Here is a 55,856-nt window from a genome sequence, read left to right as displayed (position 1 = left end):
GGCCGGCCGCTTGATGCGTTTCATGATGGGGCGCAATATCCGGGCGAGGAATCCGCGATTATCCAGCGCGTCTTCGAGTTCCTGCTCGTTGAACTGTCCCCTGCGAAGCCCGGTGAACACCCGCCAGATACCGATCAGAGCGACGAGGTTGATGATGCCGATCAGCCAGAGAAACCCGCCGGAGGCCAGAGTGCCGGCCAGCCCGAGAGCGTTTTTGACCGGAGAGTCATCGTTGAGTAGTGAACTGACAGCGCGGGTTCCCGCGACCACCAGTACTGCCATCAACAGCACCATGGTCGAATGCCCCATCGCGAACCAGAAGCCGACCGATTTCGGCTTGCTGCCGTCGGCCATCAGCTTGCGCGTGGTGTTGTCGATGGCTGCGATGTGATCGGCATCGAAGGCGTGCCGCAGGCCGAAAGTGTAAGCGGTGACACCGAGTCCGACGCCGAACACCTGCGTCCCGACCTGATAGTGGTTGGGCGCCACAAACAGCAGCAACGCACCGAAGCCCACGATGTGCAGGGCGGCGATGACGGCGGTCAGCGCGCCGACCTCGAGCCAGTCCCTGCGGTTCCAGGAGGCGACGAGACGATGAACCATCGCCCCGGAGGACGGAGTGGCTGAAACTGAATCGGGCATGAGCTGAGGCCCAACTTTCCGGGGTGTGCGCGCCCCACTGTGGGTCCGCGAGCGACGGGTCTGGCTTCCGAGGTGCCGACATGGAGTCGATTCCTCGGACACAGTGGCGCGACCGCACCGGATTGACACCGGTTTCCGCACTGCTCACGATGAACGATTGAAATTTAGCCCAACCGATGCCGGGATGCCCAACCGCACAGCAAACTCCCAGGGAACCATTCGGGTGGATGCGCCGACCTCTACTGCATGGCAGTGCTTGTGCCTTGGGCACTGACGGCTGTGTTCGCGACCTGCGCTGGGCTCTACCTGGCGCAGTGCCGTGCTGCGCGCAGCTGGCAAGCCCGGATCGCGTGGTCGTTGCATGCGCTGATGGCAACGGCAATGATCGCTACGGCGTGGTCATGGGGCATGGCCATCTCCCCCCTGATTTATGTTCTGGTCTTCAGCGCATCTGCGTTGTACTTCGCTTATCTGGGTCTGTACGACACTCGCCTGGGTCACGCCTTCTATCACGCCGCGATGATGGGCTCGATGGTGCTGATGGCGGTCGCTATGCCGCCGTCGATGATGCCGCCGGCCTCCGGAGCCGGCGCGATGGCCGGTATGCAGCACGTGAACATGACCGGCGGTAGCAATGTCACTGTCGAATCGCTCGGCACACCGTTGTGGGTGGTGGGGACCTGCGGGATGTCGGCCGCGCTCTTCTTCGGCGCCGCGCTGCGGTCATTCTTCGTTCTGATCCGCGGACCGCAGCGGCCCTATGCCAATCTGCTGATGACGGCGGGGATGGGGGTGGCCTTCGCAGCCCTCATCTCCTGATTTCGCGTGCCGATCAACATGGACACCAGTAAGGACATCACACCGTGAGAAATGTATTACGCACTACCGCAGCAACAGTCGCGGCAGCGATCGCAGCGATCGGGTTCGCCGCACCGGCCCTGGCCCACGTGGAAGTATCCGGAACCGACGCGAACCAAGGGGGGTACGGCGTCGTGACGTTCCGGGTGCCCTCGGAATCCGACACCGCATCGACGACAGAACTACGCGTCACCCTGCCCGACGACTCGCCGATCTTGTCGGCAGCTGTTCAGCCCAAGCCCGGCTGGACCGCGACTGTGACCAAGAAAAACCTGGCCACACCGCAAAAAGATGACGACGGCAATCCGGTGACCCAATATGTGTCGGTGGTGGACTGGAAGGCCGACACTCCACAGGCGGGAATCCCGCCGAATCAGTTCGACGAGTTCAACCTCTCCGTCGGTCCGCTCCCCAAGACAGCCAGCATGTCGTTCCCTGCGGAGCAGTTCTACAGCGATGGCACGACAGTGAACTGGAATCAGAAGGCCGCCGAAGGCCAAGCTGAGCCGGAGCACCCCGCTCCGACGCTGACGCTGGCGTCGGACACATCGGAGAAGAACGCGGATGCTCCAGCGGCCAGTGCGATGCCGCTGTCGCATGACAGCGGGCCGGCATGGCCAGGTATCGCCGGACTGGTCATCGCGATCATCGCGGCGTTACTCGGAATCGCGAATCTGGCGTTACTTCGCCGCAAGAGTTGAGATCGTGTGCGGCGCTGCTGACAGCTGCGATATCGGCACTGGCGATACTCGTTCTGACAGCAGCGCCGGCAAATGCTCACGCCGTACTGGTGGCCAGCTCACCAGAGGACGGCGCCCGCGTTGATTCGTCCCCGGCAGCGGTCACGCTGACATTCGATGAGTCCGTCCGATTGGTACCCGGTGCAGCACAGGTCATCTCGATGACGGGCGACCGGGCCGACAGCGGCTCGGCCCAGTTGTCGACCGACGGCACCACCGTGGTGATCCCGCTGAAACCACATGTGCCGCAGGGTAGCTATGCAGCGACCTGGCGGGTGGTCTCCGCGGACACCCACGTCGTCTCCGGATCGATCAGTTTCGGCATCGGTCAGGACGCCGGCGCCCCGGCGGTCGCCCCGGCCGACCGCTCGGGTTCGCTGACCCGCACCGCCGACATTGCGGGCGGCGTCGTGGACGTCGGGCTGGTGCTGTGCGCGGGTCTCGCGCTCGTCTGCCGGATACTGTGGCCCTGGGCGCTGGGACTGGTCCGGATCCGAATGCTGATCGGATGCGGCTGGGTTATCATCGGCCTCGCCACGGTCACGCAATTTCTCATGCAAGGACCCGAGGCGCTCAATCTGGGCTGGTCGGCGGCATTTTCGACTGATGCGCTCAACGAGACGCTGAGCTCCCGCACTGGTGTCGTTCTCCTTGTCCGTGTCGTCCTCATCGCCATGCTGGGCATCGCGTTGCGTCGGCCACAACGTGGGTGGACCGGCGTGGTTGCAGCGTGCACCGCAGGTGTGACTGTGACGGTGGTGATCTGCGGTCATGCCGGAGCAGGTGAGCAGATGTGGCTCGCGACACCGGTGACTGCGGCGCACGTCGTGGCGATGACCGTGTGGTTGGGCGGACTGGTCGCGCTCCTTGTCGCCGTGCTGCCGTCGGGCCGTACCGACAACCTGCGCCGTTGGTCGTCGACGGCGTTCGCCTGCATCTCGGTGCTGATCCTCAGTGGCGAGTACCAGGCGTGGCGTCAGGTCCAGCCGGTGGAGGCGCTGTGGTCAACCGGATACGGCATCACGCTGACAGTCAAGCTTTCGCTCGTCACGGTCATGCTGGCCGTCGCCTACATCGGGCAGCGACGACTCGATCCGAAAGTGTTGCGGCGCACCGTCCCCGCAGAGATGGTGCTGGGTCTGGCCGTTCTGGTAGCGACAACGGCTCTGATATCGCAGGCTCCGGCCCGCACGACCTTCGGGCCGCCGGTGTCGTTGACAGCACCACTGGATAGCCGATCAGCGCGAATTCACATCGACACGACCCGCCGCGGGCCGACCTCGATATCGGTCACCGCACTCAACCCGCAGGGCCGCCCGACGGCCGCCGAAGCGGTCAGTGGCACGCTCTCGTCCGACGATGCGGGGGTCGCCGCCCTCAAGGTCAAATTCGAGCCGACGGCTGGCGGAGAGTGGCGCAGCACCTACGCCGTTGTGCCACTGCCGGGTTCGTGGACACTGAACCTCACCGTCGAGTTCAGTACATCCGATGCCGTCGTCACATCAGCAGCCTTCCGGGTCTGGTGACCGGAAGCGCACTCCGACGACCGGGTCAACTGGACTAGATTCGGTGTGGTGGAACGCGGGGACGAGGTGACGAAAGTGTCGTCGGCGCTGTCCGATGTCGACATCGCGGGGTGGACTCGTCGCTTCGATCTGCTGTCGGATCCCAACCGAATGGAAATCCTGCTCAGTCTGCACCGCACCCCTGGAATCTTCGTCGGTGACCTGGCGGCAGAGCTCGGCCGCTCGGAGAACGTCGTTTCGCAGGCACTCCGGGTGCTGCGCCGACAGGGCACCGTGAGTTCCACCCGCGTCGGGCGTGCGGTGGGCTACCGATTAGAAGATCACACGCTGCACGACCTGCTGCACTGGATCGGCGCCGAGCACCGCGATCCTGGTGTTCATCTGAACAGCTAGACAGAGTTTACAGCGGGTCCTAAGCTTTCCGGATGAGTACGGTCTATACGGCAATGCACATGAGCGATGGCATCGTCGACGCTCCGACCTCGGTGATCTTCGGGGTTATCGCCGTGCTCGTGATCGGCGTCTGTGCGTGGCGGGCGCGCACCGAACTCGACGAGCGCACCGTCCCCCTGGCGGGTCTGGTGGCTGCCTTCATCTTCGCGGTACAGATGGTGAACTTCCCCATCCTGCCCGGTGTGAGCGGGCACCTTCTCGGAGGTGCCCTCGCCGCGATTCTGGTCGGCCCGTACACCGGCGCGCTCTGCATTTCCATCGTGCTGGTGGTGCAGTCCCTCCTGTTTGCCGACGGAGGTGTGACAGCTCTCGGAACCAACATCACCAACATGGCGCTGATCGGGGTCGCCGCCGGCTACACCTCAGCGCTACTGATGTATTCGATCGCTCGCCGCCGCACCAAGAACATCTCGGTGCCCGCGTTGGGGATCATCGCGTTCCTCGCCGCGGTAATCGGAACCGTCTGCGCATCAATGGGTTTCGTTCTTGAATATGCCATCGGCGGTGCAGCCTCGGCGTCGTTGGGGACAGTGGCGACCTACATGTTGGGCACTCATGTGCTGATCGGTGTCGGCGAAGGCGTCATCACCGCTTTGACCGTGATGGCCGTGGCCCGATCGCGACCGGACCTGGTGTATCTACTGCGACGTAGCCGCGCTGCGCGCCAGGAAGCGGTTTCGGTATGACCACCGCACCGCATCGCCGCTGGGCGTTTTGGGTCGCGTTTGCGGCAGCCACCGTGATCATCGCCGGCATCGTGTCCTATTTCGCCAGCTCAAGTCCGGACGGCCTGGACTCCGCGACCCTCAAAGGTTGCGAGGTCGTCGAGGTCGACGGTGCCGAAGAGTTGACGGGTAGCTGCATCGCCCAGAACGCCAAGGAACACGCGATGTCCGCATCCCCGTTGGCCGACTACGCGGTAGAGGGGAACAAGGCCACCAGCGGCATCGCCGGGATCATCGGCGTCCTGGTCACGGTTGCGGTAGCGGGAGGGGCCTTCTGGCTGATCGCGCGCACCAACAAGCCCGCCAAGGTAAAGCCCACCACGACGACAGGCCAGTAGTGGGAGCGGGCCACGCTCACCCGCTCTATCGTGATGGTGACTCGGCCGTTCATCGGGCGCCCGTCGAGGTCAAGATCGCCTGCCTGCTGGTGTTCGTCCTCGCCGTGGTCGCCACCCCTCGGGAGATGTTCTGGCCCTTTGCGATCTACGCGGCGATAATTCTTGGCGTCTGGAGCATCGCGCGGATTCCACTGCAATGGATCCTGCCCAGGATGCTGATCGAAGCGCCGTTCCTCATTCTCGCTGTACTGCTGCCGTTCTCCGAGGGCGGTGACCGAATTGAGTTTGCGGGACTGCATCTTTCGGTGACCGGCCTGTATGCGGCATGGGGAATCGTCATCAAGGGCACGCTGGGAGTCGCGGGGTCACTGACCCTTGCGGCCACCACGTCCGTGCGTGAACTTCCGGCCGGACTGAGCCGGCTCGGGGTGCCCGCATTGATCACCTCGATGCTGGTACTGATGATCCGGTACGTCGACCTGCTGTCGGCTGAGGCCACCCGGATGCGGATGGCACGGATGTCGCGCGGCGACTCCCCTCGTGCTCTGAACCAGGCCGGGGCCATCGCCAAGGGCGTGGGTGCGCTGTTCCTGAGATCCTACGAGCGAGGCGAGCGGGTGTATCTGGCGATGCTGTCGCGGGGATTCGACGGCCGGATACCGGATTTGGCGTCCGTCGGCGCCGGAGCCAGAGCAGGTACGACACAGTGGTGTCTGGTGATGCTGCCGGCCGCTGCCGCGGTCACGGTGTCTGCCGCTGCATGGGTAAGCCGTTGAGCGCGGGCACTATTCGAGTACACGGCCTGCACCACGCGTACCCCGACGGGCAGGTGGCGATCAGTGGTGTCGACCTCACCATCGCGGCAGGCGAGCGCGTCGCGCTGCTCGGTCCCAACGGCGCCGGCAAAACGACGCTGATGCTGCACCTCAACGGGGTCCTGACAGCCACATCGGGATCGGTCGAGATCAGCGACATACCCGTCGTGCGCAAGAACCTCCGGGATGTCCGCCGACGCGTCGGGCTGGTGTTCCAAGACCCCGACGACCAGCTGTTCATGCCCACAGTCGCACAGGACGTCGCGTTCGGCCCGGCGAACTTCGGCCTGCGCGGCGAAGAACTCGCCATCCGGGTGCGCGACGCACTCGAAGTGGTGTCGCTGACCGATCTGGCCGATCGCAGCCCTGCTCACCTCTCGGGAGGGCAGCGGCGTCGCGCAGCCCTGGCCACCGTACTGGCCTGCGACCCCGAGATCCTGGTACTCGACGAGCCGTCCGCCAATCTGGACCCGGTAGCGCGGCGAGAGCTCGCCGAGACGCTAATGACTTTGACAGCAACACTTTTGGTGGTCACCCACGACCTGCCGTATGCCGCACAGCTGTGCGACCGCGCCGTGGTGATGGATGCCGGTGCGGTGGTCGCCGACGGCGACGTTCTCGACGTGCTGGCCGATACCGACCTCCTTGCGCGGCATCGCCTCGAATTGCCGTGGGGTTTCACGATCGACCACGTTCGGTCGATCCCCCGTCAGGTGAGGCGATAGCGCCCGGCGAACGTCCGGCCCCAACCGGGCCGGGGACGCCTGATGCCCACCGGTTGACGGTATTCCGCCTCGGCTGGGAACCCTTGCCGGACCCCACACGACCTCTACTGCACAGGGTGGCAGAAGCCGCCGCGGCAGTGAGGAATGGCGTTGACCGAAATGACTACGCCCGTGGACGAGGCGCCAGGAATCCGACGAATCCACCTTGAGGTGAGCGGCATGTCCTGCGGGATGTGCGCAGCACGTGTCGAGAACAGACTCAACAAGATCGAAGGAGTCCGCGCGTCGGTCAAGTTCGCGACCAAGGTTGCCACCATCGATGCCGGCCGCGATATCAGTGTCGCCGAACTCTGCGACGCTGTGCGGAAAGTCGGTTACGGCGCGGAGCTCAGCAGCGTTGAGAGCGAGGATCTCGACGCAGGCCGCCCGCCTGGCCCGCTGCGACAGCTCATCGCGGTCGCAATGCTGCTCATCCGCTGGATCACCCATCGTCTGTGATGGTGATCGCATCCGGCATCTCGGCCGAACCATCACGAAAATCAGCAGCCAGGGAACCAGACCCTGCTTCCGCACGACTCTGTAGCCATAAGCCCGTGCAGTGGAGTCGGCGAGGGAGGCAGAGATGGCGAGGCTGAAACGTCTGGGGGATCTCGAGCGTGCGGTGATGGACCACCTGTGGGACACCGACGAGCCACAGACCGTACGGCAGGTTCATCAAGCACTGTGCGTTGAGCGGGCGCTTGCCTACACCACCGTCATGACAGTCCTCCACCGGCTTGCCGGAAAAAGCCTGGTTGTCCAGATCCGTGCCGATCGCGCCTTCAGATACGCACCAACACATGGCCGTGACGAGCTGGTCGCCCGGTTGATGGTCGACGCATTGGATCAGGTAGCCGACCGGTGCGGCCGGGATGCCGCACTGGTGCATTTCGTCGGCCGGGTCGGAGTCGACGAAGCCGCTGCGCTGCGCCGCGCACTCGCCTAGCACCGCGCACGCTCGCCGTCAGAGGAGACGTTTCCGCAAGAGACGGGTTGTGCGCCGGCGCGGTGTTGTCTGGACACTGCACCGACCACCCGGTCAGATTTACGTTTTGGTGGTCGATCCGCACTGGCACGTGGTTCCGCAGTTGCACCGCGGTCCACACGTACAGTTCGGATTGCCGCAATCGTTATCAGTGCTGTCGTTTTCCATGACTCGAAGTCTATGCGCGCCGGGGCTATAGACCCGCGATATCTACGCCGGGCTGAAGAGCCGTCGCTCCAGCATCGGATTGTTCTGCACGCGGCGCAATCCCTTCGCGCAAGCCAGCACTCCGAGATCGGCTAGTGGCTCGACCAGGATCACGAGTAGATAGGCTCCACCGAAGGTGCTGATCGCCAAGACATTGGCGAGAGCAAAACCCTGGCCGTAGAGTGCCCAGAACGCCACCCAGGACACGATTCCCGCTTGATAGGTGGTCGAAAGCGCCAGCGCCTGGCGGTATTTGAGTTCCACGTACGGCGTGTTCGGCGCAATCACCTTGTGCGCGGCGAACTGCAGTGCGAACAGCGGGACGAGCAAGGTCGTCACATTCATGCCGTACTGGGGTAGATCAAATGGAGCGAAGAACAAGCCTTGAATGAGCAGTCCGAATGCCAGGCCGAAGGCTGCGGGGGCGGCGCCGAAGATCAGGAACAGGGTCGATCCGAGAATCAGGTGCACCTCGGAGATTCCCACCGGGTAGTGCGGAAAGACCTGAAAGAAGACGAAAACCAACGCAGTGGTTGCGACGGTGCGTCCCAGCAGCGCAACAGGCCCGCGATCGCGAATGAGCTTCCAGGCCAAGCTCATTGCGTAGGCACCCGCACCGGTGGCCGTCACGTAGCTGAGGATGATCTTCGGCCCCTCTACGAGCCCCGGTTCGATATGCATGCGCAGATTAGACCACAGCCCGCAGGGAGTTCACAGCTAGCCGAAAGGTTAGCGACGGGTGCGCGACAGCTCGCGCAGCATGGCGTTGTACGCCTCGAGGTCGTCGTCGTTGTGATAAGTGTCGGACTGGCGGTCGACCCGCGCGCTGTCGCGCCGATCTTGGCGCGCCCACTGGGTGATCAACGCAACCACGACGATAAGCACGGGCACTTCGCCCGCACCCCAGGCAATTGCGCCGCCGAGCCATTGGTCGCGCGTGAGACTCTCGAGCCAGGGCAGACCCAGATGCCCGTAGAAGGTTTTGCCGATGATCGAAGTCATGCTCATGGTGGCGATGCCGAAGAAGGCATGAAATGGCATGACCGCGAACAACAGGCCCAGCCGCGCCAAAAACGGCAGCCGGCGCGGGCCCGGATCAATCCCGATGATGCCCCAATAGAACAGGTAACCGGTGATCAGGAAATGGGCACTCATCAACTCGTGCCCCCAGTGGTATCGGGCCAGAGTGCCGAACAGCGGGGTGAAATACACCAGGTACAGCGAGCCCACGAAGATCACAAAAGCGGTTGCTGGGTGCGCGAAGAAGCCGGTGAACTTGGACTGCAGAACGGTCAGGAGCCATTCTCGTGGCCCCGGCCGCGAACCTGCGGGTGCGGCAGGCAGTATGCGCAGCGCCAGGGTTGCCGGGGCGCCGAGCACCAATACCACCGGGATGAACATGTTCAACGCCATGTGCTCGCCCATGTGCACGCTGAACATCGCCGATCCGTAGGCCTTGACCCCCGAGCTGCTGACGAACAGCAACGCTGCACAGCCAATCAGCCAGGCAACGGTACGTCCCGGCGGCCAGGCGTCGCCGCGCCTGCGTAGCCCGATGACGGCGATGAGGTAGGCGGCTGCCGCGAACACCGCGGCGGCGCCGATCACGATGTCCCACCGCCACATCGACAGCAGGGTGACAAAGTTTGGCGGGTCGGGAAGTTCGTAGCCGAGGTAGACGTCCCACGACGTGAACCGATGCGCCAGCAGTGCTGGAGCTGTGCGGACCGCCATTGCCGAGGTCGCCCCCACCACCGCGATCATGGCGAGCGCTCCTGCCAGATCCACCCGCTGATACGCCCGACCGTTGCGACGCTGTCGGTGCAGTGCGACGGCGTCGGAGATGAAGACGGCGAACAGCAGCACTGCCGCGATCACGCCCCAGCGGCCATAGGCGGTGGTGAGCACGTAGCGGGCCGGCACAAGCAAACCCAGCAGCGGCATGCCGTATCCGAGGGCAACGCCGCCGGCGATGACCATCACGATCCGCAGCCGCCGATCCCCCTGGGACAGGGACGCCGCCACCTTGGTGCCGAGCAGGACTGCCGCGGCGATGGCGAACATGATGACGGCGCCGGTGGCGTAGTCATGGTTCGGGCCGGTCGCCGCGTTACCCGTGACGGGCACCGCCATCACCGCCGTTGCCGCCGGAAGTACCAGGACCGCATGGGTGATCCACAGGAGAGACCAGCGCAGGAACAGCGCCACCAGGAGCCCGCAGAATGCCGTCACGATCCAGGCGGCCGCTCGCTGATCGGCGGCAACCGCGTCGGGAATGGCGCTACTCGTAATGAGCCGGATGACTGACACACCAGCATCGTCAGCCGCTGAGACGACCACCATCGCCATCGCACACACTGCCCAGGCCGCTGCCGCTCGTTCGGCGAGCACGTGCACCCGGAACACTCCGGCGTCGATGAGGCCCCGGGAATCAGGACGGGCGCCCACCAGGATGTAGACGATGGCGCCCAGACACAACCCGCCACAGAGCGTCCCCAGAAAGGTTCCGGCCTGCATGAGTGCGCTGGTCGTCAACCCCGCAGGGGAGTCCCCGGTTTCGAGGTACTTGCTGTCACCGGATACCACGACGTAGACCGTCAGCGCCGCCAGCACTGCGCCGCCGGCAGCGAGCAACGCTGCGGTGATGGCCTTACTCGGCGCGGCGGGCGGGGCAACGACCGCGGCGGTGTCTGTCATGTCCGAACCGACCTTCCGTGACCACGACAACGTGCGTCACGGCCTCGTGGGCAAGTGTACGACGTCGTGTCGTATTGGCTTGCGGAGCTCAGCACTGAATGATCTCGACGGGAACTTTCCGGTGGTCGGTAGCGACCACTGACAAGCTCGCATCCGCGGCTCCCCCGAGAACTGAAGGCCGGAGATTGAAACAGACGCACTTGCCAACTCCCCCGCAACCGACACATGGTGAAGCCGGTGGGGCCGGAACGTGATCGCCGATCTCACGCTTCGATGGGTTGTCACCATCCTGTTCGCGCTGAGCTTCGCCGAGTGTCTTTACGCACTTGCCGCTGGTCACCGGAAGTGGACCCACGCCGTCGGTCATGCACTACACCTGGTGATGGCAGCCGCGATGATCGTGATGGCCTGGCCGATCGGAATGGAACTGCCGAACCGGCCGCCGATGGCGTTTTTCCTACTGGCGACGCTCTGGTTCGGCGGAATGGCGGCGCTGGGTTCACCAGGCCCTGTCGAACGGCTCGGCAACGAGTACCACGCCGTGATGATGGGTGCGATGGCATGGATGTATGCGGTGATGGACGGCGCGCTGTTACCCGGTGGCACTGACGGTTCACCCGGTGGCGACGTGCCCTCTGCGTCGATGCCCGGAATGCCAGGTATGGCGATGCCATCCGCCACTACGTCGGGGCACCCGGCTGAGCCTCAGTGGATCACCGCAGTCAACTGGATGGTCACCGTCGGATTCGCCATAGCGGCTGTGTGGTGGCTTTACCGATACGTCGTCCAACGGCGAAAGGACTCCACAGCGGATTGCGGATTGCTTGCACACGCCGGAACCCTCTGTCAGTCGTTCATGGCTGCGGGCATGGCGATCATGTTCGGCGTGATGCTCTAAGGCGCCGCCGACTGCCGGTGCCGTGGGAACTAAGACCGCCCCGGCGACGACCAACAACCTGACAAGTCTGTTCAGGGCTCGGTGATAGCGCCGGTCCGCGCAATCCATGGAGAATCCAGTGGCAACCGCTGTACATACGAAGCCCAATGGCCAGGCCGCCCTCCTGCGCCGGATCTGGCGATTGCACTTCTGGGTGGGGTTGTTCGCCGCACCTGTCCTGGTAGTGCTGGCCTGCACCGGTTTGGTGATCCTCTACAGCCAGCCGTTGGACACCCTGCTCAACCGAGATCTGCTCGTGGTCTCACAGGGCCCCGAGACGATTCCCCTCGACGAGCAGGTCAGGGTCGCCCAGCAGCACGTAGCTGCCGACTACGCCCTCGACGCCGTTACACCGCCGCAAGACCCAGGCCGGTCGACCCAGATCGACTTTCTCCGCCCGACCGCTCCGGAGTATCCGAACGGCGAGGCCAATCTGACTCAGGTGTTCGTCGATCCGTACACCGGCCAGTATCTCGGTCAACGCAGTCAGCTGTCCGGGCTGGTGGGCTGGGCCAATCAAATCCACCGGATGTTCGGCAACGACGGGCCCAAGGTTCAGCTGCCGTCACTGGGACATCTGATCGCACCGTCGGCCTATCCAGCCGCCACCATCCCGGTCGGCGTGGGCAATCTCTGGATGGAACTGACCGCGGGATGGATTCTGGTGTTGCTGGCCAGCGGCGTCTTCCTGTGGTGGCCGCGAGCGATCCAGAGCACCAAGCCACTGCTGCGGATCCGGTGGCGTAGCGGCGGTCGAGTTCGGTGGCGCGACCTGCATGCGCTGACCGGGGTGGTGATCGCGGTGATCCTGATCTGCTACATCCTCTCCGGGCTCACCTGGTCGCGCTACTGGGGCGAGAACTGGCGAGCCTTCGCCTCGACGGTGACTCCGTCGACCGAGATCGATGCCCCCTCGACGCCGGCCAAGATGGGCGATTACGACCGGCTCGGTCGGCGGATCGCCTGGGCTGCCACCGACGACCCGGTGCTCGCGTCGGATCCCGGGACGGCTCCCGGCCCGGCCCCACTCGGATTCGCCGAGATCGACCGGATCGCCAAGGACGAGCACATGGTGCCTGGTTACTCGATCATCCCGCCGTCGGACACGACCACCGACGGGGACACGGTCTATGGCAGTTACACCGTGGTCAACCACTGGCCCCAGAAGGTCTCGGAACAGCGCACCCTTTACCTCAATCAGTTCACCGGAGCGACCATTGCCAACGCGACCGCGGCCCAGGACGGGGCGCTGTCGCGGCTGACCAGCTTCGGCATCGCCATGCACATGGGCAACCAACTCGGCTGGCTCACCCGTATCTCGGCCACCGTCGCATGCCTGGGCGTGCTGATCAGCGTGCTCACCGGGTTCCTGATGTGGTGGAAGCGCCGTCCCAAGGGCGGCACCGGGCTGCCCCGCAACACCAACGAGACCACCCGTGCCGCCACGCCAAGAGGCGCTGTCATCGCCATCGGCGCCACCGCGGTCACGCTCGGGGTGCTCTATCCCATCTTCGGTGTCTCGCTGCTCGTCGTGGCGGCCATCGAGGCCGCTCTCACCGCGTGGCGGGTATCCCAGGCCGACGGGACTGACACGACGACAGCGACCGATGCCGGCGACGATGCTGTCCCCGCCGAGGCGGATGGTGAAGAAGCGGGCATCGCCGAAGGCGGCGACGACATTCCGGCCGGGGCGATGCACTGAGCTGGTGATGCGCTGAGCTGATTGCGGCTTTGGGGCTAGGCCGCTGAGTCGGTGCTCGATCGTAGGTGTCCGCGGCGGCGGCCGCGGCGTGCGTTGCCGGGCAGGACGATATCGTCGGCGGTGTCGCCGGCCGATGCTGCGGGCGGGGTTGGCCTGCCGTGGCCGAACTGGCGGTACACCAGTGCCGCCAAGACCGCGCCGCCGATCACCGGAAGATGACTGAGCACGCGGATCTCGGTGACCTGTCCGGCCAGTGAATCGGCGACCACATACCAGCCCAACACCACCGCGAAAATGCCTACCACGCAGGCGATTCCCGCCGCCGCGACGGGCCACGCACCGGCGATGATCATCGCCAACCCCAACGCGAAAGACCACGCGGTGGTCTCGTTCATCAGGTGCTCGCCATTCATCGCACCGCCGTGGTGCGCCGCGGAGGTGAGCATCCCGAAATCGGCGCCATCGATCTGGGCGAGCGCGATTATCAGCTGCACCACCCCGACCGCGATCAACGCACCCCGGGCACCGTAGCGACGGGTCCGGCGCGCCCATCGGCGGTAACGCCCGACGGGCGCGATTCCCGCGGCCAGCAAGATCGCCGCCGACAAGTCCGGACGCGCCTGCGCCGGCCGTAACGTCACACTCTTGGCCTGCTCGTCAGCCAGGATGTACCAGGCACAGCAGTCCCGACAGGTCTGCAGATGCTCATCGACCCGCGCGGCCGGCACCGGCTCGCGTTCGCCGTCGATCCGCGCAGACAACGCTTCCCGCGCCACATCGCACTGCATACCGTCCATCGTCCCGCACAAAAGCCCCCCAGCCAACGTCAGCAGCCGAGAAAGCCGGGAATTGTCGGTCGGGCCGACCCTGCGGGACCTGACGGGCTCTGCTTCAAGCATCGAAATCGTTGCGCTACAGAGATTCCTACGATTATTGGACGGGTCGGCCGTCGCGCCAGCTCCTGCCCTGAAGACAAGTCGCTCAGTGATGTGCTGCATCGACGTCGCGCGCGGCCGCCCGTTATTCCAAACTAACACAGCAACACATGAACAGGTAGACAGATGAGCCACCGGGACCATATCCTGCGACGGGAGCGACTGCACGAAGCCGACCACGCGCCGCTTCAGGCGCGCCGAGGCGACGGGCAACCGACAACTGAACACCAGAGAGGACTCTCATGGCTGAATACACCCTGCCGGACCTGGACTACGATTACGCCGCCCTCGAACCGCATATTTCCGGTCAGATCAACGAGATTCACCACAGCAAGCATCACGCGGCCTATGTGAAGGGCGTCAACGACGCGATCGCCAAGCTTGAGGAGGCCCGCGCCACGGGCGATCACGGAGCGATCTTCCTCAACGAGAAGAATCTGGCGTTCCACCTCGGCGGTCATGTCAATCACTCGATCTGGTGGAAGAACCTCTCCCCCAACGGCGGCGACAAGCCGATAGGTGGGCTGGCCGCCGCCATCGACGACCAATTCGGGTCGTTCGACAAGTTCCAGGCTCAGTTCACCGCCGCCGCCAACGGGCTGCAGGGCTCGGGCTGGGCAGTCCTGGGCTACGACACACTAGGTCAGCGCCTGCTCACCTTCCAGCTCTACGACCAGCAGGCCAACGTGCCGCTCGGCATCATCCCGCTACTCCAGGTCGACATGTGGGAGCACGCGTTCTACTTGCAGTACAAGAACGTCAAGGCCGACTACGTGAAAGCTTTTTGGAACGTCGTGAACTGGGCCGACGTGCAAGACCGGTTCGCCGCCGCCACCAGTAAGACCCAGGGCCTGATCTTCTAGCGTCATTACCGGATGGAAGGCCTGCCATGGCCGACGACGAAAAGACTCGGTGGGCCATCGATGTGATGACCGCCTGGAGCGACGGCGATCACAACGGTGAGTTCTTACATGAACGAATCGACGCCTACCTCGCCGAACCCGATGGAACTGCGGGGTTGATCACCGGCCTCGTCAATCTCTCTGGCCTGCTGTTGATGGGTATGGAGATGACCACCGGCAAGGGCGGCTGCGAGACGCTCCAGGCCATCGCGTCGACAGTCTCGCGTCAGGGGTCACCGCCCGCCTGCGAATGACGGGTACCACGATTCAGGTAGCGCGGCCATCATCGGCAGTAGCCCCTTGGGCGTCCTGGTAGGCGGCCAGACTCCATTGCGCCAAGGCGATTTCGGCCTCATGGAGTGAGCACCCCACCGATTCGGCCGCGACCGCTCGATGAGGCATGACAAGATCGGAGCGCAGATGATCGAACCGGCTTAAACGAGGGGGCATCGTGGCTTCACCGACCGCCGCACCAGATCGTATCGAGAACACCGATGGGGACATCACCTACATCCGGACCGATAAGGATCTCCCGGCCGTCGCCGTGATCGACCGCTCGCCGATCACGCTGAGGCACAAGATCATCTTCACCGTGATCGCCGTACTCGGCGCCGTCGCGTGGGCCGTCATCGCCTTCTTCCGTGGCGAGACGGTCAACGCGGTGTGGTTCGTGATCGCGGCCGTCTGCACCTATGTCATCGGGTACCGGTTCTACGCGCGGCTGATCGAGATGAAGATCGTCCGGCCGCGCGATGAACAGGCCACCCCTGCCGAGATCTTCGAAAACGGCACCGATTACATGCCCACCGACCGACGGGTGCTCTTCGGTCACCACTTCGCCGCCATCGCCGGCGCCGGTCCGCTGGTCGGGCCGGTACTGGCCACGCAAATGGGCTTTCTGCCCGGAACCATCTGGATCATCGTCGGCGCACTGGTCGCGGGCTGTGTCCAGGACTATCTGGTGCTGGCGATCTCGGTGCGCCGGCGGGGGCGCTCGCTCGGCCAGATGGCACGCGACGAGCTGGGCGTGATCGGCGGTGCGGCGGCGATCATCGGGGTGCTCGTCATCATGACGATCCTGCTGGCGGTCCTCGCGCTCGTGATCGTCCAGGCCCTCGCCCAGAGCCCGTGGGGACTGTTCTCCATCTCCATGACCATCCCGATCGCCCTGTTCATGGGCGTCTACCTGCGGTTCCTGCGGCCCGGCCGGGTGTCGGAAGTCTCGCTGATCGGTGTCGCGCTGCTGTTGCTCGCGGTGGTATCCGGTAACTGGGTAGCCCAGACTTCTTGGGGCGCAGACTGGTTCAGCCTCTCTCCGGTGGCGTTGTCATGGTGCATCATCATCTACGGATTCGCGGCATCGGTGTTGCCGGTGTGGTTGCTACTGGCGCCGCGTGACTACCTCTCCACCTTCATGAAGGTCGGGACGATCGTGCTGCTGGCCATCGGGATCCTGATCGCCCGACCGGTGATGCAAGCTCCGGCGGTCTCCCAGTTCGCCACCAGCGGTACGGGTCCGGTATTCGCCGGCTCACTGTTCCCGTTCCTGTTCATCACGATCGCCTGCGGTGCACTCTCGGGCTTCCACGCGCTGATCTCCTCCGGCACCACCCCCAAGCTGCTGGAGAAGGAAGGCCAGATGCGGCTGATCGGCTACGGCGGCATGCTGACCGAGTCGTTCGTGGCCCTCATGGCGCTGATCACCGCGTCGATCCTCAACCAGCATCTGTACTTCGCCATCAATGCCCCCGCCGCCCAGACCGGATCCACCGCGCAGACCGCCGCCGATTACGTCAATGGACTCAAGCTCAGTGGTGCGCCGATCACGGCGGATCAGATCACCGCGGCCGCCGACAGCGTCGGCGAGAAGTCGATCGTCTCGCGCACCGGCGGGGCACCCACGCTGGCGTTCGGGATGTCGGAGGTACTGCACCGCGTCTTCGGCGGCGAAGGGCTCAAAGCCTTCTGGTACCACTTCGCGATCATGTTCGAGGCGCTGTTCATCCTGACCACCGTCGACGCCGGGACCCGGGTGGCCCGCTTCATGCTCTCGGACGGGCTGGCCAACCTGGGCGGCCCGCTGCGGCGGCTGCGCAACCCGAGCTGGCGGGTGGGCGCCTGGGCCTGCAGCGTCATGGTGGTCGCAGGCTGGGGCAGCATCCTGCTGATGGGGGTAACCGACCCTCTGGGCGGGATCAACACACTGTTTCCACTGTTCGGAATCGCCAACCAGTTGCTCGCCGCGATCGCACTGACAGTGGTGACCGTGGTCGTGATCAAGAGCGGCCTGCTCAAATGGGCCTGGATTCCCGGCATCCCGCTGGTGTGGGACCTGGCGGTCACCCTGACAGCCTCGTGGCAGAAGATCTTCTCCGGCGATCCCAAAGTCGGCTACTGGACTCAGCATTTCCAGTATGTGGCCGCCAAAGAAGCGGGTAAGGCCACTTTCGGCTCGGCGAAGAACGTCGACCAGATCAATGCTGTGATTCGCAACACCTTTATCCAGGGCACGTTGTCGATCGCGTTCGCGGTGTTGGTGCTGATCGTGGTCGGTGCTGGAATCATGGTCGCACTCAACGCGATCGGCGGCCGCGGCCGGCCTCTCTCCGAAGACGAGGCGGTACCGTCGCGGTTGTTCGCCCCGTCGGGCATGATCCCGACCGCAGCCGAGCGGGAGGTGCAGAGACAATGGGACGCGTTACCGAAATCGGCCGCCAAATCCGTTGGTACTGGGGCTCATTGATGGGCGACAACCACTACGACCGGTACGTCGAGCACCGTCGTCGCAGCCATCCCGGCGAGCCGGTATGCACTGAACGGGATTACTGGCGGATGCGGCACGCCGCGTCGGAATCGAACCCCTCCGCGCGCTGTTGTTAAGCGGTTCCGCGCGGGTGCGGTAAAGTAATGCCAACGCCTGAGTCTCGTGACGAAACACAGGTACGTCGTGGAACGCTTCTTAACCCCTAACCGGGTTAATCCTTAATTGGGCACAGCTCTTCTCGCGGCGATCGATATTGCCCACCGGCAATCTCGCCACTTTGTGCCTGTCCTCGACGAGTTCGTCGCTGCCATGGCGCACCCGATGCCTGAAAGGCACCGACATCGTGACCGTGCAACACACATCAGACAAAACTTTTGCCGATCTCGGCGTACGGGAACCGCTGGTGCGGGCCCTCTCCGAGCGTGGCATCACCCAGCCCTTCCCCATCCAGATCGAAACCCTGCCCGACACTCTGTCCGGCCGTGACGTCCTCGGCCGCGGTAAGACCGGTAGCGGCAAGACGCTGGCCTTCTCGCTTCCGCTGGTGAGCCGTCTCGCCGATGGCCGCAGACAGGCGAACAAGCCGTCCGGCCTCGTGTTGGCTCCCACCCGTGAACTGGCCACCCAGATCACCGCAACGCTGGAACCGCTTGCGGCCGCCTACAACTTGAAGATCACGACGATCTTCGGTGGTGTCTCGCAGTCGCGTCAGGTCGCGGCGCTGCGGGGCGGGGTCGACATCGTAGTGGCCTGCCCCGGCCGCCTCGAGGACCTCATGCGTCAGCGCCTGATCACACTCGACGCCGTCCAGATCACCGTGATCGACGAGGCCGACCACATGGCCGACCTAGGCTTCCTGCCCGGCGTCACGCGCATCCTGGCGGCCACTCCGAGCGGCGGCCAGCGGATGCTGTTCTCCGCGACGCTGGACAACGGTGTCGACAAGCTGGTCAATCGCTTTCTGCAGAACCAGGTTTCACATTCCGTCGACGAAGAGAACTCGCCCGTCGCCGCGATGACCCATCACGTCTTCCACGTCTCGGGTGTCGAAGCCAAGCGCAAGCTGGTGCAGCACCTCGCCTCAGGTACCGGTCGCCGAATCCTGTTCATGCGCACAAAACATCAGGCTCGCAAACTGGCCAAGCAGCTCACCGATTCCGGTGTGCCCTCGGTGGATCTGCACGGCAACCTGTCGCAGCCCGCCCGGGATCGCAACCTGGCCGCCTTCACCAGCGGTGAGGCCCGGGTCCTGGTGGCCACCGATATCGCCGCCCGCGGTGTGCATGTCGACGATGTCGAGCTGGTCGTCCACGTCGATCCGCCGATGGAACACAAGGCTTACCTGCACCGCTCCGGCCGCACCGCTCGTGCCGGTAGCTCGGGCGATGTGGTGACCGTGGTGCTGCCCGAACAGCGCAGGGACACCAACGCCCTGTTGCGCAAGGCCGGCATCAACGTCAAGCCGCAGGAAGTCGTCGCCGACTCCGCACCCGTACAGGCTCTTGTCGGCGAGCTCGCGCCGTACCAGGCACCGCCGGCGGTGAAGGCCGCCCCACCACAGCAGCCGCAGCATAACCGTCGCCCCTCTTCCGGCGGCGGCTCCAGCCGCGGGGCTCGCGGCGGTGGCGCCCGTGGCGGCGCAGCACGCAGCAGCGGAACTCCGGCCCGCGGTGCCGGTTCGTCGGCACGTACTGGCACCACCTACGGTGCGGGTGCGACGCACAGCTCCGGCGTACCGCGCGGCGGCAACTCCGTTCGCCCCGAGCGCAGGCGCTCAGATCGTCCGCAGCAGAACTCCCGCTAAGTCTGGTACTGGGCCGCGACCAGTCGGTGCTGCACCGACTGGTCGCTCTCCTAGCTCGCTAGCGACAGCACTTCGGCGTCGACCCGGACAGCCGGCCGACCACTGACCGCACCGAACCGGTGTGCCAGCTCCTCGACGGTCATGTCCCGCAGCTGCGTGCCGCGCGGGGCGCGCGGAATATCCTGTCGCCCTTCGGCTTCGGGGCCATAGATGACGGCCCAACCAATTGTGACGTCAGCATCGGGATACGCGACGACGACGGTATCGCGCGGGGTCATCTGATCCAGGACGAACCCGACGGTGTACGAGGACTCGACGATCACCAGCACAGGATCCAGACCGCGCCCCGCGGCCTGCTCGAGCTGGGCCCGCAGGTCCTGCTGGACCTGGCCCGGCGCCAGCAGCGCCTGCAGGAACATCAGCTCGCCGGTGTGGTCGCGGTGCACCGCCCCAACCCTGGTACGCACCCACATGCCCTCGACCACGGCTTCGAGGTGTTCGAGGACGGGCGGCAGGTCGCGCCGATCGAGGCCGAACTGTTCGGTCAGTGCACCGCGGTAAGCGGCCCGCGCGGCACCCAGGTCCGCACCGCTACCGGTGCAGCCGCTGGGGATGCCCTGGTAGTGGATGGCGGGGTCGGCCTCGGGTTGGTAGCGGTAGATAACGTTCTCAGTGCTGGTCATCAGAGTGGACTCCTTTGGGAACTTCCCTTGCGAGGCCGAGCCAGCTGCCACGCCTAATCAGCGTGAAGTGCCGGCCTCCGGGCAGGTAGAACTCCAATCGTGTTGCATCTCTTCGTGCTTCGGTATGGATCATGCGGATGCTCCTTCCATGGTGGCGGAGAGACGTTGAAGCAGCACCGATATCGTCAGGACGACGAGTCCGACGACGGCGAGTGCGGCACCGGCCGCGGCAGGTGCGGTGTATCCGAATCCCGCGGCGATCACCAGTCCGCCCACCCATGCTCCGGACGCGTTGGCGATGTTGAGTGCGGAGTGGTTAAGTGCGGCGGCCAGAGTCTGAGCATCGGCGGCAACATCCATCAACCGGGTCTGCAGAGCGGGCCCGATGGCCGCGCCGGCGGCGCCGACTCCGAACAGCAACAGCAGGGCGGTCACCGGATTGTGCGATGCCACCACGAAGACTGCGAGCATCACACCAAGCGCGCCGATGCTGAGGTAGAGGCTGCGAACAACCGAGCGATCGGCCATTCGGCCGCCGACGATATTGCCGACCACCATGCCCGCACCGAACACCATCAGCGCCAAGGGCACCAGTGCCCGCGACAGCCCGGAGACATCGGTCAAGGTCGTGGCCACATAGGTGTAGACGGCGAACATGCCACCGAAGCCGACCATGCCGACCGCCAATGCCAGCCAGACCTGCGGACGCTTGAGCGCACCGAGTTCGGTCAGCGGGCTACTCGAGTGGGAAGCCGACATATTGGGCAGCCACAGGGCGAGAGCGGTCAATGTGATGAGACCGATGACGACGACGAGGCCGAACGCGCTGCGCCAGCCCAGGGCCTGCCCCAGCCAGGAGGCGATCGGGACGCCGATCACGGTGGCCACGGTCAGACCGGTCATCACCTGCGCAACGGCCTTGGCCCGCTTGCCCGGGCCGAGCATGCGGGCGGCGACCAGGGCGGCGATACCGAAGAAAGCGCCATGCGGCAGACCCGCGACGAACCGGGCCGCGATCAGCGATTCGTAGCTGGGGGCGCACACCGTCGCGACGTTGCCGAGGGTGAAGACCGCCATCAGCGCCAACAGGACTGCCTTGCGCGGCAACTTGGCGGTGAGCGCAGCGATCAGCGGTGCGCCGATGACGACGCCGAGAGCGTAGGCCGAGATGACATGACCGGCGGCGGGCTCGGAGATGTTCAGATTGCTCGCGATCTCAGGGAGCAGGCCCATTGCGACGAACTCGTTGGTCCCGATCCCGAATCCGCCGAGGGCGAGCGCCAGGACGGCCAGTTTCAGCACGGACGGCTGCGGGGCCACGAGGGATACGGGTCCCCGTGGGGCCTTGAGGGGCCGGGCAGCGGTGATGATCACAGGAAGTCTGCTTTCGGTCTGCAGTGAATGGGACGGTTGACCGGCCGTTTCTTCGGCTTTTCGGTGATGTCGGTCGGCACCTGCTGCACTGCAGAGCGCTCCGTCGAGTTTCAGAGTAACGAGACTTCTAACATCTATCCATCCCACTTAAGTCTTTTTGCGGACAAAGTGATAAGCCTTACAGACCTTGCCGATCACTGTTAACCCTTGTTTCAATGGGAATATGCCGGTCATTAGGGCGTCAGCCGCCAATAGGGCGCCCGCGACGGCCGGTGACGTCTTCGACCTCATTCGCGACGGTGTGGCGACCACCCGTTCCGAGCTACGCCGGCTCACCGGGTTGTCCCGGACCGCGGTCGCCGCCAGGGTGTCGGCACTGTCGGACCGCGGCCTGGTTGTCGAACGCGAAGAAGGGCTGTCCACCGGTGGCCGCCCGCCAACTCTGCTCACCTTCAACGCCGACGCGGGCGTGGTGCTGTCCGCCGCGATCGGCCGCAGCCGGACCCGGCTGGCCGTGTGCAATCTCGCCGGGGACATCCAGGCCATCGGCGATCTCGACCAGGAGGTCGGGATCGGGCCCGACGATCTGATGCCCGACGTGGTGAAACGACTCGAAGCGCTGCTCGAAGAGTCTGGGCACCAACCGGAATCCGTGCACGGGGTCGGGCTGAGCCTGCCCGGCACCGTCGACCAACAGCGCGGCTGCAGCCTCGACTCGCCCGTCATGAGCGGCTGGGACGGTGTCGGGCTCGATCCCTATTTCCGGGATCTGACCGCGGCCCCCATCCTGGTCGACAACGACGCGAACGTCATCGCGCTGGCTGAACGGCACGGCGGGCGACGCGGTGTCGACGATCTGCTGCTGCTGAAGATCTCCACCGGACTCGGCGCCGGAATCATCTCCGGTGGCGTTTTGCAGCGCGGCGCGGTCGGCGCGGCCGGCGAGTTCGGCCACAACAAGACACCGGCGGCGGCCGGCGTGCCGTGCCGCTGTGGAGATACCGGCTGCCTGGAAGCGATCGCAGGTGGTTGGGCACTCGTCCGGGCCCTGCAACGACAAGGCCACGCGGTCGGCCACGTGCGCGATGTCGTCGAGTTGGCCAATCGCGGTGAGCCCGAAGCACGTCGGTTGATCCGTGAAAGTGGCCGCCATGTCGGCGAGGTGATCGCCGGGGCGGTGAACCTGCTCAATCCGGCCGTCGTCGTCATCGACGGCGACATGTCCCGCGCCTACGACATACTGGTAGCCGGTCTGCGAGAGACGTTGTACGGCAATGCAACTGCGCTTTCCACACGGGTCCTGCAGGTCGTGCCGGCCACCTACGGTGACCGCTCCGGCGTGATCGGCAGCGCCACCTTGATCCTCAGCAGGATTCTGAGCGCCGGCGCGATCGACGCCGCGCTGCTGGTCAAACGCTGAGCGGCAGCGGAGTACAGCACACCGCACCCGTCGACGTCATTCCGGCCAGGCGGAGTTCTTGATGACGTCGACGAAATCGGTCCGCCGGAAGCCGGGCACGAAATGCTCCAGTACATCGGCGTTTACAGTGCCGAACGTGGTTTCCGGCCGTTCTGCGAACCCGTCGGCGAACGCCTGCAGGATCGCATTCTTGAAATCCGGTCGCGGATGCACGGCGGTGACGGCGTCGATCGCCGCCCTGTCGAGCTCAGTCAAGCGCAGACCCAGCACATCGGTCTCCACCCCGGCTGTGGTGGCGGCGATCACCGGTGACATTCGATAGGGCACTTCAGGTGTGGTGTGCAGGGCGATAGCCGTCCACACCGTATCGGTTTCGGCGGCGGAGAATCCCCTGGCGGCCAGGAACGCCCGCGCCGCGTCGGCACCGTCGAGTTCGAACCGTTGCGTGGTGCCGCGCACCGGCGGCACCAGACCGGTGTCGTGGAACAGGGCGGCAACGTAGAGCAGCTCGGGATCGGGCTCGATACCCAGTCGCTGTGACTGCAAGCTGCCGAACAGGAACACCCGCCGCGAGTGATGGAAGATCAGCGGCGTCGTGGTGTCGCGGATGAGTTCGGTTGCCTCATTGGCCAATGTGCTGTCAGGGATGCGGATTCCCGCGATGGTTTCGGTCATGTCATCGACTATCGGCCGTCAGCGACCTCACCACCGCGGTCCGTTCGGACACATAACCCTCGGATTCAGACATCCTCTCGGCGTACGCTGCGGACATGCCCGCTCGTCCGCACACGCCGCATCACGTCGTCGTGCTGGCCTTCGACGGAATCCAGGTGCTCGACGTGACGGGACCGGTCGACGCCTTCGCCTCGGCCAACACCTTCGACGCGCGTTACCGCATCACCACCGCCTCGATCGACGGCACCGACGTCGTGACCAGCTCGGGCACCAGGCTGGGGATGGACATTGCGGCCGCAGCCATCGGCGATCCCGTCGACACCCTGCTGGTGCCCGGCGCCCCGGACTGGCAGGCGGTGATCTCCGATGTGCAGCTGATCGATACCGTGCGGGCGCTGTCCGAGCGCAGCGCCCGCACGGTGTCAATCTGCGCAGGGGCATTTCCACTGGCCGCCACCGGATTACTCGACGGGCGTCGCGCCGCGACGCACTGGAAATTGGTCAAACACCTGACGGCCCGGTTCCCGGCGGTCCGGGTTGACGCCGGCGCGCTCTTCGTCAGTGACGGAAAATACGTCACCTCCGCCGGCGTGACCGCAGGGATCGATCTGACCCTGTTCCTGATCGAGCAGGACTACGGGGCGGCCATCGCCAGGGAGGTGGCCAGGGACCTGGTGGTCTTCATGGCGCGTCCGGGCGACCAGTCACAGTTCAGCGCGCGTTTGGATGCCCTGCCGACGTCGAATTCGGTGGTGCGCATCGTGATGGATCTCGTCACCGCGGACCCGCAGGCCAATCATTCGCAGACTTCCCTTGCCGCCGCCGCGGGAGTGAGCACCCGGCATCTGTCGCGGCTGTTTCTCGCCGAAACCGGCCATTCGCCAACATATTTCGTCGACCGAACCCGATTGGAAGCAGCGTGCGCGCTGTTGGTGGCGGGCAACGATCCACTGGATCTGGTGGCTGCGCGCACCGGCGTCGGCTCCGCCGAGACATTGCGGCGACTGTTTCTCCGCGAGCTCGGCGTCACTCCAGCGACGTACCGCAAACGGTTCCGGAGCACGACGCAGCGGTGATGCCTGCTCGCTCACCATGTTTCAGCTGGTGCCGGCCGTAATGGCACCGGCATCGCCTCGATCGGCACCGCTCTGGAAGTGATCTCAATTTTCATTGATGAGCGATGCACTTCGAACTCATCCTCTACCCTGGGTGCCGATGGCAAATGGCAGTCTTGTCGGGAAGGGTCCTCGATGATCGGGCGACGGCTGATCGTTGCAGCGACAATTGGTCTACTGGTGGTAGGGCTCACCATTGGTTGCAGCAACGGAAAACCCAAGAGCGACGGGCCGATCAGCGTCGCGGTGATCGTCAAGACGGAGACGAATCCCTTCTTCGTGGCGATCGAGAAGGGCGCGGAGAAAGCAGCGAAAGCGCAAGGGATCACCGTCACGCTCAGCGCGGGCAAAGAGGACGGCGACGTCGACAGCCAGGTCACGGCGATCAACGAGGCCGTCGCCAGGGGCGACAAAGGCATCCTGATCACTCCCAACGGCCCCGGGGTCAACGATGCAATCAGGACGGCCCGCGACGCGGGAATCTTCGTCGTCGCACTCGATACCAAACCCGATCCCGGTGACGTCGTGGACATCACCTTCGCCACCGACAACTTCGAGGCCGGTCGGCTGATCGGCAAATGGTCGGCCAAGAAACTCAACGGGCAACCTGCGGTGATCGCACTGCTCAACCTGTTCGAAAACCGCGATGTGTCATCAGATGTCGGCCGCAACCAGGGCTTCTTGACGGGGATGGGCATCCCAGTGGCCGACCCGATGAAGCTCGGCGACGAGGCAAAGTCCGGCAATTACAGCGCCGGCCCGTACACCATCGCCTGCAGCGTCCCGACCTTGGGCGCCGAGGACGGTGGCCGGAGCGGGATGACCGACTGCCTGCAGCGCAATCCCGACATCAACCTCGTTTACACGATCAACGAACCGGCAGCCAGCGGTGCCGCGCAGGTGCTGCAGGCGGCCAACAACAAGGCCGTCATGGTGTCGGTCGACGGCGGCTGCGACCCGGGAATCAAGTTGGTGCAGTCCGGGGCCATCGGGGCTACCGCCCTGCAGTATCCGGACGAGATGGCCGCCAAAGGTCTCGATGCGATCGTGGCCTATGTCAAGGACGGCACCACACCGATCCCCAACCACGGCCTCGACCTCATCACCACCGGCGTCACCTTGGTCACCAACGACCCTCAGCGCGATGTGCCCAGCATCGACGCCACCGAAGGACTGACCAAATGCTGGGGTAACCCCAACTGACGGGTCCGCAGATCAGCCGCGGGTGAGTTGGCCGTCGCTCCGGCGCCACAGCCGATCGGGACCGAGGTGGGCCAGACCCGGCCTTGGGTTCCAGGATCGGCAGCAGCACCCGCGCCTGCCCACAGTCGGATTCGTCTACGGGCAGGGCTGCCGTCGGCTGCCCCTCGAGATTGCTTGCCACCCTGACCACTTCGGCATCGTCGACACACCGGACGAGGCGGATTTGATCAAATCTTGTTGCCGCCCACCAACCAGTTGTACGGTCAGCACCATGGATTTGGACTGGTCACCCGAGGACCTCGCCTTCCGCGACGAGGTGCGGCAGTTTCTCGACGAGCGCCTGACCCCTGAGCTTCGTCAGGCCGGACGGTTGATGACCAGCGTGTATGCCGATCATGAGGCCAGTATGGCCTGGCAGGCGATCCTGCACGAACGTGGTTGGGCCGCTCCGGCGTGGCCGGTCGAGCACGGCGGTTGCGACTGGAGCCTCAACCAGCACTACATCTTCAGCCGGGAGTCGACGCTCGCCGGCGCGCCCGCCCTGTCGCCGATGGGCATCAAGATGGTGGCGCACGCCATCATCAAGTTCGGCACCGCCGAACAGCAGGATTTCTTCCTGCCGCGCATCCTGACCGGCGAGGTGTTCTTCTGCCAGGGCTACTCCGAACCGGAATCCGGCTCGGACCTGGCGTCACTGCAGATGGCCGCCGTCGTGGACGAAGGGGGCGGGGACTTCCTCTGCACCGGCAGCAAGATCTGGACCACCCACGCCACCGAGGCGAACTGGATGTTCGCGTTGGTCCGCACGTCGCGCCAGGAGCGCAAACAGCAGGGCATCACCTTCATCCTCATCGATATGGCCACCCCGGGTATCGAGGTCCATCCGCTGGTGATGACCTCCGGTGAAGAGGTCCAGAACCAGGTGTTCTTCGATTCCGTGCGGGTGCCCAGAGGCAATGTGCTCGGCCAGGTCGACGACGGTTGGACCGTCGCGAAATATCTGCTGGAGTTCGAGCGCGGTGGCGGCGCCACCGCCCCCTTCCTGCAGGTGATGGCCGACGAGCTCGCCGCCACCGCCGCCGACCAGCCGGGTCCAGGCGGTGGCCGGTTGATCGACGATCCGGCGTTCGCCTACAAGCTGGCCGACGCCAGGATCCGCACCGAGGTGCTGGAGATCCTGGAGTTCCGCACCCTGGCCGCCCTGGCCGGCGGCAAGAACCCCGGCCCGACGTCGTCGATGTTGAAGGTGTTGTCCACCGAGCTGAGCCAGCGACTGACCGAGCTGGCGATGGAGGCGGCCGGCCCTCGCGGCCGGGTCTACCAACCGCACGCCACGCGTCCGGGCGGCCCGGTGACCGAATACGATCCGCCACCAGACGGTTACGTCAGTGGCGAGCCGTGGCAGGCGGTCGCCCCGCTGAAGTACTTCAACGACCGGGCTGGCTCAATCTACGCCGGCAGCAACGAGATTCAGCGAAACATTCTCGCCAAAGCCGCATTGGGGCTGTAAATGGACTTCACACTGAGCAAGGAACAGGAACTGCTGCGCGACGGTCTGGCGAAGTTCGTCAGCACCCGCTATGACCTGGAAAAGAGCCGGGTAGCCGCCAAGACCGGTGCCGGCTGGCAACCCGATATCTGGCGGGCCTTCGCCGACGAACTGGGCATCCTCGGCGCCACCCTCCCGGAGGACGCCGGCGGCCTCGGCGGCGGACCGGTCGAGGTGATGGTGATCGCCGAGGCGTTGGGGTACGCCCTGGTGGTGGAGCCCTATGTCGACACCGTCGTCGTGGCGGGCGGCCTGCTGCAACGCGCAGGCTCGGCCCCTGCGGTACTCGAGCAGATTGTCGAAGGTAGGGCGGTGGTCGCGCTGGCCGTCACCGAACCGACCTCCGGTGACCACCTTGTCGACGTCTCCACCACCGCCAGGCGCGACGGTGACGGCTGGGTGCTGGACGGCACCAAGATCCTGGCGGTCTCGGCGCCGATCGCGACGCATCTGTTGATCACCGCCAGAACCTCTGGTGCACAAGCTGATACCGATGGCATCTCGCTGTTCCTCACCGAATTCGACGCTTCTGCTCCCCCACCAGGGGTCGAAGTGCACGGCTACCGGACCGTCGATGACCGCCGCGCAGCGGATCTGATATTCGACGGACTTCGCCTGCCCACAAGCGCTCTGCTCGGCGAAGAGGGCCGGGCCTGGCAGTCGTTGGCTCGGGCCCGCGACGAAGGTGCGGCGGCGGTGGCCGCCGAAGCCGTCGGATGTATGCGAAAAGTGTTGTCCGACACCGTCGAATACTGCAAGCAGCGCCACCAGTTCGGCCAGTCCATCGGCAGTTTCCAGGTGCTGCAGCACCGGATGGTCGACATGTACATGGAAGTCGAGCAGGCGGTCGCCGCTACCTATCTCGCGGTGCTGAACCTCGGCAGCGAACCCGAGGTCAGGGCCCGCGCCGTTTCCGCGGCCAAGGCCACCGTCGGGCGGGCGGCGCGCTTCATCGGCCAGAACGCAGTGCAACTGCACGGTGGGATGGGGATGACCGAGGAGCTCGCCATCGGGCATTACTTCAAACGCCTCACCGCCCTGCAGTATGAGTTCGGCAGCACCGACCACCACGTGCGCCGGTACGCCCAACTGACGCAGCACGCATTTCGGCGATCTGACCCGTAGGGGCCGGCCGCCGGGTAAGACACAACTCATGACTACCCCAGAGGCACCGTTGTCCGGCCGGGTCGCCTACGTCACTGGAGCCGCACGCGGGCAGGGCCGTTCGCATTGCGTGCGGCTGGCCAGGGCCGGCGCCGATATCGTCGCGATCGACGCATGCGGCCCGGTCGCCGCGCACAACGGCTACGAACCGTCGACACCGGAGGAGCTCGCCGAGACGGTGCGTCTCGTCGAAGGTGAGGGGCGCAAGATCCTCGCCAAGGAGATCGACGTCCGCGACCTGGAAGGTCAGCAACGCCTGGTCGCCGACGCCCAAGAACAGTTCGGCCGGCTCGATATCGCCGTCGCCAACGCCGGCGTCCTGAACTGGGGCCGGCTCTGGGAGATCTCGGCCGAACAGTGGCAGCAGGTCCTCGACGTCAACCTGACCGGGGTGTGGAACACGATGAAAGCGGTGGTGCCGGCGATGATCGAAGCGGGCAACGGCGGCTCGATCATCAACGTCAGTTCGGCCGCCGGGATCAAGGCAGTACCCGGCTGCGGGCACTACTGCGCCAGCAAGTTCGGCGTGGTGGGCCTGACCAATTCGTTGGCAATCGAGCTGGGCGAGTACGGAATTCGCGTCAACTCGGTGCACCCGTACGGTACCGACACCCCGATGGGCAACGACCTGTCGATGTACGGGATGTTCCAGGAGCATCCGACCTACGTCTACAGCTTCTCCCCCGGCGCCCTGCCCACCGAATCGCTCGCCGACCCCGGGCTGATCAGTGACATCGTCCTGTGGCTGGCCAGCGATGCGTCGTCGTTGGTGACCGCGGCGCAAATCCCCGCCGACAAGGGCTACCTGAAGATCTGAACTGGGCAGCGCGGGAGACAACGAATAGCAATATAAGCTAACTACCGGCTATTCTGATGCGCATGGGCTTGAAGAAAGCAGCCTGCAAAGTTTCCTTTGTCGGCGCAACAGTGCTGGTCGCGGCGTGGACCGCAGCGTCAGGGATGGCTGTCGCCGACCCGACGACCCCTGATCCCGCCCCGCCGGCGCCGGTAGGACCGGCCCCGGGTCCGACCCCGTCCGGATCGGCCCCAGCCGCACCGGCAACGTCGATCTCCACCGACGGGACATTCACGGTCGGCACCGACATCGCGCCGGGCACCTACTCCACCGCGGGCCCCGTCGGTGACGGCGCCTGCTACTGGAAGCGGATGAGCAACGCCGCCAGCGACAACATCATCGACAACGCTCTCACCAAGAAGCCCCAGATCGTGCAGATCGAGGCGACCGACGCGAAGTTCAAGACCAGCGGCTGCCAGCCCTGGACACTCACCGACCAGGCGCCCCCGTCGACCGGACCCACCGGCCTGCTTGGGCAACTCCAGTTGGGCGCGATCATGGGCGATCTGAACAACCGGGCAGCTCAGGCCCCACCTGCGCCGTAACCGGGCGTCTAAGACTCACCGAGATGCGCCGCAATCCAGCCTTGGCCGGCCTTCGCTGTGCGCACCAGCGCCCCTAACTCGCCGACGTAGTCGACGAGGGCACCCACAGCCGGCAGCATCCCCAGATACCGGAAGACGCCCCGCGGCCGAGGCCGCTTGGCAAGTTCGTCGCCGATAGCGCGGAACAGCCCGATCAGGTGCAGGGCGAGGTGAGGCAGATCCGACGGAATCTGGCCGCTGTTCCCGTCACCATCCTGGTCCCCGTCGAGATCCCGACGGCACAGCACCGCGGCCAGCAGACGGACCTGCTGGCGGCGATCGGTGACACCGTATTCGCGTGCCACCGCACATAACACGATGGCCTGGCTGGTGAACCCGACGAGATCCTGAACCGGCAGCCGGTCCCCCAGCACACCGAGCGCACCCGGGAAGGCGACCGCAATGGTGTCGACGGCCCCGACCCGCCACACCCACCAGTTGACGCGGGCATGCACATCCATCTCGGTCCATGCCATCGTGCCGGGAACTTCGCCTGCATTGAGTGCCCACGCCACCGCGTCCACGGCCTTGCCGAAGGCACCCTCGGCAGCGCCGAGATGATGCGTACGGCTCTTCAATCCCAGCGGATCGGTACCCCCACAGCACGTCCAGCATGGGATCCACGATCTGCACGACGCGAATCAGCGCCTGCGCGAGTTCGGCGTCGGTAATGACCGTCTTGGGCAGCGAAATGAGGCTCACCCGGTCAGAAGTACCCGTTCGCCGGTGGATACACCCCGTTGACCGCATAATTGCCCGCGGCGTAGGCCTTGTAGTCGAGCGGGTTATGGCTGGCGAGGGTGCGGGCGTTGCGCCAGTGCCGATCGAGGTTGAGGGCCCGGGCGGTCGCCGAGGCTCCGCCGGTGTCGAACACCCTCTCGGCCGCGGTCAGGGTCAGCCGCTCGGCGACCAGTTGTGCCTTCGCCACCGCCACCGCCGCGGCAGCCAGCGCGTCGGGGTCGTCCTGGCGGCCGCCGTCCACCACCGAGTCCAGGGTGTCGGCCGCCGCCAGCACCAGCGTGTGCGCCGCCGACGCGGCTGCGGCGATCTCACCGACGGCCTGCAGTACGAACGGATCCTCGACGGCGGTATCGGCCAGGGAGTGGGCGGCCGGACGTGCCCGCTGCCGGACGTAGTCGACGGCGTCATCGGCAACGGCCTGGGCGATACCGGCGGCCACCGCGGCCAGATAGAGCTGCAGGAAGGTAGTGGAGTGCCCGAGGTGTGCTCCGTCAGAGACGGTGGTGACCTCGACCGGGTGCACCTCGACATCGGTGAAACGGGTTCCGCCGCTTGCGGTTGTGCGTTGCCCGAACCCGTCCCAATCGTCGTACAGTTCGACACCGGCCCGGTCGACGGGCACGATCGCCTGGAGATCGCGTCCTTGCGCATCGACAGCCGAGACCGCGATCAGGTCGGCGTACAGGGTGCCCGTGGAGTAGAACTTGTAGCCGTTCAACCGCAGCACCCCGTGCTCGTCGGCCAACAAGGTGGTCTCGGAGCTGCCCGAGGTGCGGCCACCGACGTCGGTGATCGCATTGCCCAACACCACCCCGTCGGCGATTCTCGGGAACCACTCGCGGCGCTCGGCCTCGGTCGCCCGGTTGCTGAGCAGACGTTCGGCGTAGCCGTAGTGGGCGCGAAGCGCCTGTGCCACATTGGAATTGCCCCGCGCTATGTCGATCACCGCCGACAGCACGTCCCGGATGCCGCCGCCCGGCCCGCCGTAGCGGCTCGGCACCCGCAGCCCCAGGACACCACTGGCCCGCAGCTGCTCGACGGCGTCGTACTGCAGCACCCGGTCGCGGTCGGCGGCGGCATCGCCTCGGCGCAGTTCGGCGACGATTCCGGGTAGGCGACCAAGCCGGTCGGTGACGCTGCCACCGCGAGGTTCGCTGCGGACCGCGGTCATGAGCCGGTCAGGTAGCGTCGCCGTTCCCAGTCGCTGACGTGGCTCTGATACTGCACCCATTCGCTGCGGGCGATCGACGCGAAGTCCAGCACCGAGTCCGCCCCGAGGATCTCGAGGATGGTGTCATCCTGGGTGGCCAGGGCCAGCGCGGTGCCCAGCGACTCCGGCAGCGGCGAGCCCTTACCGTAGAGGTTGCCGGTGGCCGGCTCGGGTGGGCGCCGTCCGGCTTCGAGGCCCGCGATGACCGCGGCCAGCGCCGAGCCCACCAACCAGTACGGGTTGGCATCCGAAGCGCCGGTGCGCAATTCGATGCGGGTGGCGCTCGGCGATGCCTCGACGAGTGATCGCACCGCCGCGCTGCGATTGTCCCGGCTCCAGTTCACGGTGTCTGGCGCGAAGGAATCCGGCACGTAGCGCCGGTAGGCATTCACCGAATGCGCACCGAACAGGGTGATCGACGGCAGATGATCGAGCAGGCCGGCGATCGCGTGCAACGCCACCTGACTCTCGGCACCGTCGACGGGTGCGAAAGCGGCTGTGTCGTCCTGCCATAACGAGATGTGCAGGTGCGCTGAGCTACCCGATTGGTCGGAGAACGGCTTGGGCATGAAGCTGGCGATCTTGCCGTGCTTGCGTGCCACTTCCTTGGCGGCGTACTTCAGCCGGGCACTATCGTCGGCGGCGTCGAGGGCGTCGTCGTAGATCAGGTTGGTCTCGACCTGTCCAGGACCGTATTCGGTCTGGATACCCTCCAATCTGGTGAAGGCGCCGAGGTTTTCGTAAAGGTCACCCAGAATCGGGTCGAGCGCGTTGGCGTTCTCCAATGAGTATGCGTGGATATCGTGCTGGATCGGCGAACCATCGAGTTCGAGGAGGTAGAACTCGAACTCGACTCCCACTTTGGCGGTGTAGCCCAGCCCCGCCAACCGGTCCAGCACGCGACGCAGCACGGCCCGTGGATCCAGCAGTGACGGGGTTCTGTCGTGCCTGACGATGTCGGAGATGACATGCCCGACTCCCGGTCGCCATGGCAGCGGCCGGAAGGTGGAGAAATCCGGAATCGCATAGACGTCGGGATAGCCGCCGTCCCAATTGGTCAGCCGCAGACCGTCGATCACGGTGGCGTCGGTATTCCATCCGAGCGCAGCCTCGCAGAAGGCGAAGCCGGTGCCCTGCGCCCGATCCAGGAACTGCCGGGCCGGTATCCGCTTGCCGGCGGCATGACCGAACGGATCACTCCAGGCCACTTCGATCTCGAACAACGACCCTTCGGCGATACCCCGCACCAGGTCGCTGGCGGCCGGCGTATCGCCCAAACGTTCTGTTTGCGTGATTGTTTCGGACATCAGCGGTCGTCTTTACCGAGTCGGCTGGCGATGGGCATGAGGCACCTTAGGGCCGCGGCACGTCACCGGGCCACATCTGAAGTCACCGTGAGCGATAGGACGACACAATTGGACACATTCGGACCCCAGTGGAGTCGCCTCCAGCCGTTGCGATCTCGGAGAACGCCGGTAGTGTTCGCGCAGTGAGCAGTTCGCTTCGCGCCGTCACCGGCCTGGGCAAGACGCCCGTGCGGGTCGGCGCGACGCCGGTTCCACATGCCGAGATCCTCAACCACGTGCGTGACATCCTGGCCGAGCGCGACTTCGATCTTCAGATCGAGATCTTCGAGACGTTCGACGAACCCAATGATCTCCTCGTCGACGGTCGCCTGGACGCCAATTTCTTCCAGTACCTGCCGTTCCTCGACGATTTCAACCGCCGTAGCCGAGCGAACCTGGTCCCGATCGTGCCGGTGCACATCGAACCGTTCGGCCTTTACTCCACCCACATCGGCGATCTCGATGCCATCCCGAACCACGCCGAGATCGCGCTACCCGCCGACCCGGTCAACGTGTCGCGATCATTGGCAATGCTCGCCGATCTCGGTCTCATCGAATGCCCGGTCGATCCCGAGACGCCGGCGTCGGTTCTCGACATCCGGTCGAATCCCTACGGCCTGGTGCTCAAGAAAGTCAGCAGCGCCCAGTTGGCCCGGGTACGCGACGATTTCGACATCGTGTTCCTGTTCGGAAACCAGGCGATGGGCCTGGGGGTCGACACCGGTACCGCGCTGTACTGCGACCGCGGCAACCCCGCGTACGCGGAGTACCTCGTGACCCGACCCGAACGCCGCGAAAGCCCCGAGATCCGTGCCCTGGCGGCAGCACTGCAGTCCCCGTCGACCCGGGACTTCATCGACGCGGCCTACCGCGGACAAGTGGTCGCCGCGTTCTGATTGCGCTCAGGACGACGCAAACGGTGTACCTCTTACCGTTGGCCCCGGACAGTGGTGGGCGTGTACCAAGCTGTGCCCGAACCGGGCGACGCGCCCGGAACCGCCGTGCAGATCGTCCTGGTCATCGAGGTGCCGCCGGGCCTGTCGGACTCGGCGCCTGAAGCGATGCGCCTGGCCGATGAGTTCGGCACGCTGATCTCGCAGTGGTTGCCCGGGGTGCGCGCGCAGAAGGCGGTCACGTCGGCACTCGGTGCGCAACGCCAGGAACCGCTCGTTGCGGATCGCCCGACCGGCCTGGTCATCGACCTGGCGAACCGTCGCGTCAGCATCGACGGATACCCGCTACGGCTCGCCTACCGGGAGTTCGCGCTGCTGGCCTATCTGGCCCGGATACCGCACCGGACGGTGTCCAGGGAAACGCTGCTCGCGCACGTGTGGCGGGATCGGCACGCAGGCCACGCAGATATCTCCGACCGGACCGTCGACACCCACATCCGTCGCTTGCGGGCCAAACTCGGCGAGCACGCTCACGTACTGACCACGGTTCGCGGGCACGGCTACCGCTTCGATCCTGGGACACCAGGTCATGTCCGCCTGACCAACGGCTGACCTGAGCCAGGGTGCGGGGCGCCCCGCGCTCTCACCAGTTGCTTGGTGAATAGTCCTTGAGGAAACAGCCGTGTACGTCCTCGCCGGCCTCGCCGCGGACGATCGGGTCATACACGCGGGCAGCACCATCGACGAGATCGAGCGGAGCGTGAAAACCCTCGTCCGCCAACCTCATCTTGGTCGGATGCGGACGCTCGTCGGTGATCCAGCCGGTGTCGACGGCGGTCATCAAAATGCCGTCCTGTTCTAGCATTTCGCCCGCACTGGTCCGGGTGAGCATGTTCAGCGCGGCCTTGGCCATGTTGGTATGCGGGTGACCCGGCCCCTTGTAGCGGCGACTGAATTGACCTTCCATTGCCGACACGTTCACCACGTACTTCCGTCGCGCGGGTGAGGCGGCCATCGCCCGGCGCAACCGGCTGACCAGGATGAACGGCGCCGTCTGATTACACAGCTGCACCTCGAGCAGTTCCATCGCGTCGACCTCGTCCACGCGTTGGGTCCAGCTGTTCACCGAGGCGGTGTCCGGTAGCAGGCCACCCGCGTCGATGGCGATACCCGCCGCGATCCGGTCAGGCGACGCGCTACGGGCGGTCAGCGCCAGTTCGGTCAACGCGTGCGGGGTCTGGTGTTCGGCGAGGCTGCCGGCCAGCGCCGCCGGGTGTGCGTCGCTGACGTGGTCGAAAGCGATGACGTCCACCAACCCCGAGGTGAGCTCGGGCGGCGGGGTGCGTTCCGCTTCGACCAACGCCGAATAGGAGCCCGGCGCCCGCCGGACCGTCTGGGCGGCGTTGTTGATCAGGATGTCCAACGGCCCCTGCGCGGCCACCGTGTCGGCCAGCGCGACGGCCTGCGCCGGGTCCCGCAGGTCGATACCCACCACGCGCAGCCGGTGCAGCCAGTCGGCACTGTCGGGCATCGCGGCGAAGCGGCGCACGGCGTCGTTCGGAAAGCGGGTGGTGATCGTGGTGTTCGCGCCATCGCGCAGCAGACGCAGCGCGATATACATACCGATCTTCGCGCGACCACCCGTGAGCAGGGCCGTCCGGCCGGTCAGGTCGGTTCGGGCGTCGCGTTTGGCCCGGTTGAGCGCCGCGCAGTCGGGGCAGAGCTGGTGGTAGAACGCATCGACGACGGTGTAGTGGGTCTTGCATACGTAGCAGGCCCGCGACCGGATCAGGGTGCCCGCCGAGGCCCCAACGGCGTTCGACACCAGCGGCAGGCCCTGGGTTTCGTCGTCGATGCGGCCGGGGGCGCCGGTCGCGGTGGTCGCCACGACGGCCCGGTCGGCGGCCGAGATCGCATCTCGTTTCGCGTGCCTGCGGGCCTTCTTCACCGATTTGAAGATGCCGGCCGTTGCCAGCCGGACCGCCACGGCATCGGGGTGTTCAGGAGGCAGCGACCCGACCTCTGACAGCACCTGCAGGCAGGTACTGAGTTTGTCTGGATCGATAGCATTCACGCAGGAAAGGGTACTGGCGAGCGCCCCGAAACACCGAAATCACGTGACTGCGGCGACGCTGTGCGTGCTCTGACTAGACACCGTTGGGCGGGGAAAGCACCGTCCTGTGGACCTCCACCTTGTGCAGGTAAACCGCCGTGAGAAAGTGGGCGGCCCCAACCAGCAGCAGCGGCCAGAGCAGGCCGGCAACGAGAACCGCCGACGGGTCTGACGCACGATCGCCGTTGCCGTCCCGCAGCCAGCTTGGTGTGGAATTGGCAAAGGCAAGGGAGGACACCACGACACCGAGCAAGTACATCATCGCAGCTGAGAACATGAGCGTCCCTATCTAACCGGTATAGCGGATCCCATTGGGGGACTTGGATAGTGCAGCGAACAGGGGGTCTTGAGGTCCGATGTCCATCGTGCATTCTTCTGACCGGGGATCGGGCACGTAGTTCCACAGGATGGCCCCCGCCGACCCGGCCTGGCGCTGGGCTTGCACCTTCTGTGTCAGGAAGGAAGCACGCTCGTCCAGCGATCCGCACGAGCCGGCCGGTTGCCCCAATTCGCCGATGACAAGTGGCTTGCCGACCGATTTGGCTTGTTGCAGGCGTCGTTCCACGCCGTTGTACTGGTCACCGGGGAGCAGCACCCCGGCCGGCCCGTAATCGTGGACATCGAGAACGTCGATCGACGGTGAACCGGCGACCAGCGCGTAGTCATCGCCTGCGGTTCCGCATTGGCCGCCACCGGCCAACCCCGCCCAGATCGGGGTGTACGCATCGCGAGCGCGAAGTCGACTGCCTGCGGTATCGAAGAACGACCGCAGGGTGGCTGCTGCGTCGGCGGGGCAGATGCGCTGCTGCCACTGGCATGTGGTGTCGAGACAGATGCCCGTTTCGGGCTCGCCGACGAGTTCCCAGCCTGCCAGTGCCGGCGAGTTGTGCCACCGGGCGACAGCGGTGTCGAGCCATCGTGCATACGACGACGCTGCCTGGATGCCTTGCCAGCCGCCGGCGAACCAGTCGTGATCTTTGAACCCACCGTCCCCGCAGGCGCCTTCGCCGGAACTGAGCACCGCGATAACAAGCTGGTCATGACGTGCAGCAGTGACGAACACCGCATCGAGGGCGCGGAAATCCTGCGCCCCGCTGTGCTTATTGGTGGCGAGTGCGGCAAAGGCATCGAATCGGGTGACCGAATGTGGCGGCAGTGAGCCAAAGTAGTCGTCGAGGTCGACCTGGGCTCCGCAGCCCTTGTTCACATCCCAGTTGGTGCCGAGTTCATAGGCGTTGAAACCAGTCGGCCACCACGGGTTCCCGTCGAGAGTGAGCGCACCGTTGACGACGCTGACCCGCGGTCCCGCTGTCGCGGGGAGGGCCACCGGGCCTGAACCGACTTGCACCCTTGCGATGGGCGCACTCGACACCTGGTCCGAATCCGTGGCGTGAGCGTCGGGCAGCCCTGAATTGGAGCCCCAGGCGTAGGCCCCTGCCGCGACAACTACCGCGACCAGGGCAGCAACGCATGCCCGACGGTTCATGGTCCCCCAGATTGTCGATGCCTGTAGAGAAGGTCAGATGCCGCACCCGCACACAAACTTCGGACTGACGTCCGATTTTCTACAATCCACTCGTCGAAAACCTCTAGCTCACGATGCAGATTTGTTTTATCAGCATCGGAAGACATTCGCAATCTCTAATTGATGATTTTGGTCGGTGTAGCCCATAGAATGCCGTCTATGACCGACCGGACAGACGACCGTCGCCATGAAGGCGAACGGCCTGCGCTGAGCCACGCGGTGTACGGCATCTCGGTGGCTTCGGAATTGACTGACATCCCCGTACAGACACTGCGGCTCTGGGAGCGCCAGGGCCTACTGGCCCCTCAGCGCAGCAAGGGCGGGACGCGACGCTTCAGCGCCGACGACATCACCCTCATCCGGCGCATCGCTGCACTCGTTGCCGACGGAGTGAACCTCGCAGGTGTCGCCCGCATCCTCGACCTGCGTGACGCCAACGAAGCCTTGCGGGACAACAACAAAGCACTCCAGGAAGACAACGACATCCTGCGCTCTGCCGCCGGCTACGATTTCGAAGAACGTCAATCGGTTCACAGCCAGCGTGCCCGCACCGACGGGACACGCAACCGCGCACGACAGACGGGCTAGCTGGGCTAACGGATGGTTTCCCCAGCTGTCCGGCTCCAGATTCTTACCCGGTCGGTGGCAGGCTGAACCGAAAAGGCTTACGGGCGTTGGTCGTCAAGGGAGCATTCGACTGATCGTCCCCATTGCCGGGTCGAGTTTGCCGTCCAGTAGCTCGAGATAGGCCCGCTGGATCTCGGTGTCGGTCGAGATCTCCTCAACCCGCAGCCAACCGGATGCCCATTGCGCAAACGGAATCCACGCGTCGGCGACCTTCTGGTCGAGTTGTGCGGTCCCCCAGTCGGCCCCGCGTTTGGTGATCCGGTCGGGAGCGAAGAAGAACGTCGGTTTCGGGCCCGCCAGGTCGCCCGCCCCGGGGGCCATCTGGGTCCAGTGGGTCACCCCGACCGCGGCGCTGTGGGCCAACCGCTCGTCGTAACGGGCGTGGACGTCGCTGCGGATCCGGCCGTCCCCGGAGACGTCGACGTAGACAGCACGCTCACCGGGTAGCCGTGCGACGTCGCCGTAGAGGTACACCGCGTCGTATACCTTCAACCCCTCGACGAATTCGCGGTTCCCCGCAGACGTCAGTCCCACGACCCGGATGTCGTCGCGCCTGGCCAGCAGGTAGGCCGCGATGATCGCGGTCTTCGATGAAGCACTGGAGATCACGATGGTGTCCGCGCCGAAGAACGGTTTGCCTTCCAGGAAGTTGTCCGCCAGGAAGTCGTCGATCAGGAAGGACGTATAGAAAAGCGGGAAGAACAGGGTGTGTTCCGCCTCGCGGTCGGCTGAGTAGACCGGGTCGGTCTCGATATTGCGGTAGGCCTGGTACGCCGAGGGCAGCCCCGCCCGGTGCGGGGCAGCGTCGATGAAACCCTTGGTGTCGACGCGGCCGGGGACCACCAGCAGGTGGCTCGCACACGGCAGGTAGCCGTACACCCGCATCCCCGCAACCAAGTCAGGATGGCGGGATTCTTCGACGTGGGCATAACCCCAGACGTTCAGCTTGCCCCAGCCCGGGTCGGACGCCGGGAAGAATTCCCAGTAGTTCATCGCGTCGCCGAACACGGCGTAGGTGATGTTGTTCGAGGTCAGGCCGAACGACTCGATCCGGAGTAACGCCTCGCCGCTCTGGGGAACCGGCGGGTCGCGGTCGACCAAGCGGGTGTCGTGCAGGTCCTTACGGTTCAGCTCCAAGTCCACCCGTCAACACTAGGACTGATGCCGTACCGACCGTGACGGTTGTGGGATTCTCGTACGGTCGCCGTCCAATTCATCGAGGCGGCGCGGGGCCGCGCTGGCGTGGGCTGACCACCGGTGGACAGTACACCTGACTCGACGCAGAGCATCCAGACCCTGACAACGCCGCCCCGGCCAGCTGAAAAGCGCAGTAGAACAACAGCTTCGAGGTCATCGGGTATTGAGTTCGACGGCGGCCCGAATCAGCGCCGTGAACGCCTTCTCGTCGACCGCGTCGTCTTTGCGAAAATCGATGGCACGCCGCGTGTTTCCGCCGAGGCTGGAATTGAACAACCCCTTCGGATCGTCCAGCGATGCGCCCTTGGCGAACGTCACCTTGACGTAGTCCTTGTACGTCTCACCGGTGCAGAGCATTCCGTCGTGATACCACGTCGGAACGCCGCGCCACTTCCACTCCTCGACCACGTCGGGGTCGGCCTGCTTGATCAGCGCGCGCAGCGCTGCGAGCGTCTCGCCGCGCCAATCCCCAAGCTCCTTGATTCGGGCGTCGATCTTTTCCGAGGGCGATTCTTCTGCCATCAGCGCAGCTCCTGAATCCTGATCATGTTTACACACCCAGCGACGAGCGCCGAAAGCGAAGTAGACCTCGGTGACGCTGTAGTCCCTCGGCGCAGCAGCGTGAGGTCACGCAGTTGCTTCGCGGCGGTGTCCGGCGGGCTCACCCCTGCGATGGTAGATAAGGAGCCAACCCTAGGAGGCCTCATCTCTGTGTTGCCCGCACTCGATGTCGACGCGCTCCGCGCGCATTTCCCCGCGCTGGCCGGCGGCGCCGCCCATTTCGACGGACCCGGCGGCTCGCAGACGCCCGACACCGTCGCCGACGTCATCCGGTCGACACTACTGAGCCCGTTGGCCAACCGTGGAGTGACGACGAGAGCCGAGCACAATGCCGAGGAGACCGTCGTGCAGTGCCGGCGTGCGCTGGGCGATCTGCTCAACGCCGACCCCGCCGGAGTGATCTTCGGTCGAAGCATGACCTCGCTGACCTTCGAGCTCTCCCGAACCCTGGCGGCCGGCTGGCGGGCCGGCGACGAGATCGTCGTCACCCGGCTCGACCACGACGCCAACGTCCGACCCTGGGTCATCGCCGCACAGCGGGCGGGAATGGTGCTCCGCTGGGCGGAGTTCGATCCCTCGACCGCCGAGCTGCCGGCGGCGAATATCGAAGCGCTGCTCTCCCCGCGCACCCGGCTGGTCGCGGTGACTGCCGCGTCCAACCTGATCGGCACGATGCCCGATATACCGGCGATCGCCGCCGTGACCCACGCCGCCGGGGCGCTGCTGTACGTCGACGGCGTGCACTACACCGCACACCACGCTGTCGACGTCGACGAGCTCGGCGCCGATTTCTTCGCGTGCTCGCCCTACAAATTCCTCGGCCCGCATTGCGGAGTGGTGGCGGGCCGACCAGAGATTCTGGCGCAGCTGCATCCGGACAAGCTGGCGCCGTCGACGGATCAGGTGCCGGAACGGTTCGAGCTTGGCACCCTGCCCTACGAGCTGATGGCCGGTACCACGGCGGCCGTGGATTTCCTTGCTGCACTGGGCGATACCGGCGGCGGCCGGCGCCAACAATTGGTGACTGGGATGGCCGCTGTGGCCCAGCATGAAGACGGGTTGCGCGACACGATCGAGGCGGCCCTGCGTCGGCTTCCTGGCGCCACCATCTACTCCCGGGCGCAGCGGCGGACCCCGACGCTGCTCGTCACGTTCGCCGGGCACGACTGCGCCCGGATCAGCGCATTTCTGGCCGAGCGCGGTGTCAATGCACCGGCCGGGTCCTTCTACGCCTACGAGGCAGCACGGCACCTGGGCCTGGAGGCGTCCGGCGGAATCCGGATCGGTCTCGCGCCGTACAACAACGCCGACGACGTGCACCGACTGCTCGACGCCCTGGCCGATTGCCTCATCCCATGATTCCCGCGGTCAGTCGAGGCAGCCCAGGCCCTGCCGGGCGGCGGTGACCATCTTGACGGCGCTGTAGCGCGGCACGGACAGATCGGTCTCGACCATCCACACCGCGTCCTGGGTTTTCATCCCGCCGTCGAAGGACTGGCACACGCGATAGCCCTCGTCGACCAGTCGCTGAGGTCCGTAGATCCACGAGATGGTGTCACCGTGGAAGTAATCGAGGAACGCGCCGACATCTGCTTGGGCCGGCGGAGCCGCGGCCAGAATTTCCACTACAGCCAAGCCAGCGGCCATCGCCACACGCTTCATGCTCTTCTCCCCGACGGATCGACGCAGCTCTTTGCGAATCAAATACTAGAACGTGATTTCAATTCTGTGCGCTGTCCGCAGCACAAAACACCCGCTGTGCCGTCGTGATGCACAGCGGGTGCGAGCAGGTGCCGGCCGGTCAGGGCAAGCAGGGATCCGATCCGGGGGTGTAGTAGGGCACCCCTTCTGCGGTGTAGCACGGTGGCTGACCTGCAGCCATCTGCGCCGCTGCATCCTCGGGGGGCGCCATCGCGGCACCCGCTACGGCGGCACCAGCCACCGCGTCACCGGCGATGTCCGTGCATCCACCGACATCAACGTGCCGTCCGCCGGCATCGGCGCACACATCGGCGTGGGCGGCAGGCGCGATCGCCGCCGGTACCGCCGCCAGCGCCATGGTGGTCATGACCGCCGCTGCGAGCTTCTTCATGGTGACATTCCCGTCGTTACCAGCCCCGGCCCCGTGATGATCGGCTCACCCTATACGCACTATCACGCTCAAGCAGAGGTTTAGACCTGCCGATCAGCAGGGAAACTGGAGGTAGGACCTAGGGAGCGGCTACCGCTGCCGGTTCACCATCTCGTCGGCCCGCTCCGTCAGCAGCCCGCTCAACTCCTCGGCATGGGCAAGGTGCTTTCTGAGTTTCACGGCACTCTCCTGCGCCTTGGACTGGAGCTCCCGAAGGACGCGCACCGCATCGGTGCGACGTTCATCCGAGGCTTCGGCACCGGCAAGAAGGTCCAGCGAATCGAGCAACTCCTTCATCTCGGCCAGGGCGAAGCCCAGCGGCTTCATCCACCGGATGACGAGCAGTCTTTCGACGTCCGCCTCGGTGTAGAGGCGGAAGCCGCCGACCGAGCGGGCCGACGGGGTCACCAGCCCGACTTCGTCGTAGTGCCGCACGGTGGTGATGGAAAGCTCTGTGCGCGCGGCAACGTGACCGATCTGCATCTGGGCGCCGTCACCGTCGCTCACTGTCCGGCCCCGAGGGTGCCGGAGAGCCGGCCGTGGCGGTCGGCCGAATCGGTGTCGAGGCCGATGATCTCGACGCGTTTGCCTTTGGCGTGATACTTCGTGGTCACCGCGTCCAACGCTGCCACCGTGGAGGCATCCCAGATGTGCGATTCGGACAGGTCGATGACGACATGGACGGGATCGTCGGCGTAACTGAACTGGTAGACCAGGTCGTTGCTGGAGGCGAAGAACAACTCTCCGGTGACCCGGTACACAACGGTGTCAGCCGCGTCGTCGCCGGCTTCGATCCTCTCGACGGTGACCAGATGGGCGACGCGACGCGCGAACAGGACCATCGCGGTCACCGCGCCGACGATGACACCGTAGGCGAGGTTGTTGCTGGCGACGGTGACTGCCACGGTGGCCACCATGACCAGGGTCTCGCTGCGCGGCATCCGGCGCAGCGTGGCGGGTGCGATGCTGTGCCAATCCATGGTCCCGACCGACACCATGATCATCACCGCCACCAGCGCCGCCATCGGGATCAGCCCGACGATGTCGCCGAGCCCGACGACCAGCACGAGCAAGAACAGCCCGGCCAGGAACGTCGAAATGCGGGTCCGCGCACCGGAGACCTTGACGTTGATCATGGTCTGGCCGATCATCGCGCAACCACCCATGCCGCCGAACATCCCGGTGACGATGTTGGCTACGCCCTGGCCCCAGCTCTCGCGGGTCTTGTCGCTGTGGGTGTCGGTGATGTCGTCCACCAGCTTGGCGGTCAGCAGGGACTCCAACAGTCCGACCAGCGCTACCGCCAGCGCATACGGCGCGATGATCGAGAGCGTGTGCAGGTTCAGCGGGACATGCGGCAGCATCAGGCTGGGCAGGCTCGTGGGCAGTTCACCTTCGTCGCCCACGTTCGGGATGTGCACCTTGAGCAACAGCACCGCGGCGGTGATGATCAGGATGGCGATCAGCGGCGCGGGGATCGCCGTCGTCAGTCGCGGCAGGAACACCACGATCAGCAAGCCCGCCGCGACAAACGGATAGACCAGCGCCGGCACCCCGACCAGATACGGCAACTGCGACAGGAAGATCAGGATGGCCAGCGCATTGACGAACCCGACCATCACGCTGCGCGGGACGAATCGCATCAGGCGAGCCGCACCCAACAGGCTGAGCACGATCTGCAGGACACCTGCCAGCAGGACAGTGGAGATGAGGTAGTCGAGACCGTGCTCACGAACCAGCGGGGCGATCACCAACGCGACGGAACCGGTTGCCGCCGAGATCATCGCGGGACGCCCTCCGGTGATGGCGATCGTCACCGCCATGGTGAAAGACGCGAACAGTCCGACCCGCGGGTCGACGCCGGCGATGATAGAGAATGAGATCGCCTCGGGGATCAGCGCCAGCGCGACAACCAGGCCGGCCAGTACTTCGATCCTGAGCAGTCGCGGTGACCGTAGTGCGGCCATTACTGAAATACCGGAATTCGCTTGAGCTGGCACGGGTTCCATTCGATGCGGGCGTGCGACGGCCGCGACGGTGCGGAGTCCTATCGACGGCGAACCCTACTCTCACCTTAGGGAAGAGTACGAACCGGCGGCGGTGCGACGAAGATCATGTCAAGATCGGCCACCTGCGCGGCGAGCCTGGCCCCGAAGGCATTTGGCGTCACCAGACCCTCGGTGTAGACGACGTCGTCGGCCGCCTCCGCTGTGACGTCGAAGAACGGCTCGAAAATGTCCATCAGGATCACTTCGTTGCCGTTGGTGCACAACGCTATTCGCCCCGATGGGCACAGGAGGTTTTCGGTGCGCCGCTCGCGGAGATGGCGGACGATGTGGGGCCGCTTGGTCGCAGTGGTCAGCACGGAAAAGTACCGGCCGCCGGGAAGCTGGTCGGCCGTGGGCTCGTCACGCCCACCACCGATCCGCACGACCGGCGCCCGGTGCGGCTTCGCCTGACGACAAAGGCCAAGAACCACAAGCGCGATATCGACGTTGCCTGGGCTTCTGCCGTCGGACAGCAGCTTTCGACCATGACCGTGGCCGACGTCAGCATTCCCACCAAGGCCGCCCCATTGCTCAAGCAACTCGGCACAATGACCCAGCGGTGTTGCTCAATCACACTCGAACTGTCAAAAGCGCACCCTAATCGAATCCTTGCCAGTATGTTCACCTGCTAGATTGACCCGCGGTTCCGTTTGCTGGCGAAGGTGCCATCGGAGCTCAGCAGGGGGAAAGCCATGGGTCGGCACAGGGGCACGGCGAGGTCCGTGGGTTACGTCGGCGGATTGGCGCTGGCCATGGGGGTCGGGGCCGCCGTGTTCGGCGGCGCTGGGCTCGCCCACGCCGATGAATCCAGTGGAAGCCACTCGGCCGGGGCACCCCAGGCGCAAGCCTCGACGCACTCGGCAGCGCCCGGTGGATCGGTGGGCGCGCGATCGCACAAACCAGCTGCGTTCACTGTGCCGACGCCGCGGGGCCTCGCCACTGCCACGAACTCACGGGCTCCGGCGAAGCGGGCGGCCACCGCCTCGGGAAATGTGCGTTCCGTCGTCAGCTCGCCGAGGGCGGGCGCCGATGATGCGCCGGCGGCGCCGACGCCGGTCCTGCTCGGCGCGCTCGCGTTGATCGGTCGTGAGGTCGAACGGCTCTGCGCGGACCACACAGCGTCGACCGCTGCATTCACCGCCGCCGCGGCCTACGCGAATGCCCATCCGGCAACCACTTCCGCGGTCCCCAGCGCCGGGGACGAAACCCGAACCCCCTACGGCGACATCGGCAAATGGATGTTGCAGCCCCACGGGCAGATCTCGAATTACGGTGGACAGATCTACAGCGGCAAGACGCTGCTGGAACCGGTCAACGTCATCATCGTGGATCCGTCATCCACGACCACGGCACAGGCCGCCCAGAAACTCAATGCTGCGATGTTCTGGGCTGGTTTCCCCGCGCAACCAATTCACAGCTCCGGTTTTCAGGGCAGAATCGACGACGTCCTCTACGGCCAGCAGCCCGGGGTCCCCCTATTCGGCTTCTCCGACAGCTTTTTCGTCTTCCCCAACGACCACGGCCGCATTTTCGGGCCCGATCCGGTCGAGACCAGCTCCGGGTACGTCTGGAGTGGTGCGTTCAGCACCGAAACACTGGGTGTCTCCAACTTCCTACCCGCCCACATCTATGTTTCGTCCGATATGGCGCGAACCGCATTGGCCATGCGGCTCATTCTCAGCGGCCGAGCGACATTCGTCGGCATGGTCCCGTTGGACAATGCATATAACAACGCGACCACAACCACGGGCGACCACGACGGTTACGCCGTCGCCCTGCAGCTGAGGTAAGCCCCGCGTTCAGTGAATTCGGTCTAGCAGGTTGCGGGCGACAACGGTGACCAGCACCCGGTCGTAGGTGATGATGAGATCGAAGCGGCGCTCCCCCTCGGGCACTGAGCCGACGGCGTCCTGTTCGCGGGCGATCAGCGCCGCAGCATGGTGCGGCCCGAGTATCAGCACGATCCACAGCGCGCACAGCGGATCGGCCGGGTCGAGGTCCACCCCACGGATGCCGGCGCCCAGATCGGCGGGTAAGCCGGCGCCGAAGATGGCCACCAATGGTGACGTCGCTGCAATCTCGCGATAGCGCGCTCGGGTGGATCCGGTGAAGTGCTCGGCCCGCTGCACCGCGGTGAGCACCATCGGCGGGTCGGTGGCGTGGCGCGCCTGGGCTTCGATGTGGCGGGAGAACGGAATCAGAGTGGCTTTGCGCGCGGTCCGCCCCGAGATCTTCGCTGCCACGAAGTCGAACGGCGAATCGGTGTCGGACTGCACCTGCGGCTTCATCGGCGGCAGAGACCACCGCACCGACGGCTGCTCGGACAGCGGCTCGGGACGTCCGAACTGATAACCCTGGCCGAGCGTCGCGCCCAGCGCCAGCGCCTGCTCGAGGTGCTCCTCGGACTCGATGCCCTCGGCGAGCAGCACCGCTCCGGTGCGCTCTCGATGCGCGAGGACCGCAGCCAGAATGCGTGCCTGATCATCGGTGGGATGCGATTGCACCAGGTGCAGGTCGAGCTTCACCACGTCCGGACAGATGACGTCGAGCAATGCTAGCGAATCAGGATGCGCCCCAACGTCATCGAGCGCAAGACCGAACCCGTCGGCGCGTAAGCTGGCCACCTTGGTCAACAGGGCACGTGGATGCTTCAACAGACTGCGCTCGGTGAGTTCGAACATGACCTGGAACTCGTCGTGCGCACGGGCCAGCAGTTGGTTGCTCGCCCGGTCGGCATAGGCGCTGAGCGGCTCGCAGTTGAGCATCAACAGCGAGCCCCGGGACAGACCACGACGAAGCGCATTCTCGATCGCGGCGTCGATACACATCTGGTCAAGACGGTCGATGCGGCCGGTCTCCGCAGCGTGAGAGAAGACCGCCTCCGGATCCGGGTCACTCAGTGCGGGCCACCGGGTGAGCGCCTCGAAACCGACCACCGCGCCATCGGTCAGCAAGACGATGGGCTGAAAAGCAGGGTCCAGGCCCTCGCCGGACACGGCGACGTCCAAGACGTCGAGCCCGGGCAGATCTGAAGCGGCAACGGGCAACGCATCACCCCCTAGCGCTAGAGAATGAGCGTATCCCCCGCCGCGCGCTGCCGTCGGTTGTTTCCCATCCGGAGGGAGGGCAAACGCATTCGAAGCCATTAGGGGTCACGCGTGATGAATCCATGTGCATCAAGGGCGATTACGCGGACGAGCGGCAAAGGTGGTGAAACCCCTTTCCAACCATGTCAATGCTCGAAAAGGCCTGAACTCGGTGGAATCGGGCACCCGTAATCGAGGGTGTCAGGCCATCAAGAACGGCCTTGGCCGACAACTGACCCCCAGGCCCGATCGCACGACTGGGAAGCCCCTTGCCCACACGCCCAACTTGTCGCCGCTCGGGCTTACCCTCACACGGTGGGGATAACGTCGTCGGTACTGCGCTATCAGCGCCTGCAGAAGGAGGCGCCGGAGTGGTCGCTACTTCGCGCCCGAACCGCAGGCCTGATCGTCGCCGTGGTCCAGGACTACTTCCCGCCCGAGCGGCGTATCCGTGCCGCAGCCGAGGTGATCGCCGAGCTCGAGCAGGATCTAGAACAGCTCCGCGAGACCGCTGCAGAATTTGTTGAGTCGACCACCTCCGCGTACATAACCAGTTGGGTGGGTGCTGGCTATCTCATTCGTCGCCCGGGTGAGACACGCGATAGCGAAACACTGACACCGTCAGTAGCCGCCCTGAACGCGGCGGCCATGGTGAGCGGAGTCGGTGAGCGGAGTCGAATCACCACAGCGCGCCGCATCGGCGTCACGGCTGGGTTCCATCGCATCGAACCTGGTTGCGCTGCAACATGACTCGGACCCGAATTCCGCAACCCGACTCGCGTTGCTTGAGGCTGAACGAGACGCCATCGAACTTCGCATCGCTGAGGTGCGGGCCGGCGATTTCGCGGTGCTCGACCCGGACACTGCGAAGGAGCGTGTCGCCGAGACATTGAGCCTGGCGCAGGAGGTACCCGCGGATTTCGCCCGGGTGCGATCGACCATCGAAGGTCTCAGCCGGGAGCTGCGCGCCAAGATCCTCGACGACACCGCCGAGGGCGGCGCGACATTGGGCAACGTGTTCCGCGGCGTCGACTTGCTGGCTGAATCGGAGGCCAGGCGCTCCGTCAACGGTTTCTACGATCTGATCCTCGATGCCGAGCAGTCGACCCGCCTACAGGAGGCGATCACCGCGATCCTGTCCCGCGATTTCGCCGCAGATCTCCCGCAACAGGCGCGCACGGAACTCAGAACGCTGCTCTCGCGGCTGGAAGACGAAGCCGCCACCGTTCGGCAGACCATGCTGCTGTTGTCGCGGTCGCTTCGTCACTTCGTGCTGTCGCGCCAGTACGAGGTGCACCGGCGGCTGGGTCAGCTGATCCAGCGCTGTCAGTCACTGGCCGTGCAGGTGAGCGCTCAGCACCGTCCAGAACCGGCAAGAGCAAGCGATACGCCCATACTCAGAAATGAATCCCGCCAACAAACCAAAAACCCGCTCTGACCGAGGTCAGAGCGGGTTTTTTCGTGGGTGGAGCTAAGGGGATTCGAACCCCTGACCCCCACACTGCCAGTGTGGTGCGCTACCAACTGCGCCATAGCCCCTGAAGTCGTGCTCACCGAAGTTACACCACACCCGGGTGCCACTCAAAACCGCTGGTTAAGACTGCTCCCCACCGGGTTCCGGCGCAAGGCTGCCAACCGTCGTCGGCTCCGCGGGGGGCCGAAGCCTCGTTTCGGGCGCAAATACCCAGCCGACCGCTGCGACCAGCAGGATTACCCCGCTGACGACGAATGCGGCGGCATAGCTCAGGTGCTGGGCAATCTGGCCCACCGCCAGTGAGCCCAGGATGGTGCCGACATCGGACATCATCTGGAAAGTGGCGACCGCGGTGCCGCCCCGGGCCTTGTTGCCGATGATGTCGGCGACGGCGGCCTGCTGTGGCGAGGTGAACATCCCCGACGCGGCACCGGCGATGTAGGCACTGGCCACGAACAGCGGCAATGAATCGGCGAATCCCGCCGCAACCGTCGACACCCCGGACGCACTGAGCCCGATGATGAGCAGGGCCCGCCGGCCGACGCGATCGGACAGGTAGCCGCTCGGAATCACCGCCGAGACGTTGCCGATCGCGAACACCGCCAACGTCAGCCCGGCAATCCCTGGCCCTCGATGCAGGACCTCGGTGACGAATAGCGGCACCAGCGCCACTCGTAGACCGTAGACCGCCCAGCCCGTCGCGAAGTTCGAGAACAGGGCCGATCGGTAGGCCTGATTGCGCAACGCGACCCCCAGCGTCATCGCCGGTTCGGTGTGCACGGCGGGCGCGGTCAGCGACGAGTTACGCAGGCTGAAGAACACCACCGCCGCGGCGAGCAAGAGTGCGACGCCGTAGATGACGAACGGCGCGGACAGGCCGAGCCCGACGGTGACACTGCCGAGCACCGGCCCGCCCACCGATCCGACCAGGAACGCCGAGGAGAACATGCCGGCCACCCGGCCGCGGGCATCCGGAGGCGAGATGCGGATCATCAGCCCCAGCGACGAGACGCTGAACATCGCCGACCCCAGTCCGCCCAGCGACCGGAACAGCAACAGCTGCCAATACGTCTGAGCGAACGCGCACGCGCCGGTCGAGAGCGCCACGATCATCAAGCCGGCCAGATACACCCGTCGCTCGCCCAGTCGCTGGATCAGCACGCCGCTGGCGGGGGCCGAGCACAACCGCATCAGCGCGAACGCGGTGATGACGAAAGTGGCTGCGCTGATGCTGACACCGAAGTTGCGGGCGTACTGCGGCAATACCGGCGAGACCACGCCGTAGCCGAGCGCGATGAACGCGTTGGCGACGATCAGCACCCAGATTTCGTAGGGCAGCTTCGGCTTGGCGGTAGCCGACGGACAGTCACCCTCCGTAACAGAACTCACCCGCGGAACTTTAGTGCCCGCCGCCAGCGTGCCTAGGAGATGACGGCGTTCACCACGTCACGTGCCGCAGCCTGCACCTCGGCCAGGTGCTCGGGCCCCTTGAAGGACTCGGCATAGATCTTGTAAACGTCTTCGGTGCCCGACGGTCGCGCCGCGAACCACGCGTTCTCCGTGGTCACCTTCAGCCCACCCAGCGGTGCTCCGTTGCCGGGGGCGGTGGTGAGCTTGGCGGTGATCGGCTCCCCCGCCAGCTCAGTCGCGCTGACCTGCTCGGCTGACAGCTTGGCCAGCCGAGCCTTCTGCTCGCGGTCGGCAGGCGCGTCGACGCGGGCGTACGTCGGCGCACCGTACTGCTCGGCGAGCTCGGCATAGCGTTGCGACGGCGTCTTACCGGTCACAGCCAGGATCTCCGAGGCCAGCAGCGCCAAGATGATGCCGTCCTTATCGGTGGTCCAGACGCTACCGTCGAGACGCAAGAAGGATGCCCCCGCGGATTCCTCGCCGCCGAAACCGATTGTGCCGCCGAGCAATCCGTCGACGAACCACTTGAAGCCGACAGGCACCTCGATCAACTTGCGGCCGATCCCGGCGACCACCCGGTCGATGATCGAACTGCTGACGGCTGTCTTGCCGACCGCGACGTCACCCGGCCAGTGGGGCCGATGGGTGTAGAGGTAATCGATGGCCACCGCCAGGTAGTGATTGGGGTTCATCAACCCGCCGTCGGGCGTGACGATCCCATGCCGGTCGGAGTCCGCATCATTGCCGGTGGCGATCTGATAATCGCCGATCTTGCCGATAAGACTGGCCATCGCGTTCGGCGAGCTGCAGTCCATCCGGATCTTGCCATCCGTGTCGAGGGTCATGAATCGCCACGTCGCGTCCACCAGTGGATTGACGACGGTCAGCTCGAGCTTGTGCTGCTCGGCGATGGCCCCCCAGTAGTCGACGCTGGCGCCACCGAGTGGGTCGGCACCGATCCGGATGCCTTCGGCACGGATGGCGTGGATGTCGACGACGTTCGGCAGGTCGCTGACGTAGGCATCCAGGTAGTCGTGCCGCTGTGCGGTCTGCAAGGCCCGGGCCAGCGGGATCCGCTTCACGTCCTTGAGGCCGTCGCGCAGAATCTCGTTGGCTCGCTTGGCGATCGCACCGGTGGCATCGGTATCGGCAGGTCCACCGTTGGGCGGGTTGTACTTGAAGCCACCGTCGCGCGGCGGGTTGTGCGACGGGGTGACCACGATACCGTCGGACAGATCACTGTCCCGGCCCCGGTTGAACGTCAGGATGGCGTGGCTGACGGCCGGTGTCGGCGTGTAGCGGTCGGCCGAATCGATCATGGCCACAACATCGTTGGCGGCCAATACTTCCAGCGCCGACACCCAGGCCGGTTCGGACAGCCCGTGGGTGTCCCGCCCGATGAACAGCGGTCCGGTGGTTCCCTGCCCGGCGCGGTACTCGACGATGGCTTGCGTGGTCGCGAGAATATGCGCCTCGTTGAACGCACCGTCGAGTGCGGAGCCCCGATGCCCAGACGTACCGAACACCACCTGCTGGTTGACGTCGTCGGGGTCGGGTTGGACGCTGTAATACGCCGTGACGAGATGAGATAGGTCGATGAGATCTTCTGGTTGCGCCGGCTGTCCGGCACGCGCATTGGCAGCCATGTCGTCAATACTGCCTGGGCCGGGTGGCTTGTGTCTGGTTGTCGAGCGCCGTGTTCATATTCAGTTCGCCGGGCTCTCGCTTGCGGAACTGTCTACGCCTGCCGCGCCAACGGTCCGGTTGCCCCCATAATCCATAGGGACACCACGGAAAGGACGGCGCTTGTTCGGGCACGACAATCGCGAGCTGGCTGCTGTTTTCGCCGGTGGGGCCGTGGGCACACTGGCCCGAGCCGGCCTCGCCACCTGGCTGGCACCCAATCCGGACGCGTGGCCCTGGGCGACGTTCATCGTGAACATCGTCGGCGCGTTCCTCCTCGGCTACTTCACCACCCGCCTTCTCGAACGGCTGCCGCTGTCCAGCTATCGGCGCCCGCTGCTCGGTACCGGGTTGTGCGGTGGGCTGACCACGTTCTCGACCATGCAGGTCGAGACGTTGCGCATGCTCGAGCACCATCACTATGGGCTGGCGATCAGCTACGTCCTGGTCAGTGTCGTGTTTGGCTACGGCGCGGTCTACCTCGCGACGGCGCTGGTGCGACGGGCACGAGTGCATCGATGAACGTCGCGGTCTGGGCCGGTGTGGCGGTCGTCGGCGGGTTCGGTGCGATAGCCCGGTTCATGGTCGACCGCGCGGTGGCCCGACGGGTGGCGCGGCGGTTCCCCTTCGGCACACTGGCGGTCAACATCTCCGGTGCAGTGCTGCTGGGTTTCATCGGCGGGTTGGCGCTGAGCCACCAGGCAGCGCTGCTGGCCGGCACCGCGTTCGTCGGCGCCTACACCACCTTCTCCACCTGGGTGCTGGAGACGCACCGGTCGGCCGAGGAGCGTCAGGTCAAGGCTGCGGTGGCCAATATCGTCGTCAGCGTGGCACTCGGGGTGGCCGCGGCATTCCTGGGCCAATGGGTTGCGGGGCGGCTGTGACCGAAATCATCAAGCTCACTGCATATTTCGCGGAGCGGGAGCGGACCGGCAGCCAATTCCTGGCTGACGGCATTCTCGACCTGTATGGCACCCGCAAGGTCGCCACCAGTGTGGTGACCCGCGGTATCGCCAGCTTCGGACCGCGCGGGATCGTCCGCTCCGATGAGTCGCTGTCCATGTCCGAAGACCTCCCGGTGGCGATCACCGCCGTCGACATCCCCGAGCGCATCGATGCGGTGATCGACGATGTCGTGGCGCTGACCAATCGCGGCACCCTCACGATGGAGCGCGGCCAACTGGCCACCGGCGAGGTCGTCGGTCACAGCTCCGACGCCACCCAGCTGACCTTGCTACTGGGCCGTCAGCAGCGCCTCGCGGGCTCGGCCGCATATTTCACAGTGTGCGAGATCCTCTATCGGTCCGGATTTGCCGGTGCCGCAGCATTTCTCGGCGTCGACGGCACCGTCGATGGCCAGCGGCGCAGAGCCAAGTTCTTTAGCCGCAACCCGGATATCCCCCTGCTGGTGGTCGGTGTCGGCACCGCCAGCCAGGTGGCGTCGGCCTGCGCCGAGCTACGCGCACTCATCCCGGACCCGCTATTGATGATCGAGCGTGTCCGGGTCTGTAAACGCAACGGGGAGTTGATCGAGCGCCCGCACGCGCTCCCGGCCAAGGACGCCCAGGGGCTGGATCTGTTCCAGAAATTGTCGATCCACACCCCCGAGGACGCCCTGCACGACGGGGCCCCTATTCACCGGGCGCTGCTGCGTGGCTTACGCGAGTCCAGGCGTGTCAGCGGCGCGACCGTGCTGCGCGCCCTATGGGGATTTCACGACGGACGCGCGCCCCACGGTGACCGGCTGCTGCAACTGAGCCGACATGTCCCCGTTACCACCGTCGTCGTCGATACCCCGGACGCGATTGCCGCCGCCTTCGAGATTGTCGACGAGGTCACCGGCGAGCGTGGACTGGTCACCAGCGAGATGGTTCCCGCCGCGATAGCGATCGACCGCGGGCACCAGCGTGGTGGACGGCACCTGGCGCGACACCGGTACTGATCAAGAAGCTCGGCCGCGTACCTCAGGCCCCCAGTAACAGAATGCCCGTCACCAGCAACGACATTGCCTTGATCGCCTCGAATGCGATGTAGACGTAGTGCCCGCGCGATCGCGGCGCATCGCTCCCGGCGAGTACCGCATCCGATCTGCGGGTCAGCGCCGGACGAACCAGCAGCAGCTGCACCAGGAGTGCCCCGATCGCCACCCCGGCGGCCGCCTCGACACGCAGGGGCGGCCAATGGAACGCGAAGGTCCCCACGAGGAGCGCCGCAAGCAGCAGCTCGCAGATGTTGAGCGCGCGAAACACCAACCGCCCGATGCCCAGTCCGACCCGTAACGTCACGCCGGGCGCGCGGAACTTCAACGGCGCTTCGATAAACGAGATCGCCAACACCATGCCGAGCCAGACGAAGACCACGGCGATCGCCACCGACCATGGGCCGCTCATGCCGATTTCAGCACCGGGTTCCACTGTCGCGCCAGGTCCGCGACCCAGGCCCGGGCAGTGTCTGGGTCGTCCGGCGGACTGGCGACGAGTACGAGCTCGTCGATGCCGATATCAGCGAGCCGGCCGATATCGGCAGACTGCGGGTCTACTAGGGCGACTGCGAGCCGCAGGTCGCCAGGGTCACGCACGGCCTCACGGCACAGCCGACGCACGGTCGACGCGCACTGGGCGACTTCCTCGACGTCGGCCAGGTTGAAGCCGTACCATCCGTCCCCCCAGGTGGCCGCTCGGCGCAGTGCCGACTCGCTGTTTCCACCGAGCACCACCGGGATGTGATGGTTGCGTAGCGGTTTCGGGTTCACCCGAATGTTGTCGAAGTTGACGAAGTCACCGTGGAACGACGCCACGTCGTCACGCCAGACGACGCGCATCGCCTCCACATACTCCGCGGTACGCGCTCCGCGGCGGCCGAACGGGACGCCAAGGGCCTCGAATTCCTCTTGCGACCAACCGATTCCGACCCCGAGCGTCAGCCGGCCACCGCTGAGCTTGTCCAGCGACGCGGCTTGCTTGGCGACCAGCACCGGATTGTGTTCGGGCAGCAGCATTACGCCGGTGGCCAGTCCGATGGAGGTCGTCGCCGCGGCGGCGAAGCTCAGGCAGATCAGTGGGTCGAGCCAGTCCGCGACCGCAGGCACCGCAATCGTGCCGTCTTCGGAATACGGGTAGCTCGAGGTGGACTCGTCGACCATCACAACGTGCTCGCCGGCCCACAGCGTCGCGAATCCCGCCTGTTCAGCGGCGAGCGACACAGCATCGATCACTGCGCGTTCAGAACCGGTGCCGATACCCAGCGCGTGCAACCCGAGATCCACCCGCTGATCATGGCACGCCCCTCCAGCCGCACTACCGACTCACCCTCAGGTCTGCAGCCCCAGAAAAGGACGGAGGGGCGCGGTCACGGGCAGGTCGAGGGCGGTGTGGATACCCGGCGGCGCGGCGAC

General features: G+C 65.4%; 60 protein-coding genes, 1 tRNA gene and 1 pseudogene (2 of these 62 running past the window's edge). 35 read left to right on the top strand and 27 right to left on the bottom strand.

The features are described from left to right. Window positions 1–642: the 5' portion of a Nickel transporter NicT gene (nicT, locus tag H7J73_RS21115; RefSeq protein ID WP_264069612.1), read on the bottom strand. The gene continues 483 nt to the left of window position 1, outside the view; only the first 642 of its 1,125 coding nucleotides appear in the window; its start codon is at window positions 640–642; its stop codon lies beyond the left edge, outside the window. Between the two features lie 246 nt (window positions 643–888). Here nicT and H7J73_RS21110 point away from each other — a divergent pair, with 246 nt between their 5' ends. The 10 genes from H7J73_RS21110 (at window position 889) to H7J73_RS21065 (ending at window position 7,807) form a co-directional block, all read left to right on the top strand. Next, complete coding sequence (locus H7J73_RS21110; protein WP_264069611.1) at window positions 889–1,461, top strand: DUF5134 domain-containing protein; 573 nt, start codon at window positions 889–891, stop codon at window positions 1,459–1,461. 44 nt (window positions 1,462–1,505) lie between these two features. Continuing rightward, entirely contained in the window at window positions 1,506–2,201 is a 696-nt protein-coding gene (locus H7J73_RS21105; protein WP_264069610.1) for a YcnI family protein, read from the top strand. An 89-nt stretch (window positions 2,202–2,290) separates the two neighbouring features. Next, window positions 2,291–3,766: a copper resistance CopC/CopD family protein gene (locus H7J73_RS21100; protein WP_264069609.1), complete on the top strand. Its 1,476-nt coding sequence runs from the start codon at window positions 2,291–2,293 to the stop codon at window positions 3,764–3,766. A gap of 48 nt (window positions 3,767–3,814) precedes the next feature. Continuing rightward, window positions 3,815–4,159, top strand: coding sequence for an ArsR/SmtB family transcription factor (locus H7J73_RS21095; RefSeq protein WP_435405549.1), 345 nt, complete (start codon window positions 3,815–3,817; stop codon window positions 4,157–4,159). Between the two features lie 32 nt (window positions 4,160–4,191). After that, window positions 4,192–4,905, top strand: coding sequence for an energy-coupling factor ABC transporter permease (locus tag H7J73_RS21090; RefSeq protein WP_264069606.1), 714 nt, complete (start codon window positions 4,192–4,194; stop codon window positions 4,903–4,905). Then, window positions 4,902–5,282 (top strand): PDGLE domain-containing protein, encoded by a 381-nt coding sequence (locus tag H7J73_RS21085; protein ID WP_264069605.1) that lies wholly within the window; start codon window positions 4,902–4,904, stop codon window positions 5,280–5,282. The genes H7J73_RS21090 and H7J73_RS21085 overlap by 4 nt, the downstream gene beginning before the upstream one ends. Beyond that, complete coding sequence (cbiQ, locus tag H7J73_RS21080; protein WP_264069604.1) at window positions 5,282–6,058, top strand: cobalt ECF transporter T component CbiQ; 777 nt, start codon at window positions 5,282–5,284, stop codon at window positions 6,056–6,058. The genes H7J73_RS21085 and cbiQ overlap by 1 nt, the downstream gene beginning before the upstream one ends. Next, window positions 6,043–6,822: an energy-coupling factor ABC transporter ATP-binding protein gene (locus H7J73_RS21075; protein ID WP_264069603.1), complete on the top strand. Its 780-nt coding sequence runs from the start codon at window positions 6,043–6,045 to the stop codon at window positions 6,820–6,822. The genes cbiQ and H7J73_RS21075 overlap by 16 nt, the downstream gene beginning before the upstream one ends. Window positions 6,823–6,981: 159 nt before the next feature. After that, a complete protein-coding gene (locus H7J73_RS21070) occupies window positions 6,982–7,320 on the top strand; it encodes a heavy-metal-associated domain-containing protein (protein WP_435405548.1) in 339 nt (112 codons plus the stop codon). A gap of 124 nt (window positions 7,321–7,444) precedes the next feature. Next, the gene (locus H7J73_RS21065) at window positions 7,445–7,807 is read left to right on the top strand and encodes a BlaI/MecI/CopY family transcriptional regulator (RefSeq protein WP_264069602.1); all 363 of its coding nucleotides are present in this window, start codon (window positions 7,445–7,447) and stop codon (window positions 7,805–7,807) included. A 249-nt stretch (window positions 7,808–8,056) separates the two neighbouring features. Here H7J73_RS21065 and H7J73_RS21060 read toward each other — a convergent pair whose 3' ends face one another. After that, window positions 8,057–8,734: an energy-coupling factor ABC transporter permease gene (locus tag H7J73_RS21060; RefSeq protein WP_264069601.1), complete on the bottom strand. Its 678-nt coding sequence runs from the start codon at window positions 8,732–8,734 to the stop codon at window positions 8,057–8,059. Window positions 8,735–8,782: 48 nt separating this feature from the next. Further along, window positions 8,783–10,750 carry a cytochrome c oxidase assembly protein gene (locus H7J73_RS21055; RefSeq protein WP_264069600.1) on the bottom strand — a complete coding sequence of 656 codons (1,968 nt, stop codon included), beginning with the start codon at window positions 10,748–10,750 and terminating at the stop codon, window positions 8,783–8,785. A gap of 250 nt (window positions 10,751–11,000) precedes the next feature. Between H7J73_RS21055 and H7J73_RS21050 the strand changes: the two genes are divergently transcribed. Further along, window positions 11,001–11,648, top strand: coding sequence for a DUF5134 domain-containing protein (locus tag H7J73_RS21050; protein ID WP_264069599.1), 648 nt, complete (start codon window positions 11,001–11,003; stop codon window positions 11,646–11,648). A 118-nt stretch (window positions 11,649–11,766) separates the two neighbouring features. Further along, complete coding sequence (locus H7J73_RS21045; protein WP_264069598.1) at window positions 11,767–13,389, top strand: PepSY-associated TM helix domain-containing protein; 1,623 nt, start codon at window positions 11,767–11,769, stop codon at window positions 13,387–13,389. Window positions 13,390–13,424: 35 nt separating this feature from the next. On the opposite strand, the gene H7J73_RS21040 is transcribed toward H7J73_RS21045, so the two are convergent. Continuing rightward, complete coding sequence (locus tag H7J73_RS21040) at window positions 13,425–14,177, bottom strand: DUF2275 domain-containing protein (RefSeq protein ID WP_264069597.1); 753 nt, start codon at window positions 14,175–14,177, stop codon at window positions 13,425–13,427. A 389-nt stretch (window positions 14,178–14,566) separates the two neighbouring features. Here H7J73_RS21040 and H7J73_RS21035 point away from each other — a divergent pair, with 389 nt between their 5' ends. The 5 genes from H7J73_RS21035 (at window position 14,567) to H7J73_RS21015 (ending at window position 19,794) form a co-directional block, all read left to right on the top strand. Further along, complete coding sequence (locus H7J73_RS21035) at window positions 14,567–15,187, top strand: superoxide dismutase (RefSeq protein WP_264069596.1); 621 nt, start codon at window positions 14,567–14,569, stop codon at window positions 15,185–15,187. A gap of 26 nt (window positions 15,188–15,213) precedes the next feature. Next, window positions 15,214–15,480 (top strand): hypothetical protein, encoded by a 267-nt coding sequence (locus H7J73_RS21030; RefSeq protein ID WP_264069594.1) that lies wholly within the window; start codon window positions 15,214–15,216, stop codon window positions 15,478–15,480. A 197-nt stretch (window positions 15,481–15,677) separates the two neighbouring features. Next, entirely contained in the window at window positions 15,678–17,969 is a 2,292-nt protein-coding gene (locus H7J73_RS21025) for a carbon starvation CstA family protein (protein WP_264069593.1), read from the top strand. Continuing rightward, a complete protein-coding gene (locus H7J73_RS21020; RefSeq protein ID WP_264069592.1) occupies window positions 17,915–18,106 on the top strand; it encodes a YbdD/YjiX family protein in 192 nt (63 codons plus the stop codon). Before H7J73_RS21025 ends, H7J73_RS21020 begins: the two co-directional genes overlap by 55 nt. 227 nt (window positions 18,107–18,333) lie before the next feature. Next, on the top strand, window positions 18,334–19,794 hold the full coding sequence (locus H7J73_RS21015; protein WP_264069591.1) for a DEAD/DEAH box helicase: 1,461 nt from the start codon (window positions 18,334–18,336) through the stop codon (window positions 19,792–19,794). A gap of 50 nt (window positions 19,795–19,844) precedes the next feature. Here the strand turns inward: H7J73_RS21015 and H7J73_RS21010 are convergent, their stop codons facing one another. Beyond that, window positions 19,845–20,477: a hypothetical protein gene (locus tag H7J73_RS21010; protein ID WP_264069590.1), complete on the bottom strand. Its 633-nt coding sequence runs from the start codon at window positions 20,475–20,477 to the stop codon at window positions 19,845–19,847. A 129-nt stretch (window positions 20,478–20,606) separates the two neighbouring features. Next, window positions 20,607–21,851, bottom strand: coding sequence for an MFS transporter (locus tag H7J73_RS21005; RefSeq protein WP_435405547.1), 1,245 nt, complete (start codon window positions 21,849–21,851; stop codon window positions 20,607–20,609). 223 nt (window positions 21,852–22,074) lie between these two features. Between H7J73_RS21005 and H7J73_RS21000 the strand changes: the two genes are divergently transcribed. Then, the gene (locus H7J73_RS21000) at window positions 22,075–23,271 is read left to right on the top strand and encodes an ROK family transcriptional regulator (protein WP_264069589.1); all 1,197 of its coding nucleotides are present in this window, start codon (window positions 22,075–22,077) and stop codon (window positions 23,269–23,271) included. A gap of 36 nt (window positions 23,272–23,307) precedes the next feature. On the opposite strand, the gene H7J73_RS20995 is transcribed toward H7J73_RS21000, so the two are convergent. Beyond that, the gene (locus tag H7J73_RS20995; RefSeq protein WP_264069588.1) at window positions 23,308–23,946 is read right to left on the bottom strand and encodes an HD domain-containing protein; all 639 of its coding nucleotides are present in this window, start codon (window positions 23,944–23,946) and stop codon (window positions 23,308–23,310) included. Between the two features lie 95 nt (window positions 23,947–24,041). On the opposite strand from H7J73_RS20995, the gene H7J73_RS20990 reads away from it, so the two are divergent. From H7J73_RS20990 to H7J73_RS20965, 6 genes are all read left to right on the top strand, one after another. Further along, the gene (locus tag H7J73_RS20990; RefSeq protein WP_264069587.1) at window positions 24,042–25,022 is read left to right on the top strand and encodes a GlxA family transcriptional regulator; all 981 of its coding nucleotides are present in this window, start codon (window positions 24,042–24,044) and stop codon (window positions 25,020–25,022) included. 174 nt (window positions 25,023–25,196) lie between these two features. Further along, window positions 25,197–26,264, top strand: coding sequence for a substrate-binding domain-containing protein (locus H7J73_RS20985; protein ID WP_264069585.1), 1,068 nt, complete (start codon window positions 25,197–25,199; stop codon window positions 26,262–26,264). Between the two features lie 271 nt (window positions 26,265–26,535). Then, window positions 26,536–27,774, top strand: coding sequence for an acyl-CoA dehydrogenase family protein (locus tag H7J73_RS20980; RefSeq protein ID WP_264069584.1), 1,239 nt, complete (start codon window positions 26,536–26,538; stop codon window positions 27,772–27,774). After that, window positions 27,775–28,938, top strand: coding sequence for an acyl-CoA dehydrogenase family protein (locus H7J73_RS20975; protein ID WP_264069583.1), 1,164 nt, complete (start codon window positions 27,775–27,777; stop codon window positions 28,936–28,938). 28 nt (window positions 28,939–28,966) lie between these two features. Continuing rightward, on the top strand, window positions 28,967–29,794 hold the full coding sequence (locus H7J73_RS20970; RefSeq protein WP_264069582.1) for a mycofactocin-coupled SDR family oxidoreductase: 828 nt from the start codon (window positions 28,967–28,969) through the stop codon (window positions 29,792–29,794). 62 nt (window positions 29,795–29,856) lie between these two features. After that, entirely contained in the window at window positions 29,857–30,378 is a 522-nt protein-coding gene (locus H7J73_RS20965) for an Rv1352/Rv1906c domain-containing protein (RefSeq protein ID WP_264069581.1), read from the top strand. 8 nt (window positions 30,379–30,386) lie between these two features. Here the strand turns inward: H7J73_RS20965 and H7J73_RS20960 are convergent. The 3 genes and pseudogenes from H7J73_RS20960 to H7J73_RS20950 all read right to left on the bottom strand — a co-directional run bounded on the left by H7J73_RS20960 (window position 30,387) and on the right by H7J73_RS20950 (window position 33,675). After that, window positions 30,387–31,167, bottom strand: a pseudogene (locus tag H7J73_RS20960) (hypothetical protein). Beyond that, window positions 31,124–32,329 carry an acyl-CoA dehydrogenase family protein gene (locus H7J73_RS20955; protein ID WP_264069579.1) on the bottom strand — a complete coding sequence of 402 codons (1,206 nt, stop codon included), beginning with the start codon at window positions 32,327–32,329 and terminating at the stop codon, window positions 31,124–31,126. The pseudogene H7J73_RS20960 and the gene H7J73_RS20955 overlap by 44 nt, the downstream one beginning before the upstream one ends. Further along, window positions 32,326–33,675 (bottom strand): glutamine synthetase family protein, encoded by a 1,350-nt coding sequence (locus H7J73_RS20950; RefSeq protein ID WP_264069578.1) that lies wholly within the window; start codon window positions 33,673–33,675, stop codon window positions 32,326–32,328. The genes H7J73_RS20955 and H7J73_RS20950 overlap by 4 nt, the downstream gene beginning before the upstream one ends. Before the next feature lie 182 nt (window positions 33,676–33,857). Between H7J73_RS20950 and H7J73_RS20945 the strand changes: the two genes are divergently transcribed. After that, window positions 33,858–34,610 carry a MetQ/NlpA family ABC transporter substrate-binding protein gene (locus H7J73_RS20945; protein ID WP_264069577.1) on the top strand — a complete coding sequence of 251 codons (753 nt, stop codon included), beginning with the start codon at window positions 33,858–33,860 and terminating at the stop codon, window positions 34,608–34,610. Between the two features lie 60 nt (window positions 34,611–34,670). Then, window positions 34,671–35,219: a winged helix-turn-helix domain-containing protein gene (locus tag H7J73_RS20940; RefSeq protein ID WP_264069576.1), complete on the top strand. Its 549-nt coding sequence runs from the start codon at window positions 34,671–34,673 to the stop codon at window positions 35,217–35,219. Window positions 35,220–35,250: 31 nt separating this feature from the next. On the opposite strand, the gene H7J73_RS20935 is transcribed toward H7J73_RS20940, so the two are convergent. The 3 genes from H7J73_RS20935 to H7J73_RS20925 all read right to left on the bottom strand — a co-directional run bounded on the left by H7J73_RS20935 (window position 35,251) and on the right by H7J73_RS20925 (window position 38,206). Further along, the gene (locus tag H7J73_RS20935; protein WP_264069575.1) at window positions 35,251–36,681 is read right to left on the bottom strand and encodes an SDR family NAD(P)-dependent oxidoreductase; all 1,431 of its coding nucleotides are present in this window, start codon (window positions 36,679–36,681) and stop codon (window positions 35,251–35,253) included. 73 nt (window positions 36,682–36,754) lie between these two features. Continuing rightward, window positions 36,755–36,997, bottom strand: coding sequence for a hypothetical protein (locus tag H7J73_RS20930; protein ID WP_264069573.1), 243 nt, complete (start codon window positions 36,995–36,997; stop codon window positions 36,755–36,757). Between the two features lie 12 nt (window positions 36,998–37,009). Further along, on the bottom strand, window positions 37,010–38,206 hold the full coding sequence (locus tag H7J73_RS20925) for a glycoside hydrolase family 5 protein (RefSeq protein WP_264069572.1): 1,197 nt from the start codon (window positions 38,204–38,206) through the stop codon (window positions 37,010–37,012). Between the two features lie 198 nt (window positions 38,207–38,404). Here H7J73_RS20925 and H7J73_RS20920 point away from each other — a divergent pair, with 198 nt between their 5' ends. Further along, window positions 38,405–38,833: a MerR family transcriptional regulator gene (locus tag H7J73_RS20920; protein WP_264069571.1), complete on the top strand. Its 429-nt coding sequence runs from the start codon at window positions 38,405–38,407 to the stop codon at window positions 38,831–38,833. Window positions 38,834–38,926: 93 nt separating this feature from the next. On the opposite strand, the gene H7J73_RS20915 is transcribed toward H7J73_RS20920, so the two are convergent. Further along, window positions 38,927–40,015, bottom strand: a complete 1,089-nt coding sequence (locus H7J73_RS20915) for a DUF2855 family protein (RefSeq protein WP_264069570.1) — start codon at window positions 40,013–40,015, stop codon at window positions 38,927–38,929. Between the two features lie 207 nt (window positions 40,016–40,222). Continuing rightward, the gene (locus H7J73_RS20910; RefSeq protein WP_264069569.1) at window positions 40,223–40,591 is read right to left on the bottom strand and encodes a DUF1801 domain-containing protein; all 369 of its coding nucleotides are present in this window, start codon (window positions 40,589–40,591) and stop codon (window positions 40,223–40,225) included. A 189-nt stretch (window positions 40,592–40,780) separates the two neighbouring features. Here H7J73_RS20910 and H7J73_RS20905 point away from each other — a divergent pair, with 189 nt between their 5' ends. Beyond that, window positions 40,781–41,989, top strand: a complete 1,209-nt coding sequence (locus H7J73_RS20905; RefSeq protein WP_264069568.1) for a cysteine desulfurase-like protein — start codon at window positions 40,781–40,783, stop codon at window positions 41,987–41,989. Window positions 41,990–41,998: 9 nt separating this feature from the next. Here the strand turns inward: H7J73_RS20905 and H7J73_RS20900 are convergent, their stop codons facing one another. From H7J73_RS20900 to H7J73_RS20880, 5 genes are all read right to left on the bottom strand, one after another. After that, a complete protein-coding gene (locus H7J73_RS20900; protein ID WP_264069567.1) occupies window positions 41,999–42,292 on the bottom strand; it encodes a DUF732 domain-containing protein in 294 nt (97 codons plus the stop codon). 139 nt (window positions 42,293–42,431) lie between these two features. Then, window positions 42,432–42,722, bottom strand: a complete 291-nt coding sequence (locus H7J73_RS20895; protein WP_264069566.1) for a hypothetical protein — start codon at window positions 42,720–42,722, stop codon at window positions 42,432–42,434. A gap of 129 nt (window positions 42,723–42,851) precedes the next feature. Next, window positions 42,852–43,244 (bottom strand): MerR family transcriptional regulator, encoded by a 393-nt coding sequence (locus H7J73_RS20890; protein WP_264069905.1) that lies wholly within the window; start codon window positions 43,242–43,244, stop codon window positions 42,852–42,854. 20 nt (window positions 43,245–43,264) lie between these two features. Beyond that, window positions 43,265–44,770 (bottom strand): SulP family inorganic anion transporter, encoded by a 1,506-nt coding sequence (locus tag H7J73_RS20885; RefSeq protein WP_435405546.1) that lies wholly within the window; start codon window positions 44,768–44,770, stop codon window positions 43,265–43,267. Between the two features lie 65 nt (window positions 44,771–44,835). Then, window positions 44,836–45,003 carry a hypothetical protein gene (locus tag H7J73_RS20880; RefSeq protein WP_264069565.1) on the bottom strand — a complete coding sequence of 56 codons (168 nt, stop codon included), beginning with the start codon at window positions 45,001–45,003 and terminating at the stop codon, window positions 44,836–44,838. A gap of 81 nt (window positions 45,004–45,084) precedes the next feature. Between H7J73_RS20880 and H7J73_RS20875 the strand changes: the two genes are divergently transcribed. Then, window positions 45,085–45,441, top strand: a complete 357-nt coding sequence (locus tag H7J73_RS20875; RefSeq protein WP_264069563.1) for a winged helix DNA-binding protein — start codon at window positions 45,085–45,087, stop codon at window positions 45,439–45,441. Window positions 45,442–45,531: 90 nt separating this feature from the next. Continuing rightward, complete coding sequence (locus H7J73_RS20870; protein WP_264069562.1) at window positions 45,532–46,599, top strand: hypothetical protein; 1,068 nt, start codon at window positions 45,532–45,534, stop codon at window positions 46,597–46,599. 9 nt (window positions 46,600–46,608) lie between these two features. Here the strand turns inward: H7J73_RS20870 and H7J73_RS20865 are convergent, their stop codons facing one another. Continuing rightward, window positions 46,609–47,856 (bottom strand): sensor domain-containing phosphodiesterase, encoded by a 1,248-nt coding sequence (locus tag H7J73_RS20865; RefSeq protein ID WP_264069561.1) that lies wholly within the window; start codon window positions 47,854–47,856, stop codon window positions 46,609–46,611. A 354-nt stretch (window positions 47,857–48,210) separates the two neighbouring features. On the opposite strand from H7J73_RS20865, the gene H7J73_RS20860 reads away from it, so the two are divergent. Continuing rightward, on the top strand, window positions 48,211–48,645 hold the full coding sequence (locus H7J73_RS20860) for a DUF3375 family protein (RefSeq protein ID WP_264069560.1): 435 nt from the start codon (window positions 48,211–48,213) through the stop codon (window positions 48,643–48,645). Then, on the top strand, window positions 48,560–49,333 hold the full coding sequence (locus H7J73_RS20855; protein ID WP_264069559.1) for a DUF3375 family protein: 774 nt from the start codon (window positions 48,560–48,562) through the stop codon (window positions 49,331–49,333). The genes H7J73_RS20860 and H7J73_RS20855 overlap by 86 nt, the downstream gene beginning before the upstream one ends. Before the next feature lie 28 nt (window positions 49,334–49,361). On the opposite strand, the gene H7J73_RS20850 is transcribed toward H7J73_RS20855, so the two are convergent. The 3 genes from H7J73_RS20850 to pgm form a co-directional block, all read right to left on the bottom strand. Continuing rightward, window positions 49,362–49,434 (bottom strand) — tRNA-Ala (locus H7J73_RS20850). A 55-nt stretch (window positions 49,435–49,489) separates the two neighbouring features. After that, on the bottom strand, window positions 49,490–50,758 hold the full coding sequence (locus H7J73_RS20845; protein WP_264069558.1) for an MFS transporter: 1,269 nt from the start codon (window positions 50,756–50,758) through the stop codon (window positions 49,490–49,492). 32 nt (window positions 50,759–50,790) lie between these two features. Then, window positions 50,791–52,425, bottom strand: a complete 1,635-nt coding sequence (gene pgm / locus H7J73_RS20840) for a phosphoglucomutase (alpha-D-glucose-1,6-bisphosphate-dependent) (RefSeq protein WP_264069557.1) — start codon at window positions 52,423–52,425, stop codon at window positions 50,791–50,793. 160 nt (window positions 52,426–52,585) lie between these two features. On the opposite strand from pgm, the gene crcB (H7J73_RS20835) reads away from it, so the two are divergent. The 3 genes from crcB (H7J73_RS20835) to H7J73_RS20825 are packed head-to-tail and all read left to right on the top strand — an operon-like array spanning window position 52,586 to window position 54,404. Continuing rightward, window positions 52,586–52,984, top strand: coding sequence for a fluoride efflux transporter CrcB (gene crcB / locus H7J73_RS20835; protein ID WP_264069556.1), 399 nt, complete (start codon window positions 52,586–52,588; stop codon window positions 52,982–52,984). After that, window positions 52,981–53,346, top strand: coding sequence for a fluoride efflux transporter CrcB (gene crcB, locus H7J73_RS20830; protein ID WP_264069555.1), 366 nt, complete (start codon window positions 52,981–52,983; stop codon window positions 53,344–53,346). Before crcB (H7J73_RS20835) ends, crcB (H7J73_RS20830) begins: the two co-directional genes overlap by 4 nt. Beyond that, on the top strand, window positions 53,343–54,404 hold the full coding sequence (locus H7J73_RS20825) for a DUF190 domain-containing protein (RefSeq protein ID WP_264069554.1): 1,062 nt from the start codon (window positions 53,343–53,345) through the stop codon (window positions 54,402–54,404). Before crcB (H7J73_RS20830) ends, H7J73_RS20825 begins: the two co-directional genes overlap by 4 nt. A 22-nt stretch (window positions 54,405–54,426) precedes the next feature. Here H7J73_RS20825 and H7J73_RS20820 read toward each other — a convergent pair whose 3' ends face one another. The 3 genes in view from H7J73_RS20820 to H7J73_RS20810 are tightly spaced (at most 45 nt apart) and all read right to left on the bottom strand, a layout consistent with a single transcriptional unit that may run on beyond the window. Further along, window positions 54,427–54,852: a hypothetical protein gene (locus tag H7J73_RS20820; protein ID WP_264069553.1), complete on the bottom strand. Its 426-nt coding sequence runs from the start codon at window positions 54,850–54,852 to the stop codon at window positions 54,427–54,429. Next, window positions 54,849–55,727 (bottom strand): LLM class F420-dependent oxidoreductase, encoded by an 879-nt coding sequence (locus H7J73_RS20815; RefSeq protein WP_264069551.1) that lies wholly within the window; start codon window positions 55,725–55,727, stop codon window positions 54,849–54,851. The genes H7J73_RS20820 and H7J73_RS20815 overlap by 4 nt, the downstream gene beginning before the upstream one ends. 45 nt (window positions 55,728–55,772) lie before the next feature. Further along, a protein-coding gene (locus H7J73_RS20810; protein ID WP_264069549.1) for an NAD(P)H-dependent amine dehydrogenase family protein crosses the window boundary here: on the bottom strand, window positions 55,773–55,856 show its 3' portion. The gene runs 996 nt beyond the window's last position; 84 of the gene's 1,080 nt are visible here — the last part of the coding sequence; its start codon lies off the right edge, out of view; the stop codon is at window positions 55,773–55,775.

The organism is Mycolicibacterium komossense, assembly GCF_025822605.1.
GTDB lineage: Bacteria > Actinomycetota > Actinomycetes > Mycobacteriales > Mycobacteriaceae > Mycobacterium > Mycobacterium komossense.
The sequence above is the reverse complement of the archived record's forward strand: the minus strand, read 5'-3'. Positions and strand labels throughout refer to the sequence as shown.

Excerpts from the sequence above, each read along its gene's own strand:
- H7J73_RS21110 (WP_264069611.1), top strand. The coding sequence starts at position 889 with ATGGCAGTGCTTGTGCCTTGGGCACTGACGGCTGTGTTCGCGACCTGC.
- H7J73_RS21090 (WP_264069606.1), top strand. The coding sequence starts at position 4,192 with ATGAGTACGGTCTATACGGCAATGCACATGAGCGATGGCATCGTCGAC.
- H7J73_RS21085 (WP_264069605.1), top strand. The coding sequence starts at position 4,902 with ATGACCACCGCACCGCATCGCCGCTGGGCGTTTTGGGTCGCGTTTGCG.
- H7J73_RS21075 (WP_264069603.1), top strand. The coding sequence starts at position 6,043 with ATGGGTAAGCCGTTGAGCGCGGGCACTATTCGAGTACACGGCCTGCAC.
- H7J73_RS21070 (WP_435405548.1), top strand. The coding sequence starts at position 6,982 with ATGACTACGCCCGTGGACGAGGCGCCAGGAATCCGACGAATCCACCTT.
- H7J73_RS21065 (WP_264069602.1), top strand. The coding sequence starts at position 7,445 with ATGGCGAGGCTGAAACGTCTGGGGGATCTCGAGCGTGCGGTGATGGAC.
- H7J73_RS21060 (WP_264069601.1), bottom strand. The coding sequence starts at position 8,734 with ATGCATATCGAACCGGGGCTCGTAGAGGGGCCGAAGATCATCCTCAGC.
- H7J73_RS21055 (WP_264069600.1), bottom strand. The coding sequence starts at position 10,750 with ATGACAGACACCGCCGCGGTCGTTGCCCCGCCCGCCGCGCCGAGTAAG.
- H7J73_RS21040 (WP_264069597.1), bottom strand. The coding sequence starts at position 14,177 with ATGCAGTGCGATGTGGCGCGGGAAGCGTTGTCTGCGCGGATCGACGGC.
- H7J73_RS21035 (WP_264069596.1), top strand. The coding sequence starts at position 14,567 with ATGGCTGAATACACCCTGCCGGACCTGGACTACGATTACGCCGCCCTC.
- H7J73_RS21030 (WP_264069594.1), top strand. The coding sequence starts at position 15,214 with ATGGCCGACGACGAAAAGACTCGGTGGGCCATCGATGTGATGACCGCC.
- H7J73_RS21020 (WP_264069592.1), top strand. The coding sequence starts at position 17,915 with ATGGGACGCGTTACCGAAATCGGCCGCCAAATCCGTTGGTACTGGGGC.
- H7J73_RS21010 (WP_264069590.1), bottom strand. The coding sequence starts at position 20,477 with ATGACCAGCACTGAGAACGTTATCTACCGCTACCAACCCGAGGCCGAC.
- H7J73_RS21000 (WP_264069589.1), top strand. The coding sequence starts at position 22,075 with ATGCCGGTCATTAGGGCGTCAGCCGCCAATAGGGCGCCCGCGACGGCC.
- H7J73_RS20995 (WP_264069588.1), bottom strand. The coding sequence starts at position 23,946 with ATGACCGAAACCATCGCGGGAATCCGCATCCCTGACAGCACATTGGCC.
- H7J73_RS20990 (WP_264069587.1), top strand. The coding sequence starts at position 24,042 with ATGCCCGCTCGTCCGCACACGCCGCATCACGTCGTCGTGCTGGCCTTC.
- H7J73_RS20985 (WP_264069585.1), top strand. The coding sequence starts at position 25,197 with ATGATCGGGCGACGGCTGATCGTTGCAGCGACAATTGGTCTACTGGTG.
- H7J73_RS20980 (WP_264069584.1), top strand. The coding sequence starts at position 26,536 with ATGGATTTGGACTGGTCACCCGAGGACCTCGCCTTCCGCGACGAGGTG.
- H7J73_RS20975 (WP_264069583.1), top strand. The coding sequence starts at position 27,775 with ATGGACTTCACACTGAGCAAGGAACAGGAACTGCTGCGCGACGGTCTG.
- H7J73_RS20970 (WP_264069582.1), top strand. The coding sequence starts at position 28,967 with ATGACTACCCCAGAGGCACCGTTGTCCGGCCGGGTCGCCTACGTCACT.
- H7J73_RS20965 (WP_264069581.1), top strand. The coding sequence starts at position 29,857 with ATGGGCTTGAAGAAAGCAGCCTGCAAAGTTTCCTTTGTCGGCGCAACA.
- H7J73_RS20955 (WP_264069579.1), bottom strand. The coding sequence starts at position 32,329 with ATGACCGCGGTCCGCAGCGAACCTCGCGGTGGCAGCGTCACCGACCGG.
- H7J73_RS20950 (WP_264069578.1), bottom strand. The coding sequence starts at position 33,675 with ATGTCCGAAACAATCACGCAAACAGAACGTTTGGGCGATACGCCGGCC.
- H7J73_RS20930 (WP_264069573.1), bottom strand. The coding sequence starts at position 36,997 with ATGTTCTCAGCTGCGATGATGTACTTGCTCGGTGTCGTGGTGTCCTCC.
- H7J73_RS20925 (WP_264069572.1), bottom strand. The coding sequence starts at position 38,206 with ATGAACCGTCGGGCATGCGTTGCTGCCCTGGTCGCGGTAGTTGTCGCG.
- H7J73_RS20920 (WP_264069571.1), top strand. The coding sequence starts at position 38,405 with ATGACCGACCGGACAGACGACCGTCGCCATGAAGGCGAACGGCCTGCG.
- H7J73_RS20910 (WP_264069569.1), bottom strand. The coding sequence starts at position 40,591 with ATGGCAGAAGAATCGCCCTCGGAAAAGATCGACGCCCGAATCAAGGAG.
- H7J73_RS20900 (WP_264069567.1), bottom strand. The coding sequence starts at position 42,292 with ATGAAGCGTGTGGCGATGGCCGCTGGCTTGGCTGTAGTGGAAATTCTG.
- H7J73_RS20895 (WP_264069566.1), bottom strand. The coding sequence starts at position 42,722 with ATGAAGAAGCTCGCAGCGGCGGTCATGACCACCATGGCGCTGGCGGCG.
- H7J73_RS20890 (WP_264069905.1), bottom strand. The coding sequence starts at position 43,244 with ATGCAGATCGGTCACGTTGCCGCGCGCACAGAGCTTTCCATCACCACC.
- H7J73_RS20885 (WP_435405546.1), bottom strand. The coding sequence starts at position 44,770 with ATGGAACCCGTGCCAGCTCAAGCGAATTCCGGTATTTCAGTAATGGCC.
- H7J73_RS20880 (WP_264069565.1), bottom strand. The coding sequence starts at position 45,003 with ATGGACATTTTCGAGCCGTTCTTCGACGTCACAGCGGAGGCGGCCGAC.
- H7J73_RS20875 (WP_264069563.1), top strand. The coding sequence starts at position 45,085 with ATGGCGGACGATGTGGGGCCGCTTGGTCGCAGTGGTCAGCACGGAAAA.
- pgm (WP_264069557.1), bottom strand. The coding sequence starts at position 52,425 with ATGGCTGCCAATGCGCGTGCCGGACAGCCGGCGCAACCAGAAGATCTC.
- crcB (WP_264069555.1), top strand. The coding sequence starts at position 52,981 with ATGAACGTCGCGGTCTGGGCCGGTGTGGCGGTCGTCGGCGGGTTCGGT.
- H7J73_RS20820 (WP_264069553.1), bottom strand. The coding sequence starts at position 54,852 with ATGAGCGGCCCATGGTCGGTGGCGATCGCCGTGGTCTTCGTCTGGCTC.